Origin of the sequence: Pararhodobacter marinus (assembly GCF_003122215.1) — a bacterium.
GTDB classification, from domain to species: Bacteria; Pseudomonadota; Alphaproteobacteria; order Rhodobacterales; family Rhodobacteraceae; genus Pararhodobacter; species Pararhodobacter marinus.
This window is the reverse complement of sequence record NZ_QEYD01000006.1, coordinates 224292-281335: the sequence shown is the minus strand read 5'-3', so window position 1 is coordinate 281335 and position 57044 is coordinate 224292. Positions and strand designations below refer to the sequence as shown.

The following is a 57044-nucleotide window of genomic DNA, read 5'->3' as shown; positions in this document are numbered from 1 at the left end:
GTTGTAATATTGCCGGTCCAGCAGGTTGTTGACCGCGAGCTGGATCTCGGTCCCGCGCAAGACGCCCTGGTCGGGACGCCAGGTCATGTAGATGTCATGCACCCCGTAGCCCGACACCCGGTCGCCCGAGGCGGTGGTCATGCCGTGCGCGAAGGTCCCGCGCCAGCCGAGCTCCAGATTGTATTGCGGCAGACGGCGGCCCAGTTCCAGCATCACCTGATGCGCCGGCGTCGAGGCCAGAACATCGCCCGTCACCTGGTTGACGCCCTCGATGGCGCTGGCGGCCACCCGACCGAACCAGTATTCGCCCTCGTAAGACGCTTCCAGCTCGATCCCGCGGATCCGCGCCCGTCCGATATTGGTAAACGGGACGCCGCCGCCGGTGCGGGTGATCATGTCGCGGAACTGGTTGTTGAAGGCCGTGACCTTCACGTCCAGCGCGTCGCCCGAGGCAAAGACATCCCGCCCCTGCCACGAAAAGCCCAGTTCGACCGTGCGTGCATGTTCCGGGCGCAGGCCCAGCGGATCGGGCAGCGACACGTCGACGCTGTCGAAAACCTCGTCGATCGTGGGCAGACGGGTGGTTTCCGCCAGCGAGCCGAAAACCGACCAGCTGTCGTTGATGTCGTAATGCGCGGCAAGCGAGGCGGCCGAGCCCGAATGCGTGACCGGAACGCCCAGCAGGCTGGCATCCGCGCCCGAGGTCGCGGTCAGCTCGGTATGGTCATAGCGCAGCGCGGCCAGAAGCGTGAAACGGTCGTTCAGGATGAACTCGTTCTGCACGAACAGACCGAAATTGTCGCTGGTCCCGCCGGGCTGCGAGGCATAACCGCCGCCGCCCACCTCGGTCAGCCGGTCGCGGGTCGAAACCGTGCCGCCGAAGGTCAGGTAGTTTTCCCAGCTCTGGCCCATCATGGTGACGGTGTTGCGCGCATCCAGACTGACGCCCTCGTAGGCATAGGTCGAATCCTGCCACAGCCCCGAGGGCGGCGCGAAGGGATAGCCGGGGTAATTGGTCGCGTTTTCCTGCTCGACCATCGAGCGGCTCCACGACAATTGCACCCGCGCGTCGACCCACGGATTGTCCGAGGCCGGGTTCTCCCAGGTGATCTGCGCGGTATCGTCGGTGACGGTCCGGTCGACATTGCCGAAGATCGCGAAATTCCCGTAGGCGGAATACGGGACCTGCTCGCCCTCGGTGTACCAGCGCGACAGCGAGAAACGCAGCCGCTGCTCGCTGTTGTCGCTCAGCCCGATCGTCCCGCTGATAAGCGCCGATTGCGAGTCCATGTTCGATCCCGTCACGGTCGAGCCGTCGCCGGATTCGTAATCGCCCTCGGACCGGCCAGTGAGCGCCGCCATGATCTCGACCCGCTCGTTGAAGCGATGCGCGAAGATGGCCGAACCGAAGACGCCGCCACCATTCGAATTGCCACCGGTGCGCAGGCGCAGGGCGGTATCCGATCCGCCGGTCAGGAAATCCGACGCCTCGCGCGTCTCGAACGCGACGACGCCGCCGATCGCCCCCGATCCATAGAGCAGCGACGAGCCGGGGCCGCGCAGCACTTCGACCCGGCGATACAGCTCCGGCTCGCCGAAATGCGACCCGACGCGGTATTGCTCGTAGTATTTCTGCACCCCGTCGATGGTGACGACGATGCGGTTTTCATCCGACGAAGTCGAGGTACCGACACCCCGGATGTTCAGGAACTGCCCGGTCATCGCGGCACCGCCAAAGGCTTCGGCCCCCGGAACGGCGCGCAGCAGGTCGCCGGGCGTCGAGGCCTGTTCGCGCTCGATATCCTCGGCCTCCAGCGCGGTGACAGCCTGCGGCGTGTCGATGGCGACGCGCGCACGGCCTGCGCCCAGAATGATGCGCCCGAGCATGGTGAACACGCTCTCGTCGGTCTCTTGCGCCATGGCGGGCGCGGGCAGCGCCAGCGCGGCGGCCAGCGCAAGGGTCGAGACGGCGCCGAAGCGCCTGAAATTCGGTGACATATCGTCCCCCGTTTATCGGTTCTTGTTGGCGCTGGCGCTTGGCTGGCGTTCTATCCGGGTGGCCGCGCTCAGGCGGCGGCCTGTGGCAGCACGAACACGCCCCCGTCAGGCGGTGGCGTGCTCACACGCAGGGCGCAGCCATAGGCATGGCCCAGCGTGGCATCGGTGAAGACCGTCTCGGGACGGCCCTGCGCCAGGACGCGCCCCTCATGCATCAGGCAGACGCGGTCGGCGGTCATCGCGGTCAGGTTCAGATCGTGCATCACAGCGATCACACCGCCCCCCTGCGCGGCGAAATCGCGCGCGATGCGCATCACCTGCAACTGGTGACCGATATCCAGCGCGGCGACGGGTTCGTCCAGCAACAGCCAGCGCGGACGTCCCTCGACCACCGGGCGCCAGACCTGCACCAGCACGCGGGCGAAATGCGCGCGTTGCTGCTCGCCGCCCGACAATTCCTGGAACAGGCGTCCGGCATAGCCCGACAGCCCCACCTGTTCGAGCGCACGGTGGGGAAGCGCGGCCGCCTCGGCGCTCAGCGCGGCACGGCCGATCAGGCCCAGCCGCACGACTTCGAGCACGGTAAACGGAAAGGCCATCGGCAGGGTTTGCGGCAGCACCGCGCGGCGCTCGGCCATCAGCTCGGGCGCCATCGCGGCGGTGTCGTCGCCGTCCAGCCGCACGCGGCCCCGGAACGGCACCTCGCCGGTGATCGCCCGCATCAGGGTTGTCTTGCCCGAGCCGTTGGGCCCGACGATACAGGTCACCTGTCCCGCCTCGGCGCGGAAATCGACGCCGTGCAGGATCTGACGACGGCCCAGCGTCACGGTGATGTCTTCGGTGCTCAGCATGTCAGATATCCACCAGGCCGCGCTTGCGCAGCAGGATCCACAGGAAGACCGGCCCGCCCGCCAGCGCGGTGACGATGCCGATGGGCAGCTCGGCGGGCGCCACGATCACGCGCGAGACCATGTCGGCCAACAGCAAAAGCGCAGCACCCAGAAGCGCCGACATCGGCAGCAGGAACCGGTGATCGGGCCCCACTGCCAGCCGCAAAAGGTGCGGCACGACGATCCCGATGAAGCCGATCCCGCCCGAGATCGCCACCGCCGCGCCCACGCTCGCCGCGACCGACAGGATGGCGAGCGACTTCATCCGCTGCACCCGGATCCCAAGGTGCATCGCCGCCGCCTCGCCCAAGGCCAGCGCGTTGAGCGCGCGTGCGAGCCATGGCGCGGCGGCAAGGCCCGCGATCATCACCGGCGCGGCGGCGGCGAGCTTCGTCCAGCTCGCGCCCGCCAGCGACCCCATGCCCCAGAAAGTCAGGTCGCGCAGCTGCGTGTCGTCGGCCAGATAGACCATCACCCCGGTCGCCGCGCCCGACAGCGCGCCCAAGGCGATCCCGGCCAGAAGCATCGTCGCGACAGAGGTCCGCCCTGCCCGCGTCGCCACCCGGTACAGGATCAGCGTCGAGGCCCAGCTTCCGATGAAAGCGGCCAGCGGTACCATCTGCATCCCCGCCCAGCTGGCATAGGTTGCAGGCAGAAATCCCCCCAGCACGATCGCCATCACCGCCCCCAGGCTGGCGCCCGCGCTGACGCCGACGATACCCGGATCGGCCAGCGGGTTGCGGAACAGGCCCTGCAGCACCGCCCCCGACACGGCCAGCGCGGCGCCCACGAGGATGCCGGTCAGCAGCCGGGGCAGCCGGATGTCGAGCAGGATCACCCGGTCGCGCGTCGAAATCTCGCCCCCCGTCAACCAGTCGCCCAGCACCGCCAGCGGGGAAACGCCCGAGGCGCCCACCCGCAGCGACAGGGCCGAGACCACCGCCAGCGCCAGCGCCAGCAGCACCACCGCGCGCGCGGCGCGGCGGCTGCGGTCGCCCTCGGCGCCCGCGGTCAGGATGAAGGGGAGCGAGACCATGCCGTCACTCCTGCAGCGCGGTCATCAGATCGCGCGCGGCGGCAGGCGTGCGCGGGCCGAAGCCCAAGAGATACACCCCGTCCATCCGCACGATGCGACCGTCTTGCGCGGCGGGCGTCAGGCTCAAGGCGGGATGCGCGATGATCGCCGCGTCATCGAGCGCATGATCGCCGGCACGGTCCATCATGACGATGGCATCGGGCGCGGCGGCGGTGATCGCCTCGTCCGTCAGCTGGCGATAACCGTCGAACCCGGTGATCGCGTTCTCGGCCCCGGCAAGAGCCAGCATCCCCGATGCCGCCGTGCCCTCGCCCGAGGCCAGCACCCTGCCCCCGGCAGCCGACAGGATGAACATCGCGCGGACCGGCTCGGATCCGCCGCGCGCCTCGGCCAGCGCCTCGAACTCGGCGCCGACCTGCGCGGCCAGCGGCCCGCCATCGACGCCCAGAGCCTGCGCCACCGCATCGATCCGCGCGAGCACGCCGGCTTCGGTGAAATCGGCCTCGACCCGCACCACCGGCACATCGGTCGCGGCAACCAGATCCATGGTTTCCGGCGGGCCGGCATCCACATCGGCAAGGATCAGGTCGGGGTTCAGCGACAGCAGCCCCTCGGCCGACAGCGCGCGCAGATAGCCCATATCGGGGAGGTCTGCCATGCTTTCGGGATAGGTGCAGGTCGTGTCGCGCCCGACCAAGCGGTCGGTCGCATCCAGCGCCGCGGCGATCTCGCACAGGGCCGAGCCCGCCACGACGATCCGCTCCTGCGCCGGAGCGGGCAGCGCGAAGCCCCCCGCCGCCAGCGCCAGCGTCACGCTCAGACTTGCGCGCATGATCACGCCCCCATCGTCTCGCGCAGGGTCTGCGTCACCGCGAACCAGCCTTCGGTCCCTGGCAGCGGCGCCTTGGTATCGGCAGCGTCAGCGGCCTGTTCGGACCCCGGCGCGCGCTGGCCGAAGATCTGCAGGATCAGCCCGCCCTTGGCGTCGAAGGCCTCTATCGACACGGCCATTCCGTGGCGCGTGGGTTTCGAAACCAGCCAGACTTCGGCGATATGGTCGTCGCGCAGATGCAGGTTGAAACCCGGATCCAGCACGTTGATCCACGGCCCCATCGGCTCGACCCGGTGGATCGTGCCGCCATGGATCTGGATGCAGCCGGCATTGCCCACGAAGATCATCACCGGCACCGCACCCTCGGCGCAGCGGCGCAGCGTCTCGGCCACGGCGGCCGGTTGCAGGGCCACGGCATAGGGTTCGCCCGCGATCCGGTAAGCGCCCAACCGGTTCATCTTCAGCTTCGAGGTCAGGCGCAGGAACTGGTGCGTGTCGGTCAGCTTGTCCCATTCGGCCCGCAGCACGTCCAGCTTGTCGGGATTGGACTTCGCCGCCTCGACCGGGGCGCGGGGCGCGGTCTCGATGCGATCCGACTGGTCGTCGAGCCGCAGATCCGACACCAGCGCCGTAAAGGCCGCCACGTCCGAGGCCGGGCGCAGATGCACCTTGTGGATCGCGTCGCCCGCCGCATCGAACACCTGAACCGAGCGCTTCTCGCCGTCATCGAGCGCAAAGGCATGGACCCAGTGACGCGGGAACATCCGCAGGTCGATATCGGGCCCCAGGACCATCGAGGCATGCTGGCCCGAATGGTAATCAAGATAAGGACCGTCCTTTTCGTGCACACAGCTTTCGTTGCGCGTCAGTGCCATGACCGGCCCCAGCGTCTTTAGCGCGGGAATCAGCCGGTCGAGCGACGGATCGATCCGCACCACGCTGTCGCCATCGACCATCGCGGCGACCAGCTCGCCCTCGCTCACGCCCAGCGTGGCGGCCAGATCACGGGCCCGGCTTTTCGGATTCTCCGCCTTCGCCGCGCGCAGGGAGGCGGGGGAATCGAACCGGGATTCGGTTTGGGATTCAGCTTGAACGAGGCTCATCGGCACTCCTTTCGGGACAGAATACGGCTTTCTGAGCGGCGTCTGGCGAAGGGCTGGATGCGCTGCACCCGGCGTCGGGCGCTATACTTGACAAATTCACTAAGGCAATTTAGCGAGGACTTGCAAGCGGAAATTTGCCCAGTGGTTCCCGAACCTTGCGGGTTTCCCACAGACGCCAGCCAGCCGGCCAGCCAACGATCCTTTCCCGGTATGGAGCTGTCATGGCCGTCCTTTCGCGTCTCTTTGCCCTCGCCCTGTTGGCCGCAAGCCCGGCGACTGCGCAAACCGATCCCGTACATCTGGAACTGAACGCGCTGCATCCGCGCGACGGGGCCTGCCAGATGGTTTTCGTCGCGCAGAACGATTCGGGCGCGGATCTTGAGCGGCTGGTGCTGGAAGCGGTGCTGTTCGACCCCGACGGCCGGGTAGCGGCGCTGACATTGCTCGACATGCAGGACCTGCCTGCCGGACGGATGCGCGTTCGGTCCTTCGAGATCGCCGGGCTGGCCTGCGATCAGGTCTCGCGCCTGCTCATCAACGGGGTCAGCGCCTGCGAACCCGAGGGCCCGGGCTGCGCGCAACCGCTGGCGCTGGAAAGCCGCGTGCCGGTCGAGGTGCTGCAATGACGCCGCTGCTGGAAGCGCTGGGTCGCGTCGCCGATCTGGGCGGCCCGGTCGTGATGATCCTGATCGCCATGTCGGCCATCGCGCTGGCGCTGATCCTGGCCAAGCTGTGGCAATTCCTGCGGCTGGGCGTGGGCCGCCACGACCGGCTCGACACCGCGCTCACCGCCTGGGACCGGGGCGATACCGCGCTTGCCCGCGACGGCGCGGCGCAGGCGCCCAGCCATCTGGCCGCGCTGGCCGTCGCGGCGCTGAGCGCGGCCGAAACGCGCCGGGACGACACCGCCCTGCGCGCGCGGCTCACCAGCCTTGCCGCCGAGCGGCTGGCCCGTCTGGGCGCGGGGCTGCGGCTGCTCGATTCCGTCGCGCAGGTGGCGCCGCTTCTCGGTCTGTTCGGCACCGTTCTGGGCATGATCGAGGCGTTTCAGGGCCTGCAGGCGGCGGGCGCGGCGGTCGATCCCTCGGCGCTGGCGGGCGGCATCTGGGTCGCGCTTCTGACCACCGCCGTGGGCCTTGCGGTGGCCATGCCCGCCTCGCTGGTGCTGACCTGGTTCGACGCGCGCATCGCCCGCGAGGCGCGGATGGCCGAGCGGATCATCGACACGGCGCTCTGCGCGGGTGTGGGGAACGATGACTGAGCTTGTCGCGCCAAGGCGGCGCAGCGCGCTGTCGCTCACCTCGCTGATCGACGTCATCTTTCTGCTGTTGCTGTTCTTCATGCTGACCTCGACCTTCACCCGGCTGGGCGAGCTCGACCTCACCCCGGGCGCCCCCGGCGGCTCGCAGGGTCAGGCCGCGCCGGTCTTCGTGCAACTCGCGCCCGGGGATCTGCGGGTGAATGCAGAAACCGTCCCGCTCGACGGGCTGGCCCGGCATCTGACCCCGCTCGCGGGCGAGGACGGCATGGTGCTGATCGCTCTGGGCGAGGGTGTCGATGCGCAGCGGCTGGTCGATGTGCTGGCCGCGCTTCGGGGCGCCGCGTTCCGGATCCGAGTGCTGCCATGAGCCTCGTTCCCCCGCCGACCCGCGCGAAGGGAGAGCCGACCATCGGCCTGATCAACGTCGTCTTCCTGATGCTGATCTTCTTCCTGATCGCGGGCTCAATCGCGCCCTCGCCCGGCGACGGCATCGCGCTGGTGCGCATCGCCGATCTCGACGTGCAGGCCCCGCCCGAAGCCTTGGTGCTGATGGAAGACGGCACGTTGCGCCATGGCGGCGCCGAGACCGACGCCGAGGCGTATCTCGCGACCCTGTCCGAGCCGCGCGTCGCGCGCATCCTGCCCGATCGCAGCGTGTCCGCCGCAACACTGGTCGCCCTGGCCTCGACGTTGAGCGCAGGCGGGGCCGAGCGCATCGTGCTGCTGGGCGAGCGCGGGCAACCCGAGGCCGTGACGGAGGTTGGAGTCGAATGATCAGACATTTCAGAAATTCTGCAATCCTGATGGGAGAGTCAGGCTCTCTGTCGCATTCCCTGATGTTTTTCCGTCAATCGACGAGGCAAGCCTGATGCCCCCTCCGACCCAAGCCCTGTCTTCGGGCCTGACCTGGCGTGTCGCGCTTCTGACGGGCGCCGTGTCGGTGGTGGCGCATGGCACGGTGCTGGCCGCGCTGCTGCCCGCCGATCCCGAGATCCGGATCGAGGGGGGCGCGGCCTCGACGCCCGCAGCCCTTGGCAGCGCGTTCGAGGATTTCACCCAAGGCGCCATCCCCTCGCGCCCCTCCACCGCCGCCACGACCGAAGCCGAGCCCGCGCCCGATACCCCCCGGCCCGCTCCCGCGCCGGCCAGCGCCACCGAAGCCGCGCCGCGTAGCGAAACGCGCGAAACGGCGCCCGAGAGCGTGGCGCCTTCGGGTCTCGTTGCGGCGGGGGCCGCACCCAACACGCCGCTCGCCGCGCTCGACGCGCCCCGTCTTCTGACCCCGCCCCTCACCTCAGCGGAGCCGGTCGAAACCACGCCCCCCGAGATCGCCGCCCCCACAGGCTTCGCCCCCGCGCAAAGCGTCGAGCCCGACACCGTCACCGCAGAGGCCCGCCCCGACATCGCCGTGCGCGAGGCCGATTCCAGCACCACGCGCCCGCCGCAACGCCCTGATTTCGACGCCCTCGAGCGCCAGCGAGAAGAACAGCGCGAGGAACAACAGCGGGCCGAAGCCGAGCGCGCGCAGGCAGCCGCCGCCGCGCAGGCTGCAGGCGACAGCGACCGCAACGCGCGACGCGGCGCCTCGGATGGCAGCACCGGCGCGGCCGCGCAAAGCGCGCCCAGCCCGGCACCACAGGCCAGCGCGGCCGGCAACGCCACGGCCTCCAATTATCCCGGCCAGGTGATGCGCCGCATCCAGCGCGTGCGTCAGGTCCGCCTGCGCGCGCGCGGCAGCGCGGTCGTGGCCTTCACCATCGCCGCCCATGGCGGGCTGGCCTCGGCCAGCCTCGCGCGGCGCTCGGGCAGCGCCGAGCTCGACCAGGCCGCCCTCGACCACATCCGCCGCGCGGCACCCTTCCCGGCCCCGCCGCCGGGGGCACAACGCAGCTTCTCCTTCGAATTCGTCGGACGCTGACAGCGGCCAGTGACACGCGGCGCGAATCGTTTCTGGCATGTTGTATGAGCGCACGCTTCGGGCCCACGCGACCGTGAACCTTGTGCGGTCCGTCAGGGCGCACCGCGCCCCGTCTCCCCAACGTCGCAGGAATAGCGCGGCTCTGTTCAGACCGGGCGGCGTGAAGGCCCGCTCACTAGGCTAAGAGCACCCGACAAGGCACTGGTTTTCCTGCACGAATACCAAGGTGCACCCGCCACCCCGACCGCAGGAGACGGGCGTCGACCCGCAGCCGCCTGCCCGCGCTCACGCCCGGGAAGTGCGCGACCTTTCCGGCCCCGGACATCGGGACGAAGGCGCGAAAAAGGATCGTCGGAGAGGAACGCATTCTTAAGGGTTGGCTGCGAAACACGAAGGCCAGGACGTTCCAGCAGCCGAAAGGTGCCACCTTGGCCGATACCGCCCCAGACCACCTCGTTCTCGATCCCGATGCCTGGACCGACGCGCCCCTCGGCGTGATCGAAGCGCTTCGGACCAGCGCCGCCCGAGGGGTCGTGATCGACGCCGCATCGGCGGGACCGATCCCGGCCCAGGTTGCGCAGCTCTTGCTCGCCGCCCGCCGCGCCGCACGCGCCGCGGGCGCCGACCTGCATCTGGGCGCGGCCTCGGACGCCGCCCGTGACAGCCTGATCGCGCTGGGTCTGGCCACGCTGCTCGCGGGCAGCCCGAATGCCGATCCCCTGACCTCGGAGACGCCGACATGACCGAGAAAGCGATTCTCGCCATCGATGATTCCCGCACCATCCGCCAGCTGGTGACGCAAACGCTGGTCGATGCCGGGTTCGACGTGACCACCGCAGTGGATGGCGAAGACGGGGTTTCCACCTTTCAGAACATGCGCTTCGACGCGGTCATCACCGACATCAACATGCCCAAGCTCGACGGTTTCGGCGTGATCGCCGCGATCCGCGGGGGCGATGCGAACCGCCGCGTGCCCATCCTTGTCCTGACAACGGAGAATTCGAACGATTTCAAGGAAAAGGCGCGGAGTCTCGGCGCCACCGGGTGGATCGTCAAACCGTTCGAGGATCGGCAGCTGGTCGATATCCTCAAGCTGGTCACGGGAGCCGACAAGGGATGAGCAACGATTCCCTGCGCGAAACCTTCTTCGCCGAATGCGAAGAGCTGATCGAACACCTGACCGAAGGTCTCGATGCGCTCGCCTCGGGCGCGTGGGACAGCGAAACCATCCATGCGATCTTTCGCGCCGTCCATTCGATCAAGGGCGCGGCGGGGGCCTTCGGCTATGCCGACCTCGTCACCTTCACGCATGCCTACGAAACCGTGCTCGACCTGATCCGCTCGGACGCGCTCGATATCACACCCGACGTGCTGCGCCTGATCACCCGCGCCTCGGACGCGCTGGCGGTTCTGGTCGATACGACAAGGCAGGAAGGCTCGGCCTCGCTCGACCCGGTCCGTGACCTGATCGCCGACTTGGAAGCCACCGCGAAGGCGGTCTCCGCCGATGCGCCGCCCGAACCCGACTTCGTCTTCGCGCCCGTTACCCTTCTGCCGATCGAAGTGCCGGAAAGCGATGACGCCCCGGCGCCGGATACGGGCCTCGTCATCCGCTTCAAGCCGCTGGCTGCCTTCTATGTCAACGGCCACGAGCCGCAGCGTTTCCTCTCGGCGCTCGCCGAACTGGGCGACCTGGCCGTGCGCTGCGAGACAGGCGATGTCCCCCCGCTCGACGCTTTCGACTTCGACGGCGCATATCTGACCTGGCACCTGCGATTGCTCGGCGGCGCCGAGACCGATGCGGTCGGGGACGTCTTCGCCTTCGCCACCGGTTTGTGCGACCTCGACATCCGCGCCCTCTTGCCGGGTGAAGCCGACGCCGACTGGTCCGCAGCCCCGGCCCCCGAAGAGCCCGCCACGGCCTCGGCTCAGGCCCATGCATTTGAACTCCATATTGCCCCAGCGCCCGAAGCCCCGGCTGCGCCCGAAACGGGTGTCGCCCCGTTCCGAGCAACCGACAAGTCTCCTCAAGCGCCGCGCGGCGCCAACAGGGCGGCCAACCCGGTGCAGACAACCCTGCGCGTCGATCCCGAACGCGTCGACCGGCTGATCAACAGCGTGGGCGAGCTGATCATCAATCATGCGGTGATCAGCCAGAAACTCGAAAGCTGCGGCGTCGGCAACGATTCCGAGATCATGGCCGCGCTCGACGACTACCGCTACCTCGCACGCGAAATCCAGGAAGGCGTGATGTCGATCCGCGCACAGCCGGTGAAGACGCTGTTTCAGCGCATGGGCCGTGTCGTGCGCGAAGCGGCGGACGCAACCGGCAAGCCCGTCAATTTCATCAGCGAAGGCGAAACCACCGAGATTGACAAGACGATCCTCGAGCGCCTCGCTGATCCGCTGACGCATATGCTGCGCAATTCCGTCGATCACGGCTTGGAAACGGCCGAAAAACGCCGCGCCGCGGGCAAGCCCGAGATCGGCAAGGTTCGCCTGACCGCCGCGCATCGCTCGGGCAATGTGGTGATCGAAGTTGCCGATGACGGTGCCGGGCTCGACCGCGAACGCATTCTCGCCAAGGCCATGGACAAGGGGCTCGTGCCTCCCGACGCCAAGCTGACCGAGGCCGAAATCGACAACCTGCTCTTCGCGCCGGGGTTCTCGACCGCCGACAGCATCACCAATCTGTCCGGCCGTGGCGTGGGCATGGATGTGGTCAAGACGACTATTGCCTCGCTCGGCGGCAAGGTCGGCATTTCCAGCGTCCATGGCCAGGGTTCGACCTTTACCATTTCGCTGCCGCTGACGCTTGCCGTGCTTGACGGGATGGTGATCGGCGTCGGCGAAGAGACCATGGTTCTCCCCTTGGCCAGCGTGGTCGAGACCGTTCGCCCCAGTCGCTCGGACATTCACGAAATCGGCACGGGCGAACGCGTGCTTTCGGTGCGCGGCGCCTATGTCCCCGTGGTCGATCTCGCGAAGACGTTCGGCATGCATAGTGCCGGCTCGCAAAAGCGCGACCGGTCCTATGTCCTGCTCGACGCGGGCGGGACCAGCATCGCGGTCGCCGTCGATTCGATCCAGGACCAGCGGCAGGTGGTGATCAAGAGCCTCGAAGGCAATTACGGCGCCGTCAACGGCATAGCCGCGGCCACAATCCTCGGCGATGGCAAGATCGCCCTGATCATCGATTCCGAAGCGCTGGTGGAACTGGTCTCGCCCCGCCGCAACAACCGTCCCCTCATCGAACTGGAGGCCTGACATGACCGACGACGACACGACCGACCGCGGCAACATCATCGAATTCGTCTCTCTCTCGGCCGGTGGCCAGGGATTCTGCGTCGAGATCACCTCGATCCGCGAGATCCGGCGCTGGAGCCAGGTCACCGCGCTCCCCTTCTCCGAAGATTCGGTCCTCGGGGTGATGAACCTGCGCGGCGCGGTGATCCCGATCATCGATCTGGCCGGCCGGCTGGGGTTGGGCACGACAGAAATCGGGTCGCGCAACATCGTGGTCGTGGTCGCCATCGGCAGCCGGATCATGGGGCTGCTTGTCGATTCCGTCTCGGAAATCCTGTCTGTGAACAGCGAAACCATCCGTCCCAACCCCACGTTGCGGCGCGACGGCGGCACCTCGCATGTGACCGGGCTATTGCCGGTCGAGGACGTCATGCTGCGGGTGCTCGACCTCTCGGCGCTCTTCGCCAATGACGGAGAGGAAGCCGCATGAGCATCGACGGGCCTCCAATCCTCGATACCGGCGAGGCGCAGCTTTCCGAGGACGATTTCCAGCGTATCGCCCGGATCGCCAAGGCCGGCTGGGGTCTCAATCTTGACCCTGCGAAGAAACCTCTTATCCGCTCGCGACTGGGCCGCCGGCTCAAGGCCGTCGGGCTGACTGACTTCAAGGCCTATTGCGCTGTCATCGAATCCGGCGACACCGTCGAGAGCGAGCATTTCGTTTCAGCGCTGACCACGAATGTCACGCATTTCTACCGCGAAACCCATCATTTTGAGACGATCGAAACGGAATTCGCCGCATCTCTGGCCGCCCGGGCGAAAGCCGGGCACAGAATCCGGATCTGGTCGGCCGGCTGCTCGTCGGGGCAGGAACCCTATTCTCTCGCCGCCTCGCTGCTCGCCGTTCTGCCCGATGCCGCGCGCTATGATGTGAAAATTCTTGCGACGGATATCGATCTCGGAGTGCTCAAGACAGCGCAATCGGGGCTCTACGAGGCGAAGACCGCCGCGTTCCCGACCCCGCAGCTGAAAGCCCGGGTCTTTGACCCGGCGCAGGAGCCTGCCGCGCGCGATATCGCCGTGCGCCCGGAATTGAAGGCACTCATCACCTTTCGCCGCCTCAACCTGGTCCAGCCCTGGCCCTTCGCCGGGCAGTTCCAGATCGTCATGTGCCGGAACGTGGCCATCTATTTCGACAAGGCGACGCAGAAAACCTTGTGGGAGCGGTTTTCGGAGATCCTCGCCCCCGATGGGCTGCTTTTCATCGGGCATTCCGAACGCATCCCCAACCCGCCCGAGCTCGGTCTCAGCCCCATCGGCATCACCTCGTATCGCAAGATCAACGCGAAGAATTGAAACGGATAGACAATGGCTCTGAAAGACGCTCTGAAAGTCATGATCGTTGACGATATGTCGGTAAGTCGGGGCCTGATGACGCAAAGCCTCGAAGAGATCGGCATCAAGAATATCGACTTCCAGACCTCGGGCCCCGAGGCGCTCAACCGCCTGGCGGTGAATCCTGCGCATCTGGTGATCAGCGATTACAACATGCCGGGCATGAGCGGGCTCGATCTGCTTGAAAGGCTGCGCGCCAACAAGATGACCGCGAAGATCGGCTTCATCCTGATCACCGGCTCGCCCAGCCAGGAGATCCTCGAACGCGGGGTGAAACTCGGGCTCAACAACCTGATCAAGAAACCCTTTACCACGCCCAGCCTGAAGGCCTCGATCGAAGCGGTCGTGGGCAAGCTATGAGCCTCTCGGCCCCTCTACCGATCCCCCCCTTGCTCGCCTCGCTCTCCGATGCGCTTGAGGAGATCCGACAGATGCTCCTGCGCTACGAGGCCTCGATGATCGTTGCCCCCACGACGCCCGAAACGCGGCGCGCAGCGCAGGATTTCGACCTCGCCGTGCAGATACTGCAGGACCTCGAACATGTCACGCAGCAGCTGGCAAAGGATCTTCCGCCCGGCCTGATGTCGGAGAATTCCCTGCCCCTTGCCGGGCTCCTGCTCGAGCGGAACCGGCGCCGCTTCATGGCCGCCGTCGAAGGCAGACCACCCCCACAGCCGGGCAACAGCCCGTTGATCGAACTCTTCTAGGACCCGCGAACCGGGACCGCAAAGACACTGTAGTTTCGGCCCCTGCCGCGTGGCGCCGCAGGCCGGACGTAAGGAACGCGCATGTACAGCCTTGTTGCGAATACCAGAATCAGCCTTCGCTTGCCGATCCTCATCGTGATCGCCCTGGTGGTGATGCTCGGCGCCTCGAGCGCGCTTTACTACACGTTGTTCCGGGCCGATATCCAGACCCGCGTCGAGGAGCTGGCGCGCAGTTCTGCGGCGCAGGCGCAGGCCAGTTTCAGCCGGTGGCTGGAGGCAATGCACCGCGCGGCGGCCGATCTTGCACAGGGAACCCTGGCGCCGCCCGCCATGCAGGCTTTCACGCAGGCGGTCACGCTGCAGGCGCCCGGATGGCTGGACGATATCCGCGCCGCCTATGACGGCACGGCAACCGCAAGCATGGCACGTCCGGCCTATGAAGCGGTCCATGAGCAGTTTCATGGTTTTCTGACGCGCCATCGCGATCTTTTCGGCTACCAGGACCTGCTGCTCATCACCCCGTCGGGAGATGTCATCTATTCCATCGAAAAAGGGGACAATTTCGGCGTGTCTCTGGCATCCGACGATTTCGCAGACGCCCCTCTGACCCGCATCTGGCGGGAAGCGATGGCCAGCCCGGCACCCCGCAATATCGGTTCGGATGTGGAAGTCTCCACCACGGGCAGTGCCGAAGCCGCCGTTTTCATCGCCCGCCGCATGGTTGATCGGGACAACCCCGAGGCACCCGCGCTTGGCGTGATCGTCATCCGCCTATCCTTTGCCGCCGCCGAAGCCGCGCTCGGTGCCGCGACGGGGCTGGGCCCCGAGGATATCGTTTACCTGCTGGGCGCGGATGGTCGGCTGCGCAGCACCCTGTCCCTCGACAGCGACCTGGCCTTGCTCGATCCCTTGCCCGACCTCGCGCAGGTCTCGGCTGCCCGCAATGCCGAAACCCGCTTCTTCCCCGACACGCCGGGGCTCGGCGGCGCATCGGTCGATGCCGCCGTTCACAGTTTTGAAGCGCGCGGCTTTCCGATGTCCGTCGTCGTCGAGCTCGACCATGCCGCGCATTACGCCGCGTTGAGCGACTTCGTGCAGCGGGCGGCGATCTTCATCGTGCTCTGTACCGTCGCCTCACTCGGCATCGGCTACCTTGTCGCACGGTCGATCACCCGGCCTCTGAATGCCTTCGCGCAATCCATGACCCGGATCGCCGACGAGGATTTCACAAGCCCTGTCACCGGCACCGAGCGCCACGACGAGATCGGCGGCTTGTCCCGTGCCCTGGCCTCTTTCCGCGATCAGCTTCTGCAGGCGCGAAAATCCCGCGCGGCGCAGGAAGCCGCGCGCGAAGAGCAATCTCAGGTTGTTGCCGCCTTGCGCGGCGGGCTGCGTGAGCTGGCCAGCGGCCGGCTGGATCTGAGGCTCGATCACGCTTTCTCGCAGGATTACGACAGTTTGCGCATCGATTTCAACGCGACGGTCGAAACGATGGAGCGATTGATCCACGCCATTTCCACCAATGCCGCCGAGATCCGGGCGCGCGCGGAAGAGATCAGCGCCTCGTCGGACGACCTCTCGCATCGCACTGAAAGCCAGGCCGCCACGCTTGAAGAAACCGCCGCCGCGCTTGACGAGCTGACGGCGAGTGTCCGCGCCGCCGCCGACAGCGCCTCGGAAGTCGAAGCGGCGGTCGCCGACGCGCGCAAGGAAGCCGAGAAAAGCGGCCTGGTGGTGTCCGAAGCCGTCTCGGCCATGTCGCTGATCCGCAAATCCTCGAGCGAAATCTCGCAGATCATCGGCGTGATCGACGATATCGCCTTTCAGACCAACCTGCTTGCGCTCAATGCCGGGGTCGAGGCCGCGCGCGCCGGCGATGCGGGGCGCGGTTTCGCCGTTGTGGCCTCCGAGGTCCGCGCGCTGGCCCAGCGCACCTCCGATGCGGCCCGTCAGATCAAGACGCTGATCACCGGCAGCACGGAACAGGTCGAGACCGGCGTCAATCTGGTCGGACGGGCGGGCGACACCCTGACCATGATCATCGAGCGCGTCGGTAATATCGACACCCTCATCGGCACCATCGCCACCGGCGCCCGCGAACAGAGCGCCGGCCTGAACGAGATCAATATCGGCGTGTCACAGCTCGATCAGGTCACGCAGCAAAACGCGGCCATGGTTGAAGAGGTCACGGCCGCGTCGACGACCCTGCGCCACGAATCCGAGGCTCTGGATCAGCGCATCGGGCAATTCCGGACCGCCGCGCACGGCCAGATCGCGCCAGATACCGGCCGGTCCGTCGCATCGCGCGACAGCGACGCAGCCGAGTTGCCCGAACCGCTTGAGACGACCGAGTTCGTCTTGCCGGCAGTGCCGGTCGATACAACGGATGCCTGGCGCGCGGAACTCGCAGACAGCGACACCGAGGCCGATACCGACGACATGCTGGGCGTCGCCGCCAATTCCGGCCGCTGGCACGACTTTTAACGATCAGGAGAGGGAGCGGAGGCGCCAAAATGCGGGTAATCCTTGCTGAATCGGACAAGACAACGCTCCGCCACCTTGCGCAACGGCTGTCGGACTTGCGCGGGATCGCCGTGACCGACCTGTGCAGCGATCTCACGCAAACCTTCAACGCGGTCGAACATCGGCCCCCGCAACTTGTCATTCTTTCGGCCTCGCTGGTCGCGCGGCCGGAATTCGAAATGATGGATCTGCTGTTCCGCACCCTGGGCGTCGCCTGGCTGGCATTCCGGGCAAAGGGGCAGTCCACCCATGCCGGGGGCATCGGTGCCGATCGCCTGCTTGATCCCGATCAACCCGACGACGCCATTCTGGCCCGGCTCCACCGGGCGGTGGGCGCGGGAACGCAACCGCCTTCCCGGGCCAGCGCGGGTCTGCTGCGTTCGGTGGGTCACGACGGCGAGTCGCGCCTTATCCTGATCGGCTCCTCGACCGGAGGGATCGACGCGTTGCTTGCGATCCTCGATATGTTCCCCGCGGATTGTCCGCCGACGCTGATCGTGCAGCATACCGGCGCCTCCTACAGCGCCGGGCTTGCACGGCTTCTCGACCGCAACGCCGCGCCCGAAGTGCGCGAGGCCGGCGACGGCGATGTGCCGACGCCCGGCCGGGTGCTGCTGGCACCGGGCGCTGACCATCATCTCGTCCTCGCCCCCCGCGCGCCGCATGCCTGCACGTTGCAATCCGGCGCCCGGATCTCGGGGCACCGCCCGTCGGTCGACGCGCTTTTCCACTCGGCGCTGCCGATGGCCAACCGCGTGACCGCGGCGTTGCTGACCGGAATGGGCCGCGACGGGGCCGAGGGATTACTGGCGCTGCGCCGGGCCGGGGCACGGACCATCGCTCAGGATCGCGAAACCTCGGTCGTGTATGGCATGCCCGGCTACGCGGTGCAGATCGGCGCGGCCGAGCGCGAGCTTCCCCTCTCGGCAATCGGCTCCGCCCTTCTGAATGCCAGGCAAAAGGTAAAAGCGTGAAACAGCAGTTCCAGAATTGGCCAGAAGGGTACCGAACCCGGACCGTCCCCGTCATCCGCGGTGAGTATCTCGTCTCGTCGGATCCCGAACTCGTCCTGTCAACCGTGCTGGGCTCATGCGTGTCGGTCTGTCTTTATGATCCGGCGTGCCGGATAGGCGGCATGAACCATTACCTTCTGGCAGACGCCCGCGACGGCGAGGCCACGAGTTTGAAATACGGCGCCAACGCGATGGAATTGCTGATCAATCACCTCCTCAAGAGCGGGGCGAGCCGCTCGACGCTGCAGGCCAAGGTGTTTGGTGGATCGCGGATGAGCGGACGCTTCGGCGATATCGGCCCCAAGAACGCGGAATTTGCCCTGCGCTATCTGCGCGCCGAAGATTTCCCGGTGCGCGCGCAGGACCTGGGCGGCACGGATGCAAGACGGATCAATTTCCACCCGGTAACCGGCAAAGTCCGCATTATCCATGTCAGCGGTGCGATGGATGCCGCCATCGTCGCGCCACCGCCTCCGCCACCGCCGCCGCGCAGCGCCAAGCCCGATGCGGTGACGCTGTTCTGATGGCGGCGCCGGGAAAGGCGTCGGCAGAAAGAAGAGAAATGAGGCGAAGAAAGCGACTGATAGAGCAACCATACGCCGCCCGGCACAGGCGGGGCGCATGTATGCGGGGAGCGTCGCGCCTGTAACCGCGAGGGCGCGTCGGACGATGTACGCCGAAGCGTTCAGCAGTGTCGCTGAGATGCGGGTCACGCGCCGCCGCTTCAGGAACACTAAGTGCGGGAGAGGCGAGGCTGATGGTTCGAAGCGCCGGAGGTCAGGCAGAAGACCAAATCAGACCACCGCCGTCTCTCACCGGCGGCACAGCGCGCGACACGCAACGCCAGGCGGGGATCGCGTGGCGGATCCGCGTTTCCGCTTGCCGTTCCACAGCTCGGGCGAGCGACCAATGGAGGACAATGAACGCTGGTTTCGGTCACAGGCGCGCGTATCACAGGGCCGGCCTCCCGATGAGCCTGAGAAACCGTGAGACCAAAGGGCAGAACCGGGGGCGAATCCCTGACAAGATTCAGTGTGTCACCGGCCGGGCCGACAATTGCCCGGAACCTGGGTCCTTTGAGGCTGCCAGTCTGAACGATCGCGCTGTGAGGGTCGACATCCTGACGCGCGGGTATGGGCCTGGGGTCGCGCCCCGCGAACCGGACATTGGGCGTTGCGATAGCCAACGGAGACAACGCCGGGCGCGCGCGCTCAGAGGCCGGCACGAACGTGGCAGGTATCATCGACCAAAGAGACCGACGTCGACGGCGAATGACAGCAATCCCCGCCGGCACGCATTCCCCTGCGCACTGATGCGTCGCCGTCGCATGGCCGCGTGCCGAAAGCAGGCCCAAAGCTTGTCCGGATCCCGGGCCGTCCGAGCGCCGCTTTCCGACATTCCCCCTCCCCCCTCCGGCAACGGGACACGTGTCGCCCGGCGCCGGGATCCGGCGCGGTGGCTTATTGCACTTGTGCAGTGTTCTCGGGCATGATCCACGCTTCGGGAACCGGGGACCGCGTGGATTTCAGGCCCCGACCCGCCGTGCCAAGGAAAGGCCCCGAGATGGCGTCAACAGAGCCGAAGGCCCGGCTTCCCCGAAACGTTTACCTGCTGATGCTGTCGCAGGCCTTTGCCGGGGCGCTGCCGCCGATCATGGTGTCGCTGGGCGGGTTGATCGGGGCCATGCTGGCGCCGTCGCCCTACCTGGTCACGCTGCCGGTTTCGATGTTCATGGTGGGCACCTGCATCGCCACGATCCCGGCGGCGCTGCTTTTCGGCCGTTTCGGGCGCCGGCCCGTCTATCTGGGCGGGGCGCTGGTCGCGGTGACGGGCGCGCTGACCTGCGCCTGGGGCGTCTATACCGGATCGTTCCTTCTTTTCTGCCTGGGCGCGCTGCTCTTCGGGCTCAACATCGCCTGCGTGCAGAGTTTCCGCTTCGCCGCGCAGCAAGGCCTGCCCTCGGGCCTGCGCGCGCGGGCGGTGTCGGTGGTGCTGCTGGGCGGGATCGGCTCGGCGGTGATCGGGCCGCAGATCGCCATCCATTCCAACGACATGATCATCGGCGCACCCTATGTCGCGGCGTTCCTGGGGCAGGCGATGCTGGCCGCGCTCACCCTGCCCTTCCTTGCCGGTTTGCGCCTGCCCAGGACCCCCATAGCCCAGCCGGCGACGCCGCTGCCGCGCGGTCGCCATGGCCTTCCCCCGCTGACACGCGCCTATGTCATCGCGGTGATCTGCGGCGCCTTCGCCTATGGCTCGATGACCTTCACCATGACCGCCGCGCCGCTGGCGATGATCGCCTGCGGCTTTTCCGAGGCCGACGCGGCGCTGGGTATCCAGTGGCATATCATCGGCATGTTCGCGCCCAGCTTCGTCACCGGGCGGCTGATCGACCGCTACGGCTATCGCCCGGTCATGATCACGGGGATCGTGCTGGTCGTCGCGGGTGCCGTGCTGGCGCTGTCCGGCGAGGCTCGGGCGAATTTCTGGGGCACGCTGATCCTGCTCGGGGTCGGCTGGAACTTTGCCTATACCGGCTCGACGGTGATGATCGCCCGGGCCTCGGCAGCGGCGGGATCGGTCGCGCTGCAGGGGATGGCGGATTTCATGATCTTCGCCTTCGTCGCCGCGGCCTCGTTGCTGGCGGGCGTGCTGTTCCAGCTGTCAGGCTGGGCGGTGCTCAACATCACTGTGCTGGTGGCGCTGGGACTGATCCTGGGACTGGTCACGCTCGATTCCCGCAGCGCCCGCCGCGCGGCCTGAAAGGCGGCCCCGGCGCGACAGCGGCGCCGGGACTATGGCGCATCAGTCCAGCGCCCCCGCGTCGCGCAGCGCCTGCGCGAAAGACCGCGTATCGACGGCCAGATGCGACGAACTCATCTGCGGGAAGGGCGGCTGAGGGTCGAAGAACTGGCTGTCCACGGCGATGAGCCGCCATTCCCCGTCCGCCATCCGGTGCAAGATCGGCGAGCCGCTGTCCCCGCGCGTCGTGTCGCAGGTATGGATCATCGAGCCATCGCGATAGGCGCGCAGGATCTGGCAATCCATGTGCCCCGAGGGATAGGCCCCGGTATCCCAGCTATAGCCCGCCTGGCTGACCAGATAATCGCCGGCCATGATCTGCTCCAGGTCGCTCTTGTCAAAGACATGCGGGCGGATGAACCCCACCTCCAGCCCCAGATCGCGGTCCAGTTCCAGCAGCGCCCAGTCATTGCCGTTGCCGCCATCGGGCGGCGCGCTGGCGGGGTCGTAATCGGGCGCGATGACGGTGCGCACCACATGCGCGCGGCCCTGATCGTCGTCGCCCGAGGCGCCGGCGCGAAACTCCATCACCTTGCGCACCTGCCCGTCATCGGTTTGCAGGCAATGCGCCGCGGTGGCCAAGAGGCGCGGGCCGATCAGGGTCGCGGTGCATGAGCTTTCATCCATCCGCAACAGCCCCATCGCGCGCCACGGCATCTGCGTGACATCGACCATGATCCGGTCGTCATGGCCGAAGTAATGGTCGCGCATCGTCACCGGGCGGTCGCGGCCGATGCAATCGGCGGTGTCGGTATAGGCGCGGCAGGTCCCCTGCCCCGATCCCGGCTCTTCGCAGACATTGTTGAAGGCGGTGGCGCATTGGTTCGAGCGGTTGCGCATCACCGCGAGTCCCGCGCAATCCGTCGCGTCCGAGCCCGACAGGCAGACGCCGGTGCCGATCCCCGGCTCGTCGCATTCGCCGTCATTGGCCCAGCGGCAGCTGTCATCGCCACCGATCGCCATCGCCCGGCAATCCGACGCATCGGTGCCCGGCGTGCAGGCCCCGGTCCCGCCAAAGCGGATATCGTCGCATTCGCCGTCATTGCCCCAGCGGCAGGTATCGTCGCCCAGCTGTGCGCGGATATCGGCCGGGACGGCATCCATCAGCCGTTGCCAGGCGGCGGCTTCGGTGCGGCAATCATTGGCGTCGGTGCCGCTTTCGCAGGCGCCGGTGCCGCCATAGCGCGCCTCGTCGCATTCGTTGTCATTGGCCCAGCGGCAGGTATTGGCCTGCGCCAGCGCCTGCCCCGGCAACGCGGCAGGGACCGCCAAGGTGATAACCGCGCCCAGCATCAGGCCGAAAGGTGACAGTCGTGAATGTCTTCCCCGCATGGAAACCCCCAAACCGTTAATCAATAAGGTGCCTCAAAAGCGCTGCCCCCGCGCGATTGGCGGGGGCGGTATGTGTCGATCAATGCTCGCGGTCCATGACCCATTGGGGCGAGGCGACCGTGACGCCCATCGTGGCCATCCCCCCGTTTCCGCCATAGGTCCCGGCGAAAATCGCGTAGGGTCCGGGCTGCGGGTTGGGGATCATGACCCCGGGATTGAGCTGTTCGAAATCGTCGTTGCAGTAAAGCTGCCCGTCCGGCCCCACCACCGTCAGCGTGCCGTCGGAATCGCTGACCATGTAGACCATGAGCTGCGGCAGGCCCTCTTCGGCCTCGACCACCAGATCGGGCTGCGTCGGCGTCAGGAAGCCCGCGCAGCCATCGGCCATCCCGAACGAGTCGGTCTGGCTGGGCGCGATGTCGAAGATCACGCGCGGATCGATCAGCGTCTCGGGGCCGTAGGTCAGCGTCGCCACCGAGGGCTCGGCCGCGTAGTTCAGCCAGTCGGGAGCGCTGAAACCGCCGGCGGGCTCGGTGCCCTCCCAGTTCGGCTGGCCCAGCGAGGCATAGAGATTGTACTCGCCCTGCTCGCCCGACATGTAGCTGCCCACGAAGACCGCGTACTCGCCGGCCTGCGCATTGTTGAAGCTGATGCCCGGGTTGAGCTGGAACGAATCGTCGTTGCAGCTCCAGCTGCCGTCGGGCGCGCGGATCGCCAGCGTCAGGTCGGTCTCGGCACGCGCGTAAAGCGACAGAAGCGGCTGGGCGGCGTCCAGCGTGACCACCATGTCGGGCGCCGACAGGTCGGAATAGCCCGCACAGAAGGCCTCGGTCGACAGCCCCTCGAGCGGATCGGTGCCGCCAGACAGCGGTGCCGAGGTCAGGCGCAGCCCGCCCGCGCCCGAGGCCGCGTCGATCGTGGCCCGACCCGCGCGCGGCTCGGCATCGGCGTCGACCTGCGTTTCGACAAAGGCCGGAGCGCCGGCCGACGCGTAGAGGTCATAGCTGTCCCCCCCGCCCGAGGAATAGCCGCCGACGATGATCTGGTAATCGCCCGGTTCGGCATTGGGCAGCGTGATCGCCGGGTTCAGCTGATAGACGTCGTCGTTGCAATGCACGCTTCCCGACGGATCGATCACCGCCATGACCAGATCGCGGGGGGACATGGCGAAGATGCTCAGCGTCTGGCCCGCCTCTTCGACGCTCAGAACCGCGTCGGCGGCATCGAGCCGGCCATAGCCCCAGCAGCTGTCGGGCGACAGCGGGTTGATCGGGGTTTCGGCAAGAAGCGGCGCGCCGGTCAGCAAGGTCTGCCGCCCGCTTTCGCTGCTGGCCTGATAGACGAAGCGGCCGTTGCGCGGCTCGCCCAGACGGCTGACATCGAAGCCGAACAGCTCGATTGCCGACACCGCGCGCTCCGAGGCAAAGAGCCGCGCGTCGACCGTGCCGCCCTCTTCGGTGCCGAGCCACACCATGTAGCGACCCGGCTGAACCTCGCCCAGCGAGTTGCTGACATAGCCCTGATCATCGGCCAGCGCGCAGCGATACAGGCCGTCGGCGGTGCCCACGACCATGCTGGCCAGACCTTCGCCCGCCGCCGAAAAGGCCAGGGTGGTCATCGGGGCCGTGACCTCGAAGGCCACGCCATCGGCCTCGGCCATCACCTGCCCCCGGCAGCCCCGCACGAAGCTTGAAGCCGGTTCCGAGGTCGGGCCCGAGACCCGCAGCCCGATGCGCGAGGGCGCAAAGGAATCGGTCGCCGGACCCACCTCGATCGCCAGCGCACGCTCCTGCGCCAGCGCCGGAAACGCGGCGAGGGGAAGCAGGCAGGCGGCAATCGCCGTGGTCGTCGTCAATCGGGCACGGTGCAATCGCATACTGAAAAATCCTCGTTCGGTCTTTTGTCGTCTCAACCGCGTGGCGGCGCGCAAAGCTTGCCTTGCACGCGACGGGAAGGTCAACAATGTTGCACCCGCCTCACGGCAAGGTGCTTTCGCGTCATTTCCGGGGATGGCAGCGGCGGCGTCGTTGCGGTATTGACGCAACCGAAAGGCCTTAGGCCGCACATGGAACAGCCCCGCAACAGCCCCCGGAACAGCACGGATACCCCCGACATGGCGCGCATTCTGATCACCTCGGCCCTGCCCTATATCAACGGCATCAAGCATCTGGGGAACCTCGTCGGCAGCCAGCTTCCCGCCGATCTGTATGCCCGCTACATGCGCGCGCGCGGCCACGAGGTGATGTTCATCTGCGCCACCGACGAACACGGCACCCCGGCCGAGATCGCGGCGCAGAAAGCCGGCAAGCCGGTCGCCGAATACTGCGCCGAGATGCATGCCGTGCAGGCCGATCTGGCCGCCGGGTTCCGGCTGTCCTTTGACCATTTCGGCCGCTCGTCGTCCCCGCAGAACCACGCGCTGACCCAGCATCTGGCGGGGCGGCTGAACGCGGCCGGGCTGATCTCGGAAGTGTCGGAGAAACAGGTCTATTCCAATGCCGACGGGCGCTTCCTGCCCGACCGCTACATCGAGGGCACCTGCCCCAATTGCGGCTATGACCGCGCGCGCGGCGACCAGTGCGAGAACTGCACCAAGCAGCTCGACCCGACCGACCTGATCGACCCGCGCTCGGCCATCTCGGGCTCGACCGATCTGGAAGTGCGCGAAACCAAGCACCTGTTCCTGCGCCAGCGCGAGATGCGCGACCAGCTGCGCGACTGGATCAAGTCGAAAAAGGACTGGCCGATCCTGACCACCTCGATCGCGCTGAAATGGCTCGACGATGGCGACGGGCTGCAGGACCGGGGCATCACCCGCGACCTGGACTGGGGCATCCCGGTGAAAGACGGCGACAAGGACTGGCCGGGCATGGAAGGCAAGGTCTTCTATGTCTGGTTCGACGCGCCGATCGAATACATCGCCGCCACCGCCGAATGGGCCGAAGCGCAGGGCAAGGGCGACGAGGCGTGGCAGCGCTGGTGGCGCACCGACAAGGGCGCCGACGACGTCCGCTATGTCGAATTCATGGGCAAGGACAACGTCCCGTTCCACACGCTCAGCTTCCCCGCCACCATGATCGGCGCCAATTTCGACGGCACCGAGCCGTGGAAGATGGTCGATTACATCAAGTCGTTCAATTACCTGAACTACGATGGCGGCCAGTTCTCGACCTCACAGGGGCGCGGCGTCTTCATGGATCAGGCGCTGTCGATCCTGCCTGCCGATTACTGGCGCTGGTGGCTTCTGAGCCACGCGCCCGAAAGCTCGGACAGCGAATTCACCTGGGAGAATTTCCAGGCCTCGGTGAACAAGGACCTGGCCGACGTGCTGGGCAACCTCGTCTCCCGCGTGACCAAGTTCTGCCGCTCGAAATTCGGCGAGCAACTGCCCGAGGGCGGCACTTATGGCCCGCGCGAAGAAAAGCTGATCGCCGATCTGAGCGCGCGGCTGAAAGCCTTCGAGACGCAGATGGAAGCGATGGAAGTGCGCAAATCCGCGGCCGAGCTGCGCGGCTTCTGGGTCCTGGGCAACGAATACCTGCAGGAAGCGGCGCCATGGTCGACCTTCAAGACCGACCCCGAGGCAGCGGCGGCGCAGGTGCGGCTGGCGCTGAACCTGATCCGCGTCTACGCGGTCGTCTCGCAGCCCTTCATCCCCGACGCGTCCAGGGCGATCATGGAAGCGCTGGGTTGCGACGACTGGTCCTGGCCCTCGGATATGGGCGCGGCACTGGCCGCCCTGCCCGTCGGCCACGCCTTCACCACGCCCGAGGTGCTGTTCGCCAAGATCAGCGACGAACAGCGCGAGGACTGGCAAAACCGCTTTGCCGGCACGCGGGCCTGACGCCACCAAACAACCCTGCGGGCGCCCCGATGCGCCCGCAAGCTTGACACAGCGCGCGCTTCTGAAGGACGCTGCAAGGGTTCCGCCGCATTTCGGGCGGGCTCTTGCAAAGGTCTTTTCAACATGACGCCCACCGCATTCAGGGCCGCTGCCCTGGCATCTCTCGTTTCCTCGGCCGCGCTTCCCGCCTTCGCTCAGGTCACGCTCACCCCGCTCAGCCTGACCGCGCGCGCCTATACCCATGTCACCAGCTGGCAGGAACGCGGCTTCCGGCCCGCCGGCCTGACCGAAGTGGTCCATATCCCCGGCCATGTCCTGGTGGATATCCGCGCGGTCTTCGACGGCCCCTGGAGCGATGAGGTCGACCAGGTCCGCGCCAATTCCCGCGACATCAAGCTGGTCCTGCCCGACGGGACCGAGCTGGAAGCCGAAGGCAGCTATCAATATTGGGGCCAGTTGCAGATGCATGCGGGCTCGCTCTCAGGCCGGCGCCCGCGCGACTTTCCCGACACCGACCAGGATATCCACTGGAACAGCCTTTTCGTCGTGCCCGAGGGCACCGGCACCGCCACGCTGCTGATCGGCGGCGACGACGTCAGCTTCGAAGGCCCGGTGACGATCCCCAAGACCTCGGATCCCGACGATCCCGCCGCCTTCGCCAGCTTCGACGTGCAATCGGTCGACCGCTACCGCATGGCCGAACTCGAGGACGGATCGGGCGACGACGCGGTCCTGTCGACGATCACCGCGCCGCCCGGCATGGTGCTGGCCGATCTGGAAATCGAGGTGACGGGCACCGGGTCGAACCAGGCCGACGGCGATCCGCGCTTCAACTGGAGCACGTCCAATTTCCGTCTGATCGATGCCGAGGGCCGGAACATGGCGCTGGTGGGCGAGCAATTCATGCGCCGGATCCTGGATTCGCAGTTCAACGGCGTGAATATCGGCGATTCGACCGAGCGCAACGTGATCTGGCTGGTCCCCGAGGGGCTGACGCAGGCGACGCTTCTGTTCGGCGAAACGCCGGTGGCCGAGGTCGATCTGGGCTCGGCTTCGGTCACGGACACGAATTGACGGGACAAGAGAGCGGGATGCGAGGGGGCTGCGCGCCCCCTCGCGCTCCCCGCGCCCAAAGGGGGCACGCCCCCCTTGGGAAACCCCGTGGATATTTTCGGAACAAGGACGACCGGCAACAACGCTGACCGGCGCGCGCCCCTTCATTCTGCCTTAAATACTCAGGCAACGGCGCCGCCCGCATCCCGGCCCGGCGATGTCACCGCTCGGTCAGTTTCAGCTCGATGCGGCGATTGGCGGCGCGGGCTTCGGGGCTGGAACCCGGTTCGACCGGGCGGAATTCGCCGAACCCCGTCGCGGCCAGACGCTCGGGCGGGAAGTCCAGCTCGTCGATCAGGTACAGCACCACCGACAGCGCGCGCGCCTGGCTGAGTTCCCAGTTCGACGCGTATTCACCGCCCGGACGGATCGCCGCGTTGTCGGTATGGCCATCGACGCGCAGAACCCAGTCGATCGTCTCGGGGATCTCGGAGGCGGCGTCGAGCAGAAGCTGTCCGATCCCGGCGATCTGCGCGCGCCCCGCCGCGGACAAATCGGCCGAGCCCGCATCGAACAGGACTTCGGACTGAAAGACGAAACGGTCGCCGACGATCTGCACGCCGTCGCGCCCGCCGAGGATCTCGCGCATCTGGCCGAAGAATTCCGACCGGTAGCGTTCAAGCCGCTCGGCCTCGGCTTCGAGACGGCGGCGCTCGGCCGCTTCCAGCTCGGCGCGGCGGCGTTCCTCGGCGGCAACGCGGGCGAGCGCCGCGTTGAGATCGGTACCCAGGGCTTCGATCTGCGTGCTGGCCTGGGCCTCGCGCGCCTGGCTTTCGCCCAGAAGATCCTGCAGACCGGCCACCTGCCGCTGCAGCCGCGCGACCTGTTCGTTGAGCAAAGCCAGGCGTTGCTGATCCTCGCTCGAGGCCGCCTCGGCCTCGGCCAGCTCCTGCCGCGCCAATTCCAGAAGCGCGGCGCGGGTTTCGGCTTCGGTCACCTCTCGGTCGCGGGCGGCCTCGGCCTCGTCGCGGGCGGCCTGCGCGGCGGCGAGCAGGGTCAGCGTTTCCTCGGCCCGCGCGCGCTGTTCCTCCAGCGCCAGCGTCATCGCCGTCAGTTCCGTATCGGCCTCGGCCAGCCGCGCACGCAGCGCTTCGGCGGCCGCAAGCTGCGCCAGACGCGTACTCTCGCCGTCGCTGAGGGTGGCCTCGGTTTCAGCCAGACGCCGACGAAGGGCTTCGGCGGCGGCGGCTTCGGCCAGGCGCGCGCGCTCGGCCTCGTCGAGCGCCGCCGCCGATTGCGCGGCCTGCGCCGCGGCCTGAGCCTGAGCGATCTCGGCGTCGCTGAGACGCGCCTGCAACTCGGCCATCCGGGCCTGCGTCTCGCTGTCGAGCGTCGCCAGATCGTAAAGGGCCTGCTGGCGGGCGAGGTCGGACTCGCTCAGCTGAGTCTCAAGTTCCGCTATCCGCGCCTGCGTGGTGCTGTCGAGCTGCGCCAGTTCGGCCAGCGCCTGCTGGCGGGCGAGGTCCGTGTCGCTCAGCTGCGTCTCGAGCTCGGCGATCCGGGCCTGCGTGGTGCTGTCGAGCGTCGCCAGTTCGGCCAGCGCTTGCTGGCGGGCGAGGTCGGCTTCGCTTAACTGCGTCTCAAGCTCGGCAATGCGAGCCTGCGTGGTGCTGTCGAGCGTCGCCAGTTCGGCCAGCGCTTGCTGGCGCGCGAGGTCGGCATCGTTCATCCGCGTTTCAAGTTCCGCGATCCGCGCCTGCGTTTCGCTATCGAGCGCGGCGAGGTCCGCCAACGCCTGCTGACGCGCGAGTTCCGCGTCGCTCAGGCTGGATTCCAGTTCGGTGATCCGGGCCGCCTGTTCCTCGCCCTGCCCCTGCAACGCCGTGAGGGCCGCTTCGCGCTCGGCCAGTCGGGCGGCGGCGCTGTCGCGCTCGGCCTGAAGCGCGTCGCGGGCCGCGCGGGTCGTGGCAAGCTGCGTCTCGGTCTCGCTTTGCGTGCGCCGCAGCGAGGCCAGCGCGCCCTCGGCATCGCGCAGACCAGCCAGCGCGGTATCGCGCGCCTCTTCCGTTTCCGTCAGCCGCGCCAGCATCTCGGCCAGCGAGGCCTGCGTTTCCTCGGCCCGCGCGCGCATCGCGGCCAGCGCGGCCTCGACCGCCTCGCGCTCGGCAGCGGCCAGCCGCGCGGCCTCGGTCTGGGCGTCGATCTCGTCGCGCGCCTGCGCCAGCGCCAGATTCAGCGCCTCGCTTTCCGACAGGGCCTCGTCGCGCGCGGCTTCGGTTGCGGCCAGTTGCTGGCCCAGCTCGGCGCGCTCGGCGATGAGGGCGGCGACCTGCGCCTCGAAGCTGGTGATGCGGGTTTCGGCCTCAGTCAGCGCGTCACTGCGGGCCTGAAGGTCGCGGCCCAGAGCGGCGATGGTCGCTTCCTGCTGGCGCGCGGTGCTCTCAAGACTGGCGATATCGGCGTTGAGCCCCTCGACCTGCCCTTCAAGCTGTCCCACGCGGCTGCGCGACAGGCCCAGCGCCTCGGTCAGCGACGAGACCTGCGCCGTCAGGCCCTGAAGTTCAGTATCCTGGGTCGAAATCGTCTCGCGCAGGACGCTCTGGACGATCATGAAGATCGACAGAACGAACATCAGCACCAGAAGCAGCGCCGTCATCGCATCGACGAAGCCCGGCCAGATCGAGGCCGAGAACCGCTGGTTGCCGCGCCGCGACAGGCCCATTACTCGTCATCCCGCGCGGCATAGCCCGACTGGCGGCCCAGCATGCGTACGGCTTGCGTCAGCATCGCCAGATCGCTGCGCAGATCGGCCAGCGCTTCCTGCCGGCCCGCGGACAATTCTTCCAGGATCCGGACCAGCTGAATGTCCATCGACCGCAGCCGCAGCCGCGTTTCGGCCTCGATATGCGGCTCGTCCTCGGTTTCCGGGCGGGCATCGTCCTGCCGCTGCATCAGCGCGATCATCCGGTCCTGCCCGTCGGCCAGCCGTTCCAGCGCGCGGCCCGTCTCGCTGTCGCCGGCATTCAGGCGTTGGGCGATCCGCGTCATCGCCTGTCCCAGCGATTGCAGCGCCTCGTCGAGCCGCTCGCGGCTTTCTTCGGCGCGCTCCTGCACGACGCGCATCGCTTCCATCTGCTCGGTCAGCGAATCCAGCACCTCGGCCACCGCCGACAATCCCGCGCCCCCCTCGCCTTCGCTATCGGTCAGCGCCGTGCCCAGCCGGGTGATCGACGACAGCCATTCCTCAAGCTCGCGGTAGAAGCGGTTCTGCGCCTGACTGGCGAAGAGTTCGAGAATCCCCACCACCAGCGAGCCGGCGAGGCCCAGCAGCGAGGACGAGAACGCCGTACCCATGCCGCTCATCTGCGCTTCGAGCCCGCTCATCAGCCGCCCGAAACCCGACAAAGCCGTTTCGCCCTCTTGCGGGGCGAGCGAGCGGATGGTTTCGACCACCGCCGGAACCGAGGTCGCCAGCCCGTAGAACGTGCCCAGAAGGCCAAGGAAAATCAGAAGGTTGACCAGATAGCGCGTGATGTCGCGCTCTTCCTCGATGCGGGTCCCCACGGATTCGAGGATCGAGCGTGCCGAGGTGGCCGAGATATGGCTCGAGCGGCCATGCGCGCGCAGAAGCGAGGCCAGCGGCGCCAGAAGGCGCGGCGCGATGGTGATCTGGTGGCCCGGCGTCTGGGCCACGAAACCGCCGATCCAGCGCACGGACGAGAAAAGCTGGCTGATCTGCCAGAAGGTCGCCATCACGCCGATCACGAAGACCAGCGCGATGAAGCCGTTCAGCCAGATATTGGCCAGGAAGATCCCCGAGATCCGCGGATAGGCCAGCGCCACGCCCGAGCCGACCAGCGCCAGCGAGATCAGCATCAGCGTGAGCTGTCGCAGCGGGGGCGTGAACTGGACCCGCCCGATCGGCCCGAGCGCCCCTGCTCTCAACTGTCTTGCCATTCGCTGCACCTGCAAAGTTTCGTTAAAACTAGAAGCATCGCAGGGCTTTGCCAACCGTCTACGTCGCCGATTTCAACACCTTGACGCGATCCGACAGCCATTCCAGCTCGTCATCGGGCAGGCCCAGAGCAGCCAGGTGCGCGGCGGTCTGGTACAGATACTCGCAATTGGGTCCCCGCCCGCCGGTCGCCCCGGCGATGCGCTGCGCCTGTTCTTCCAGCGTCAGGTCGCCGCGATACTGCTCGTGGTGGCGGTCGATGACATAGACCACCGCTTCGACCTCGCGCCCGTCGTCCAGCCGCAGCGGGTGGACCTGTTCCAGATAGGCCGCCGAGATCAGTTCACGCGCGCGCAGATATTCCAGCGTCTCGTCGGCGATCTGGGGTGCGATCTCGAAGGCGACCCCGTTGCACGAGGCCCCCTCGGCCGCGTCCAGCGCCAGAACCAGGCCGGGTTTCTCGACCGTGCCGCGATGATGGATCGACAGCATGCAGAACGACCGCCGGAACCCCGGCAGCACCGCCAGTTGCCGCGCGGTCCAGGCGAAACCCGGGTTCCACACCAGCGATCCATAGCCGAAGACCCAAAGCGGACGCATCACTCACCTGCCGATCAGACTTTCGCGACCGCCCGTCGCGGGTCTGGTCGCCTGCCTGCCGGCCATGTACACAGCAGTCAGCGAAAGAACAACACGGGGGCCGGGTATGCGCGTCATGAGAGGGGTGATCGTGCTGGTGGTCCTCGCCACCATCGCATGGTGCGGCTATTGGTTCGTGGGCACGCGGGCGCTCGACCGGGCCATCGCGCAGGGGCTTGAACGCACGCCCGAACTCAGCGCCGAGACCTATCACATCCGGGGCTTTCCCAACCGGTTCGATGTGACCTTCGACGAACCGCGCGTGACGCTCAGCGACGGCGAATGGACCGCGCCTTTCGTTCAGTTCTTCGCGCTCAGCTACAAACCGCACCACCTGCTGGCGGTCTTTCCGCATGATCAGGTCCTGCGGCTGGGCGGGACCGAGATGCTGATCCATTCCGAGGATCTGCGCGCCTCGATGGTGATGGAGCCGGGGCTCGACCTGCCGCTCGACCGCGTGACGCTGGTGGGTGAAGCGGTCGATCTGCAGATCACGCAACCCGCAATCGGCCCCGACAATACCGCGACGTGGCAGCTGGGCGCGCTTCGGCTGGCCAGCCGCCGGATCGACGCGACCACGCATCAGCTGGTGGCGCTGGCCGAAACCGTGTTTCCCGATCCCGCCCAGATGGACCGGCTGGACCCGCAGCGCCTGTGGCCGCGCCGGTTCGACGTTCTGCGGCTCGATGGCGAGGGCCAGACCGATCGCCCGCTCGATCGCCATCTGGTGATGGATGGCGCGCAGGCCCGGCTGACCGATCTGGCCTTTACCGGGCTGCGCGTCGCCTGGCCCGATGTGGATCTGCGGCTTGCAGGCCGGCTGTCCCCGGACGCCGACGGGCGGCTTTCGGGCGAGGTGACGGCCACGGTAACGGGCTGGGAAGAGCTGATCGACATCCTGCGCGCCTCGGGCCTGATCGGTGACGAGGCGGCGGCGATGGCCAATACCACGCTCAGCGCGATGGCGCAGGAAGACGATCTGGAGGTTCCGCTCGCCGTGACCGAGGGCGTCGTGCGGCTGGGCCCCTTCGCGCTGGTCACGCTGCCGCCGCTTGTGCTGTCTCGGTGAAACGGCGCTGTTAGCTGCGGCGCCCCGGCTGCACGATCCGCAGGACCGGTTCGTCCGACGCGTCGCCCGATTGCGTGCTGGGCCGGTCAACCGGACGCGCGCTGCCGCCGGGGGTGTCCTCTACCTCGCCGACGAAAGGAGGCTCGGCAAAGCCCGCCCCCTCTGCCTGCGGCTCGTCCTTCAGCGTCGTGAGTTCCTCGCGCAGGACAACGCGCAATTCGTCCATCAGGTCGCTGCGCATCGCTTCGACCCGCGCGGCTTCGGCCTCTTCGTCGCTGAGATCCTCGTCATCGACCAGTCCGTCGACGGAAAAGAAGCGGTCGCGAATGCGGTCATGCAGGATCTCGGCCAGCGCCGCGCCGGCCAGAACCCCGGTCACGTCGGCGCCGAAATCGAGCCATTCGGCCGAGCGTCCGACGGTCGGCTGGATCAGCTCGATCAGGCCGCCATAGGCGATGCAAAGCGGCACGGCCCAGGGCCATCGGCGCGAATCGGTCAGGATCAGCGGAAAGATCAGCCCGACGAAGGCGATGAAGTGATAGATCTTGTCCAGCCCGTTCGCGAGCGTGGTCTGCGTCGGAATCGGTGTGAGCGTCAGGGCAGCGATCAGCAGGGCCGCGAAGACCGAGACAACCAGCCCGGATACGCGCCAGACCCATGCCTGCCCCATGGCCAGCGTCTGCATCGACGCTCTCGGCCCGCGCTTCGGACCCCGGATCGCCCGCAGACGCTCCTCGATGTCATCGCTTCGGGTCATCGTCCAGGACCGCCCGTTCTTGCGCTGCAATCCGCCCCGCGGATCCGTGTCAAGAAAAACAATGCGTCAAGAAAACGGCCAAAGCAAGGCAAGCGCGCCCGCGCGCTCCGGATCGGCAACGCGACGGGCCGGACTGTGTTGCCATTGCAACGCTCTGAAGATCGCCAAGCAGACAACGATAAGATCCCGGGGCAAGCTTCTGGCGCCAAACGAAGAACGGGGCCCGAAGGCCCCGTCCGATGCGCGCTGCGGCAGCGTCTCAATGCAACGGAGTCTCGTTCGCGGATTGCACGATGGTCGTGAGCCGGCTCAGCGCGCGCTCTTCAAGCTGGCGCACCCGCTCTTTCGAGATCCCCATCAACGCGCCCAGATCGCTCAGCGTCGCGGGCTCTTCGGACAAGTGCCGCGCCGACACGATCCGGCGTTCACGGTCGGGCAATTGCTCGACCGCCGAATACAGGATCTTGCGCCGCTGCGCCCCGTCCAGACGCTCGGCCACGTCCATTTCGGTCGCGGCGTCTTCGTCCTCGATGGTTTCCACCCAGGACCGCCCGTCCTCGTCGGCGCCCTGCGGCGCGTCGAGCGACAGGTCGGGACCGGCCATGCGGCCCATCATCGCCTCGACCTGCTCGGGCGTGACCTGCAATTCACGCGCCACGCGCACCGACAGCGGCTCGTCCGACGCCTCGTCGCCCGCATGTTTCTGCATCGCGCGGCGCAGGTGGAAGAACAGTTTCTTTTGCGTGGCGTTGGTGCCGGTGCGTACCAGCGACCAGTTGCGCATGACGTAATCCTGCATCGAGGCCCGGATCCACCACGCGGCATAGGTCGAGAAGCGCGAGCCGTTCATCGGGTCGAACTTCTCAGCCGCGCGCATCAGGCCCAGATTGCCCTGCTGGATCAGGTCCTCATAGGGCACGTCGTAGCGCTTGAAGCGCCCGGCAAAGGACACGGCAAGGCGCGCATAGGCCTGGATCAGGCGATGCAGGGCGCGCTCGTCCCCGTGATCACGCCACGCGATGGCCAGTTCGGTCTCGGTATCGGCGTCGAGGATCTCCTCGGCCATCGAAGCGCGAACGTAGCGGCGGATATGTGGATCCTGAAAACCCATGACTCAGTCCTTGACAGCAAACGGCGGTGGCAACTTGTTTCGTGTCGATGCCACTTTGTTTCGAAACGCTACCTTTTCTCAAACCCCCTTGTCAACCGCCCTTCTGCGATTAGGTACGGGGCCATGAGCGAACCTGCACACACGATGCCCCCTCTTCCCGACACCACGCCCCGGCTTGGCGCCGACCATTCGGCCGAGCTGCTGGTGCATGTGTCGCGGCTGGTCTATGGCTGTTCCTCGGATCCCAGCCTGACGCCGACGCAATGGACGGCACTGCGCTATTTCGCCTCGGCCAACCGGTTTTCGCGCACGCCGTCGGCCTTTTCCGAATTCAACGCCACGACGCGCGGCACCGCCTCGCAGACGGTAAAATCGCTCATCGCCATGGGTCTTCTGGCCAAGCGCGCGCATGAGACGGACAAACGCTCGTTCCTGATCGAACTGACCGAGGCCGGGCGCGACAAGCTCAAGCGCGATCCGATGGACGATCTCTCGGCCGCCATCGCCACCCTGCCCGCAAACCGGCAGGCGATGCTGGCCGATATCCTCGGCGATCTGGTCGAGACGATGGCGCGCAAGCGCGAGGCGCCGACCTTCGGCAATTGCGGCGATTGCGGCCATTGCGATACCTCGCGCCCCGGCGAGGTTTTCTGCCGCTGCACCTCGATGATCCTGACCGACGCCGAGACCAGCACGCTGTGCATCGATTTTGCCTCGGCACTGGCGAAACGCTGAGCGGCACTTTTCCGACTTTCGGCTGCCCGCAGCGCGCGCCTTGGCGGCAATCAAAGTCTGGCCCGCATTCGGAATCCCCTGTGCAACCGGCTGGTTTCGGAACGCCTGACGTTGATGCCCGCCCGTGCCCGCAACGCCTGACATTTCACTAACCCGACATTGACACCGCCCCTTCCGTCGCCGCAGACTTCGCGCAAACGGAGGCGCCGATGATCCCTGTCCTGACCCGCGAGGCGGTCGAGCCGCTGCTCGACTGGATGACGCTGAGCGACGCGCTTCTGGAGGGCCACCGTCGCCCGCCTGCGCAGGTCGAGGACGTTCTGCTCAGCCGCGCGGATGACCGGCTGCTGTCGCGCAGCGCATGGATCGACGGGATGGGCGTGGGCGTGAAATCCGTCACCGTCTTCCCCGGCAATCCCGCGAAGGGCAGGCCCAGCGTGCAGGGCGCGATGCTGGTCTTCGACGACGCCACCGGCGCCCTGCGTGCGGTGGTCGACAACCCTTTGGTGACGCGCTGGAAAACCGCGGGCGACTCGCTTCTGGGGGCGCGGCTTCTGGCCCGGCCCGACGCGCTGCGCTACCTGATCGTCGGCGCGGGCAGCGTGGCGGAATCGCTGATCGAAGCCTTTCGCGCGTGGAAACCCGATCTTCGGATCGCGCTTTGGGCGCGCCGCCCGGAGGCCGCCGAAGCCGTGGCCGATCGCCATCCCGGCGTGACACCCGTAACCGATCTGGCCGAGGCCGTGTCCGGGGCCGATATCGTCAGCACCTGCACCATGGCCCGCGCGCCGGTCATCGCGGGCGACTGGCTCCGCCCCGGCACCCATCTGGACCTGATCGGCGCCTTCACCCCCGACATGCGCGAGGCCGACGACCGCGCGCTGCATCGCGGCAAGCTCTATGTCGACAGCCGCGCCACCACGATCCGGCATATCGGCGAGCTGATGATCCCGCTCGCCTCGGGCGCGATCACCGAGGCCGATGTGCTGGGCGATCTGGGGGATCTGGCCGCCCATGGCGTGCCGCCCCGCGCCCGGGACGACATCACGATCTACAAGAACGGCGGCGGCGCGCATCTCGACCTGATGACCGCGCGGGTGATGCTGGATGCGTGGGAGGCGCGGCAATAGCCCCTTAGCCGAACATCGCCCGCCGGTGCCGGGCCTGCGCCAGCGCGGTCAGCGCGATGGCCAGCAGGGTCCACCCCGCCAGCAGCGCCAGATAGCGCCCGGGCATCGCCCGCCCGTCGATGGCCGCCCAGGCGATTTCGCCCATCGCCCGCGTGGGCGTCCAGACCGAGATCGCGGCAACGCTGTCGGGCAACAAAGCGGGCGGCATCCACAACCCGCCCAGATAGGCGAGCGGCAGGAACAGCAGGTTCGACAACGGCACCGCCGCGCGCGCCGACACCGCCGAGCCCAGCGCGATCCCCATCAGCACCGACGGCACCGAGACCAGCGCGCAGGCGACCAGAAGCCGCATCGTCTCGCCCCGGCCGGGGATCACGCCGCCGATCCAGCGCCCGGCCAGAAGAACCATGCCCACTGCCGCCAGGACGACGACCATCGCCACGACGATCCGCGCGGCCCAGCCGACCCACTGCGCGCCGGGCAGGCTGCGTTGCCACAGCACGAAGGGCGTTTCACGGTCCTGCGCGACGCTCACGCCGAACTGGTAAAAGCCCACACCCACAACGGCATAAACGGCGAAAGACGCCAGCGCGTAGATCCCCGCCGGCCCCTCGGCCATTGACGCGCCGAAGAAGCTGTACAGCATGGCGGGAAACAGGATCGTCGGCACCCAGAATCCGGGCTGGCGCATGAGGATACGGGCGGCAAGGACCAGTTCGGCCCGAAGATGAGAAAGCATGGTCAGACCTCGTGACGCAGATGGGCAAGGATGTCCTTGAGCGCGAGCGGATGGATCAGCAGGTCGCGAAACCCCACGCCCTCGCGCACCAGCCGGGTGACGACGGCATCGCTGTCCGCGCTTTCCAGATGCCGCCGCCCGTCGGTATCGGGGGCGGGCAGCCAGTCCGGTGCGGCGCCGTCGACCACCAGGCTGATCCGGTTGATACGCATTGTCGCGCGCATTTCGGCGAGCGTGCCGTCCAGCACGCGCTGCCCCCGGTCGATCATCGTCAGGCGGTCGCAGATCGCCTCGATCTCGTCCCAGTGATGCGAGGTCAGCAGCATCGCGCCGCCGCTTGCGACATAATCGCGCGCCAGCGACTGGAAGGCTTCCTGCGTCGCGGCATCGAGCCCGGTCGTCGGTTCATCCACCACCGCGAGCCTTGGCGCGCCGCAAAAGGCCAGCGCCAGCGCCACGCGGCGCACCTCGCCCCCCGAGAACCCCGCCATGCGCCGGTCGATCAGCCGCTGAAGCCCGAACGCCGTGAGCAGCCTGTCGGTATCGGGCCGCTTGCCGTGGCGCGCGCTGGCATAGGCGATCAGCTCGCGCGGGGTGATTTGCGGCGGGAAAGCAGCGGATTGCGGGGTCAGGCCCATGCTCTTGCGCGCCGCCTCGCTGCCGGCGGGATGACCGAAGATCCGGATTTCGCCGCGATCGGCGGGGCGCAGCCCGGTGACCAGCGACAACAGCGTCGACTTCCCCGCCCCGTTGGGCCCCAAGAGCCCCAGCGCCTCGCCGGGGGCGAGCGTCAGGTCCACCCCCTCGACCGCTGTCACCGCGCCGAAACGCTTGGCCAGCCCCCTTGCTTCGATTGCCTGCAACACGTCGTGCTCCTAAGACCATATCAGACTTGAATTATCAGGGCCCTTGGGTATTCAACCCCTATGCCGGAGGGACACAGGAAATACGTGGCGAAGCCGTCAGACCGCGCGAACGGGCAGTGGTTGCAGCCCGCGCTTCGTGAAACGCAGCGGTTCATGGCGCGCAAACGCTTCTGGGGGATCATCGCGGCGGCCATTCTGGTCACCGCGCTGGCCGGGCCGTTCCATACGATGGACGAAATGGGATTCGCCGGGCGTCTCGCCTATTGGGCCACCGCCATCCTGGCGGGCGCGTTCCTGGCCACGCCCCTGTCCTTCATCACCCGCGAGCTCAACCGGGGCGGCCACATGCACTGGGCGCTGGCCGCCACCATCGCCAGCGCCATCGCCGCCCCGGTCATGCTGGGGCTGATCCTGTTCATGGAGGTGCAGATCCGCGGACTCATCCCCGGAAGCGTGCTGACCCTGGCGATTTACGTGATCGTGCCCCTTGCCGTGGTGAACCTTGTCGTCAACGGGTTCGTCGCCTTGGGCGACCGCGACACCAAGGCCATCAGCGCCGAGGCTTTCCGCCCCCGTTTCGCAGACCCTTCCACCGACCCTGTCTCCGGGCCCGTCTCCGAGCCAGTCCCGGATCCGGGTTCGAATGCGGCCGCCGACACGCTGCCCACCGCGACCGTCACGCCCCTGCTGTTCGAGAAGCTGCCGTCCGATCTGGGCAGCGACCTGATCAGCCTGCGCGCGCAGAACCATTATGTCGAGGTCACGACGACACGCGGAACGGCGCAGGTGCTGATGCGGCTTTCGGATGCCGAGCGCGACCTTGCGCCTTACGAAGGGATGCGGGTGCATCGCTCGTGGTGGGTCAATCTGGCGCATGTCGCCTCCCATGCCCGCACGAGCGCGGGGGGGATGGAGCTGACGCTCAGCAACGGCCAGAAGGTCCCGGTCTCGCGCAACCAGCGCGCCGCGCTGCGCGCCGCCCTGCCGGGACGCGGCGAAAGCGGCGATCTCAGCGAAGCGGCCGAATAGGCCCGACTATTCCAGCCGCGCGGGAAAGCCCTCGGCGCGCAGGTCGGTGCCCAGGAGATCCTCGAGCAGCTTGGCGATCTGCGTCGATTGCGCCCCGCCGCCATAGGCCGCACGCCCGCGCAGGAAGGTCTGTTCCGTGGCCGAGGCCAGATCCAGCGGCACGCCGAATTCCCGCCCGAACCCCATCGCGAAGCCCAGATCCTTCAGCGCCAGGTCCATCGTGAAGGCGATGTCGTAGCTGCCGTTCAGGATCAGTTGCCCCTCGGTTTCGTGCACGAAGGAATTACCCGACGAGGCCGCGATCGCCTCCCACGCGGTTTTCAGGTCCAGCCCGCCGCGTTTCGCCAACATCAGCGCCTCGGCATCGGCCACCAGATGGATGAAGGCCAGCATGTTGGTGATCACCTTGATCACCGCCGCCGCGCCCAGTGGCCCCATATGGAAGAGCCGCCCGCCCATTGCCTGTAAGGCCGGGCGGTGGCGCTCGACCAGCTCCGCGTCGCCGCCCGCCAGAAGCGTGATCTCGCCCCGCGCGGCCAGATGGACGCCGCCGGTGACCGGGCATTCCAGCACGCCCATCCCCGCCGCCTGCGCCCGCAGAGCCAGCCGCAGCATGTCCTCGCGCCCCAGCGTCGACATCTCGATCCAGTCGGCACCGGGCTTCATCGCAGGCAGGATCTGCGCCAGCACCGCCTCGCTGATCGCGGGCGACGGCAGGCAGGTGATGACCGCGTCGACCTCGGCCACCGCCGCTTCCGGGCTGTCGGCCCAGCCCGCGCCCAAGGCGTCGAACCGCGCCCGCGCCGCCGGATCGCGGTCATGCACGACCAGCGCGATCCCGGCGCGGGCCAGCGACGCCGCCAGATGTCCGCCCAGATTTCCCAAGCCAATGAAGCCGTATCGCATCGCGCCCTCCTGATTGTCCCGCCCTCAGGCTGACAGACAGGGTCCGGCGCGCGCGCCTGTTCGCGACATCAGGCGCGCCAAACCAGCCCGGCGGCGCGCGGACGCGTCAGTTCCCCAGGGGCGCGCTGGCGCGCTCGTCGCCCACCAGCGCATGGGCCTGGATCGGCGCCGAGGGCGGGTTCAGACATTCGCCATAGGCCCCGGCCCAGTCGCTGGGAAAGCCGTCTTCCAGGAAAGTCAGGGTAAAGGTCCCCCAATAGGCCGACTTTCCGCCCAGCGGATCGACCATCTCGACCGAACAGGCGACATCGCCGTCATAGGCGATCCACAGACCGGTATAGGTGCCGCGCCCGCCCATCATGTCGTCGCCCAGCCCCGGCACGATCATGCGCACATCCACCTGGCTTTCATCCTCGCCCGAATAAAGGCGCAGAACCGCATCCGATCCCAGCGTCTGTTCCCAGATGATCGGCCCCATATTGGTCTGCCAGGCTTCGTCGGCCAGTGCAGGCAGCGCGAGGACGGAACAGGCAAGGGCGGTCAGAAACTTGGCACGCATGAAAAATCCTCCGGGGCAATCGTTATGCTGTCCCCACTGTGCCACGGAAAGCGGCATCGGCCCAGCCTTATCCCGCCCGTCGCTTGCCGCCTGCCCCGGCCTGCACTAAGCAAGGGGCGGAAAAGGAAGAAAGGCGATCCATGCGCATTCTCGTGACCAATGACGACGGCATCAACGCGCCGGGCCTGAAAGTGGCCGAGGCCATCGCCGCCGAGATCGCCGGGCCCGAGGGCGAGGTCTGGACCGTCGCCCCCGCCTTCGAGCAATCGGGCGTCGCGCACAAGATCAGCTATACCCATCCGATGCTCATCGCGAAGATGGACGAGCGCCGCTTCGCGGCCGAGGGCAGCCCCGCCGATTGCGTCCTGGCGGGTTATTACGAGGTGCTGGGCGGCGAGAAGCCCGACCTGGTCCTGTCGGGCGTGAACCGGGGGAACAACGCGGCCGAGAACACGCTCTATTCGGGCACCGTGGGCGGCGCGATGGAGGCTGCCTTGCAGGGGATTCCGGCCATCGCGCTGTCGCAATATCTGGGCCCGCAAAGCGCCGACATGGACGGCGGGCTGTTCGAACCAGCCGTTGCCCACGGCACCCGCGTCGTGCGCCGCCTGCTCGATCAGGGGCTTTGGACCGAAGACGATTACCGCCTGTTCTACAACGTCAATTTCCCGCCCGTCCCGGCCGATGCCGTGCGCGGCACCCGCGTCACCGCGCAGGGCTTCCGGCGCCACACCACATTCGGGGTCGAGCCGCATAATTCGCCCTCGGGCCGGCGGTTCCTGTGGATCAAGGGCGGGCCTCAGCACCTCAGAACGCTGCCGGGTACCGATGCCGAAGCCAATCTCGACGGCTATATCTCGATCACGCCGCTGACCTGCGACATGACCGCCCATGACCGGCTGGGCGCGCTGCGCGACGCGCTCGACGAGACGATCGAGGCGAAGAAGGCGGGAAAATGACCGACGAGGAACGCCGCGAACAGATGATGCGCCTGATCCTGACCCTGCGTTCGCGCGGGATCACCGATCCGGCCATCCTGCGCGCTTTCGAACGCATCGATCGCGGCGCCTTCGTCACCGGCTTCTTCGCCGACCGCGCCTACGAGGACACGCCGCTGCCCATCGCCTGCGGCCAGACGATCAGCCAGCCCTCGGTCGTGGCCCTGATGACCGAAGCGCTCGAGGTCGAGCCGCGCCACAAGGTGCTCGAAGTGGGCACCGGCTCGGGCTACCAGGCGGCGATCCTCAGCCAACTCGCGCGGCGGGTCTATTCCGTCGAACGCCACCGCCCGCTGATCGCCGAGGCGCGCGCGATCTTCGCCCGGCTCGATCTGCACAACATCACCACCATCGCCACCGATGGCAGCTTCGGCCTGCCCGACCAGGCGCCCTTCGACCGCATCATCGTCACCGCGGCGGCGGAAGACCCGCCCGGCCCGCTGCTGGCCCAATTGCGGGTCGGCGGTGTGATGGTGTTGCCGGTGGGCCAATCCGATACCGTCCAGAGCCTGATCAAGGTGCGCAAGCTGGAAACCGGCTACGATTACGAAGAGTTGCGCCCGGTCCGCTTCGTGCCGCTGCTCGAAGGCATGGCCAAGGACTGAACAGGGCGAGAGCCGCTGTTTCTGCCTCCGCTTGGGCCCCGGCCCCGGCGCACAGCACGGGGTGCGGCACTGGGCACCCGTCGTGGCAGCAGCCCGCCGAGGATGCGCGGAAATCCACAACACGTTGTGGTGATGGGGTGTAACACCCCTTGTTTTCCGCTATAAATGGGGCAAAGCCCCGCGCTCCGGGTGCCCTGCCTCGGTCGGCCCTTCCCTTGTTTGCGGACCGGCGGTGCGGGACCCCCGCAGGGCGGGACCGGAAAACGGCCGACCAGAAGGCCAGACAGACGGACAGGCGGACAAAAACGGAATGGGCAGCGAAAACGTGCGCGAACGGCAAGACGGCAAGATGGACGAACGCAACCACACCCCGCTCTGGCGGATGAGCGGCCTGCTTCTGGCGGGCGGCGTGCTTCTCGCGGGATGCTCGGGGGGCAACGATCTCGACTGGGACCTGCGTCCCGCGGGCCGGTTCAACACCGCCGATGCGGCGCAAGGCGCCACCGGCGCCCGCCCCGCCCCCGATTCGCGCGGCGTGATCTCGTATCCCGGCTATCAGGTCGTCGTCGCCCAGCAGGGCGAACGCGTGAGCGACATCGCGCTGAGGCTGGGCGTCGACGCCAATGCGCTGGCCCAGCATAACGCCGTCTCGACCGACACGCCGATGCGCGGCGGCGAGCTTCTGGTCCTGCCCTCGCGGGTGGGCGACAGCGCCACCGGCACGATCACCGCGACGCCGCTGGGCGGCGGCACCGCCAGCGGCACCGCCCCCGCCGGAAGCGAACCGCTGCGCCACACGGTCGAGCGTGGCGAAACCGCCTTCACCATTGCCCGGCTCTACAATGTCTCGCCGCGCTCGCTGGCCGACTGGAACGGCCTGCCCGCCGATATGAGCGTGCGCGAGGGCCAGATCCTGATGATCCCCACGGGCGCGCAGACGATCACCGCCGCCGCCGCGGGCGAGCCGCTGAACCCGACCGGGATCAGCGCACCGGCGCCGGCCACGACGGCTGCGAGCCCCGCCTCGGCTGCGCAGGCCACCGCCGACGTCGCCTCGCAGCCCGGCCAGGGCACGCTGACCCCGGTCCCGCCCTCGGCCGCGACGCCGCTGCCGGAGGAAGACCCCGAACCCGCTGGCCAGGCCGCCGCCGCCGCGGAACCCCCAGCGCCCGTCGCCGATATGAGCAGCCAGCGCAGCACCGGCGCGCGGCTGGCGATGCCGCTGCAGGGCCGCATCATCCGCGCCTATGCGCAGGGCCGCAATGACGGCATCGGCATCGGTGCCGCCGCCGGCACGGCGGTCACCGCCGCGGCCTCGGGCACGGTGGCAGCGATCACCGAGGATACCGACCAGGTGCCGATCATGGTGATCCGTCACGAGAACAACCTGCTCACGGTCTATGCCGGTATCGACAATATCCGCGTCAGCCGCGGCGACAGCGTGTCGCGCGGGCAGACCATCGCCTCAGTCCGGGCGGGCGATCCGTCCTTCCTGCATTTCGAGGTACGCGAAGGCTTCGAATCGGTCGACCCGATGCCTTACCTGCAATAAGCGCCGCCCGGATGCGTCACGGGTGAGGGGTTTCGCCCTCGTCCGCGACGCCTCCGGCGCCGAGCCCTCGCGCGACCGGGCGCGCCGCTGTCGCGGCGCGCTTTTGCGTTGCGCCCGGGATGGCGGGGCGCGGGCGGGATTTGCTGGCGGAGGTTATCGGCGGAGGGGGGCAAGGAGGGGGCTGTCTGCCCCCTCGGCGCTGCGCGCCTCACCCCCGAGGATATTTGGGGAACAAAGACGGAGCGAGACGGGGCGAGACGGTCTTTGGCTGTGTGCGAAGAGCCGGGGGCCTGCCTCTTGACCTGCGCGCGCGCGCGGCGCAAACCCGCGCCATGCTGCCCGAAGACGCCCTCGACCAGATCACCCGCCGTTTCGAGTATCTCGAAGCGCGGCTTTCCGCCGGGGCCGAACCTGCGGAACTGGCGGAACTCGGTCGGGAATACCAGGGGCTGAAACCCGTGGTTGCGGCGACGCAGGAATGGCGCGCGGCGCTGAGCCAGCGCGACGAGGCGCGCGCGCTTCTGGCCGATCCCGAGATGAAGGCGCTGGCGCAGGACGAGCTGGACACGCTGGCCGAGCGTATCCCCGAGCTGGAAGCGATGCTGCGCGTGGCGCTCTTGCCGCGCGATATCGCCGATGAGCGCCCCGCGCTGATCGAGATCCGCCCCGGCTCCGGCGGCGAGGAAGCGGCGCTGTTCGCGGGCGATCTGCTGCGCATGTACCAGCGCTATGCCGATGCGCGCGGCTGGACGAGCGTGATGATCGCGCAGACCGAGACCGAGCTGGGCGGGCTGCGCGAGGCGGTGATGCGGATCGAGGGCGACGGCGTCTTCGCGCGGCTGAAATTCGAATCGGGCGTGCACCGGGTCCAGCGCGTGCCGGTCACCGAATCGGGCGGGCGGATCCATACCTCGGCGGCGACGGTGGCGGTGCTGCCCGAGGCGCGCGAGGTCGATATCGACATTCCCGACAGCGATCTCCGCATCGACACGATGCGGGCCTCGGGCGCGGGCGGCCAGCATGTCAACACCACCGATTCCGCCGTGCGCATCACCCACCTGCCCAGCGGCCTGGTGGTGACGAGTTCCGAGAAGTCCCAGCATCAGAACCGGCGGCTGGCGATGGAGGTGCTGCGCGCGCGGCTTTTCGACCTGGAGCGCCGCAAGGAGGCCGAGGCGCGCGCCGCCGACCGCAAGGCTCAGGTCGGCACCGGCGACCGGTCCCAGCGCATCCGGACCTACAATTTCCCCCAGGGCCGCGTGACCGATCACCGCATCAACCTGACGCTGTACGCGCTGGCACAGGTGATGGCGGGCGATCTGGACCCGGTGATCGACCCGCTCATTGCCCACGATCAGGCCGAGCGGCTGGCCGAGCTCGAGGCATGAGCACCGCGCGGGCGGTTCTGCGCACGGGCGTGGCGCGGCTGGCGGCGGCGGGCGTCGCCGATCCCGCCCGCGATGCGCGGCTGCTTCTGGCGCATGCGATGGACATCGCGCCCGACAGGGTGAGCCTGATCCTGCCCGACGCCCTGCCCGCGCCCGCGGCCGAGCGGTTCGAGGCCGCGCTCCGCCGGCGCGAAGCGCGCCATCCGGTCAGCCATATCACCGGGCGGCGCGCCTTCTGGGGGCGGGATTTCACGGTCACGCCCGATGTGCTGGACCCGCGCGGCGATACCGAGACGCTGATCGCCGAGGCGCTGAACGCCCCTTTCGCGCGGCTGCTCGATCTGGGCACCGGCTCGGGCGCCATCGCGGTGACGCTGCTGGCCGAACGCCCGCCGGCGCGGGGCGTGGCCACCGACATTTCGCAGGCCGCGCTGGACGTGGCCGGGACGAATGCACGAAGGCTGGGCGTGTCCGACCGGCTGGAGCTGTTGCGCTCGGACTGGTTCGCGGCGGTTGCGGGGCGCTTCGACCTGATCGTCTCGAACCCGCCCTATATCAGCGAGGCCGAGATGGCGGGCCTTGCCCCCGAGGTCCTGCACGAGCCGCATCTGGCGCTCACGCCCGGCGGTGACGGGTTGGCGGCTTACCGCGCCATCGCGGCAGGCGCGCGCGACACGCTCACCCCCGGCGGGCGGCTGCTGGTCGAGATCGGGGCCAGCCAGGCGCGCAGCGTCGCCGCCCTGCTCGAGGCGGCGGGGCTGTTGTCGCTAACGGTTCTGGCCGACCTCGATGGCCATGACCGCGTCGTCGCCGCGCGGGCGCCGCTCTGACCCCGGATTTGCGGTGTTTTCGTCACGTTTGGGCGAAAACACGCCCGTCTTAACGGGTTTTTTCCACTTTCACTCTTGTATCGAAGGGGTTCGCGTGTTTACTCCAGCTTGTGCCGGGTTTGGTCGCGACGTTGACTGCCCCATCCCGAAGCACGCTAATCCAGATTGACTGACCCCAAAGCGCCATCAGGCGCAGGCTTAGGGTCAAACGACCCGACCAAGGCCGGAATTCGCTTTCATGAGAACTTCGAACAAACGTTCGCGCTCCAAACAGAACCGTCCGCGCTCGCTGGGCAATATCGTCAACCGGGTTTTCGACAGCTCGGGACCCGAGGGCAAGGTCCGCGGAACGCCGCAACAGATTATCGACAAGTACACCGTTCTGGCGCGTGACGCCCAGCTTTCGGGCGACCGCGTGGCGGCCGAGAATTTTCAGCAACATGCCGAGCATTACACCCGGATGCTGAACGAAGCGCAGGCGGAACTCGCCCGCGAGGCCGAGGCGCGGCGCGACCAGCAGAACAACAACGGCAACAATAACAACAACAACCGCCGCAACGATCAGCGCGGCGACCAGGGCGATCAGGACGGCGACAATCGCCAGGACAATCGCCCGGACAACCGTCAGGATGGCGGGCGCCAGGATGGGGGCCGTCAGGACAACAACCGCCAGGATAACGGGCGGCAAGAGAGCGGACGCGGGCGCAACCGGCGCAGCGACGACCGCCGCGGCGGGCCGCGCGACCAGAACGATCCGCGGGACGACAACCGGCGCGACGATGCCCAAGCGGGAGCACAGGACGCGGCGCAGGATGACGATTCGGGGTCGATGCTGGTCGAAACGCCCGAATCGCGCGCCGACCACGACGCCCCGAAGGCCGACAGCGCCGAGGCCCAGGCCTCCGGAACCCCTGACGCCGGCGCAGCGGCTCAGGGCGACGAAAAGCCCAAGCCCGCACGCAAGCCGCGGGCGCCCCGCGCGCGCAAGCCCAAGGCCGATGCGGCGCCGGACATGGCCGAAAGCCCCAGCGAAGACACGCCCAACGCGGCGGAGTGACCGGGCGGGGACCTTCGGGTCCCCGTTTGCGTTCGCGGCCCCGGTGGCATCCGAGGGCAGCGCGCGCCCCCCGGACCATCGCCGCCGATCCTGTTGCCGCCCCGCGTTGCCCCGCCGTCCGGTGGTGGAACACGGACGCAACGCACCCTATATGATAGTCAGCCCCCACCCCTTGCGTCCCCTGCTGCCGAGGTCCCATGTCCCTGCCCCCCGGTTTCCTCGATGAGTTGCGCAGCCGCGTCTCCATCGCGCAGGTTGTCGGACGCACGGTCACCTGGGATCTGCGCAAGTCGAACCAGGGCAAGGGCGATTTCTGGGCACCCTGCCCGTTCCACCACGAGAAAACCGCCTCGTTCCATGTCGAGGACCGCAAGGGCTATTATTATTGCTTCGGCTGTCAGGCGAAGGGCGATGCGCTGACCTTCCTGCAGGAAACCCAGAACATGAGCTTCATGGAGGCGGTCGAGACACTGGCCCGTGACGCCGGGATGCAGATGCCCGCGCGCGAGCCCGCGCAGCGCCAGCGCGAAGATCGCCGCGCCACGCTGGCCGAGGTGATGGAAAAGGCCGTCCGCTTCTACCGGATGCAGCTGATGGGCAGCCACGCGGCGGAGGCGCGCGCCTATCTCGACCGGCGCGGCCTGAGCGAGGAGCAGCGCGAGCGTTGGGAAATCGGCTTTGCGCCCGATCAATGGCAGGCGCTCAACGATCATCTCAAGCAGGCCGGTGTCCCCGAGGCGCTGATCGCCGAGGCGGGCCTGACCACGACCGGGCGCGACAAATCCCGTCCCTATGACCGCTTCCGGGGCCGCATCATGTTCCCGATCCGCAACACGCGGGGCCAGTGCATCGCCTTCGGCGGCCGGGCCATGGCAGCGGACGCGCAGGCGAAATACCTCAACTCGCCCGAAACGCCGCTCTTTCACAAGGGCGCCAATCTCTACAATATCGGCCCCGCCCGCACCGCCAGCGGACGCGGTCAGCCGCTGATCGTGGCCGAAGGCTACATGGACGTGATCGCCCTGGTCCGCGCCGGGTTCGAAGGCGCGGTCGCGCCTTTGGGCACCGCCGTGACCGAAGACCAGCTGCGGCTTCTGTGGCGGATGCATGGCGAGCCCATCGTCGCCCTCGACGGCGATGCGGCGGGCCTGCGCGCGGGTCTGCGACTGGCCGATCTGGCGCTGCCGATGATCACCGCTGGCCAGAGCCTGCGCTTCGCGCTGCTGCCCGGCGGACAGGATCCCGACGACCTGATCCGCGCCGGTGGCGCGCAGGCGATGCAGAGCGTGATCGACAATGCCGTGCCGATGGCGACGCTGCTGTGGGACCGCGAGGTTCAGGGGCAGGTTTTCGACAGCCCCGAGCGTCGCGCGGCACTGACCAAGCGGCTGAAGACACTGTGCGGCACCATTCAGGACCCCGATCTGCGCGAACAGTATCAGCGTGAATTCAACGACCTGCGCTATCAGCTGTTTCGCCGCAACGATGCGCCGCGCGGCGGCAAGGGCGGCTATGGCACGGCGCGCGGACGCAAAGGCGCCGAGGCCCCCCTGCCCGGCACGCGCGGCTCGTTCCTGGCCGCCGGCGCCGAAGGCGCGGACGAGGAATTGCGCGAAGCGGTGATCCTGGCCGTCTTTTTCGCCCATCCCGTGCTGCTGGCCGAGTTCGACGGCCAACTCATGCAGCTGGAAACGCGCCGCGACGATCACCGCACGCTTCTGGACCTGCTGCTGCAGGCCGCGCATGAAGACCCCGCGCCCGATCACGCCCAGCTGGCGCAGCGCGGCGGCGACGCGCTTGCGGCGCTGATGCGACAGCCGCATGTGACCATCGCGCCGATGTTGCGGCCGGGGGCGGATCTGGGCTTCGTGCGCCAGTGTCTGGCCACCGACCTGGAGGTTCTGATCACCCGCCGCGCCCTCAAGCGCGAGCTCGAGGAACTCAGCGCCGAGCTGGATTCCCTGCCCGACGACACGCTGACCTACCGGCTGGGCGAGGCGGCCGCCGCCTTCGACCGTGCCGGGCGCAGCGATTCCAACGATTCGACGACCGATCTGGGCGAAGACCGCGCCAGCCTCTCGGCGCATCTGCAAAGCCTGATTGATTCGCAGGTCTGGATTAAGAAAAAGCGACGACCCGGGCCGGGTTAGCGGCAAATGCCCCCCATTTCCGCCGCCGATGCCCCCGATCCGTTCACACTTCGCCCCTAACCCGCCCGCGAATCAGCGAATCTTACTGACACCCCTGTGATTCGGCCCGACAGAGCGCTATTTCTGTTCAACAACCGAATCACGCCGCGCCCCTTGCCGGAGGAACCATGGTCGCCAAGGACAACGACGACGCGAAGCCCGAAGATCAGGACAGCGAATTCACGCTGGACATGAGCCAGGCCTCGGTCCGGCGCATGATCGCCGCCGCCAAGGAGCGCGGGTTCATCACCTATGAACAGCTCAACCAGGTGATGCCGCCCGATCAGGTTTCGTCGGAACAGATCGAAGACGTGATGTCGATGCTCTCCGAAATGGGCATCAACGTCGTCGAGGAAGAAGACGCCGAGGACGGCGACGTCCCCGCCACGACCGAAGGTGCCGCCTCGGGGTCGACCGATGTCGTGGTCGCCAGCGCGTCGAGCGAGACGCTCGACCGCACCGACGATCCGGTGCGGATGTATCTGCGCGAGATGGGCTCGGTCGAGCTGCTCAGCCGCGAGGGCGAGATCGCCATCGCCAAGCGGATCGAGGCCGGGCGCAACACGATGATCGCCGGGCTTTGCGAAAGCCCGCTGACCTTTCAGGCGATCATCATCTGGCGTGACGAGCTTCTGTCCGAAGACGTGCTGCTGCGCGAAGTGATCGACCTCGACGCCACTTTCGGCAATGCGCTCGACGGCGAGGAAGACGAAAGCGTCGTCGATCCCTCGGCCACCGCGACCGAAGGCGGGCAGAGCCAGAACAAGCGCGCCGAGCCCGAGCTCGACGCCGACGGCAACCCGATCGCCAACAACGACGACGACGATGACGAGTTCGACCAGTCGAACATGTCGCTCGCCGCGATGGAGGCGTCGCTCAAGCCGCGCGTCCTGGAAACGCTGGATCGCATCGCGCATGATTACGATCAGCTCGAACAGATGCAGCAGCAGCGGATGCAGGCGACGCTGGAAGAAGCCGCGCGCTTCTCGGCGGGCGAGGAAGCCGCCTATCAGAAACTGCGCTCGGAAATCGTCGAGCTGGTGAATTCGCTTCACCTGCACAACAACCGGATCGAAGCGCTGATCGACCAGCTCTACGGCATCAACAAGAAGATCATGACGATCGACTCGTCGATGGTGAAGCTGGCCGATCAGGCCCGCATCAACCGGCGCGAATTCATCGACGAATATCGCGGCTATGAACTCGACCCGACCTGGTGCGACCGCATGTCGGCCGCCAAGGGACGCGGCTGGACGACGCTGTTCGAACGCTACGGCGACAAGGTCGTCACCCTGCGCGAGGAAATGGCCGAGGTCGGGCGCTATGTCGGCGTCGACATCCCCGAATTCCGCCGCATCGTCAGCCAGGTGCAGAAGGGCGAGAAAGAGGCGCGGCAGGCCAAGAAGGAAATGGTCGAGGCCAACCTGCGTCTGGTGATCTCGATCGCCAAGAAATACACCAACCGCGGCCTGCAATTCCTTGATCTCATTCAGGAAGGCAATATCGGCCTGATGAAGGCCGTCGACAAGTTCGAATACCGCCGCGGCTACAAGTTCTCGACCTACGCGACTTGGTGGATCCGTCAGGCGATCACCCGCTCGATCGCCGATCAGGCGCGCACGATCCGCATCCCGGTCCACATGATCGAGACGATGAACAAGCTCGTGCGGACGTCGCGCCAGATCCTGCACGAAATCGGCCGCGAACCCTCGCCCGAGGAACTGGCCGAAAAGCTGCAGATGCCTTTGGACAAGGTCCGCAAAGTGCTGAAGATCGCCAAGGAGCCGATCAGCCTCGAAACCCCGATCGGGGACGAGGAAGACAGCCAGCTCGGCGATTTCATCGAGGACAAGAACGCGGTCCTGCCACTGGATTCCGCCATTCAGGAGAACCTGCGCGAGACGACGACCCGTGTGCTCTCGTCGCTCACCCCGCGCGAGGAACGCGTGCTGCGCATGCGCTTCGGCATCGGCATGAACACCGACCACACGCTCGAAGAGGTCGGCCAGCAGTTCAGCGTCACCCGCGAGCGGATCCGCCAGATCGAGGCCAAGGCGCTGCGCAAGCTGAAGCACCCCTCGCGGTCGCGCAAGCTGCGGAGCTTCCTGGACCAGTAACTCATAAGGCGCCCTGACGGGCGCCTTTTTCAACGGTCGAGGGGTGCTTCGTGCCGATTTCGTCCCTTGTTGACGACTACATCACCGAGAACCGGCCCAAGCTCGCGGCCCATCTCGCGCATTATTCCCGGCAAAATGTTCCCGCTTACGAAGAGGCTATCCGCCGCGCGGCCTATGCGGAATGGGATCGGGTGGGCCGGAAACACGACCATCAGTACCGGCTTCCCAAAGCCGCATCGCCCGAAATTCACGAGGTCTTGCTGAACGCGCGGACACGATTGAGCAAAGCTGCAAGCTTTCTCGACCTCTACCGGATCATCGATGAGTTGTTCGTTCCGGTGTACGGAGCCGGCGCCCTGATGACGTACGACACGGCGTTAAGGCTGGGTGAATATCTGGGCCACGAGCCCGAGCATGTCTTCGTTCAGAGTGGCGTGCGGGATGGACTGAAAGCGTTTTTTGAACGTTACCGCCCTGGATCCGATATCCCGCAGAGCAGGTACCTTCCTCGCGACATCTTTCTTCCGGAACTGGAAAAGCTCAGCGCGAAGGAAATCGAGAATTTCTTGTGTGCCCGAGCGCGTGACCTCCAAGGGCTTCCCCGAAAGAACTTCAGGCCCAGCGCTTGCGGAGGGGGCTCCAGCGCCATACAGCCTGTGCAAACTCCAAGAAATAAGGGCGCCGCTCCGCTGCCCCCTCCTCAACGCCCTGGTTTGTCCATGCTCCTCAATCCCGATGTCTTCGAAGACCACCTGTCACACGCTCCGGTCGGGGGCGTGCGCGACGCGTTCATGACCTTCGCCCATGCCGAGTATCCCGGCGGATTGACCACGCGCGCCACGTCAAAAGGGTTCATCGCGCATGATCTGCGTATCGAAAAGGGCGACACGTGGTATTTCTCGGCCGTTCTGAACCAAGAATGGGTCCTGTTTTATTTCCGCAAGCCCGCCTTCCGCGACAAGCTGCTCGACGGCAAGGCATTGCGCGCGGCCTTTCCGCAGGCGCGGGTCACGCCCAAGCAAGAGCTTGCCCTGCGCGTCACCGACGGCGCGATGGCGCGCGCCGTGATTGCCCAGATCCGCGCACCGCAGGATACGGCACGCTAAGGCCCAGCGCCCTGAATCCGGCCTTGGCAGGTTCCGCAGCCGGAACCCGTCGTTTTTCGCGCCCCGACCGGCAGCTTACCGCGCAAGCGGCGGTTTCGGTCGGAACCGGCTGCCCGTCTGTTTCGTTGTCTTCCCAAGTCGCAACCCGATGGGAGGCAGAGATGACCACACCCGTTCCGGCCCGTTCGAAAGCCGGCAGCCGACAGCCGAAGCGTTCTTTCGCCAACATTCCGAAAGACTCGCCCAAGCCCATGGCTGAAGAGAACCACGAACCTCTTAAACGAAAGTGAACGATCCTTGACGGCGAGGCCGGGAAGCGACCATGCGTCTTTCCCGCCGCGCCGGGTCGTCTGACCCCGTCGACTTCCCTCCCTGTGGCCCCGCGCGGGCCCGAACCAAGGAGAAGACACATGACCAAGCAGAAAACCGGCTCGGAAACCAAGCAGGACAAGGCGCCGAACCAACCCAAGGAATCGGCGAAATCCATCAGCACCGAGAACAAGGAAACGCGGTCGGGAAAGTGATGCTTTCCTGACCGGGCAGATGAGCAACATGACAAACGGGCGGCCCACGGGTCGCCCGTCCTTCGTTTATTAACGCCTTCGCAAGATTTGCAGTGCTAGGTTGCACGCAGCGGACGGAGCGGAGCAATTATAGCAATCGGCAAAAGGGCGAACGCATGAGGGTCGCGCAACCCGAAGGCACGCGCGGGTCGTTGAAATGGATGCAGCGTGCAGTGGCGTGGCGGCCAGATGTGTTGCAACCCGGGGCGCTGCCGCCGCTCGACTGGGTTTCGCCGCTGGCCTGGGACGATTTCGCGGAGTATCGCGACGCGGCCTTCCTCGCGCGGCTGGGTTTGGACAACCTCGCCCCGGCCCTGGCAGCATTCTGGCCGCGGCGCGGGCCGCAATGGGATGGGCTGGCGCGGTTCGACGGCGGCGTCGTGTTGGCGGAAGCGAAAGCGCATCTGGCCGAATTCGATTCACCCGCCTCGGCGGCGGGTGCGACCTCGGCCGCGCAAATCGCGGCGGCCTTCTCGAAGGTTCAGGCAGACCTGCAACATGGCCCCGCTCTCCTCGATTCGGAATTTGCCGCTTCTGAGACGTCCGGCCCTGCAATCTTCCTTAGTGCACTGTCCGTTCCTGCAAAGTCCGATCCATCGGTGAAAGGGCTCCGCGAGCCTGCTTCTGCAATGCCCCGGAAAACAGCCCCTTCTCCCGGGGTGGCGGCCGCTCCAGCGGCCGATCCCGTAACGCCCGGCCATGCGTCGCTATCCCGCCCAAGGACCATGTCCGCGCCGCAGGAAAAGGACCGCCCGGATCCGCCGCGATGGGACCGGGTCTATTACCAATATGCGAACCGGCTCGCGCATCTGTGGTTCCTGCGCGCGCAGGGGGTGGACGCGCATCTTCTGCTGATCGGGTTCCTGGGCGATACCGAGCGGGGTGGCCCAAGCGAAGCCGAAGACTGGCACGCCGCCTATCGCCGGGCCGACGCGGCGCTGGGTTTGCCGCGCAGGCACGCTCTGGCACCCTTCATTCATCACCTCCCGCCAGACACCGCCGTCCTGACGACACCGGCATCCGGGGGCGGTTTCTCATGAACGCCCCTCCCCAAGCGGTTGAAAACACGTCTGGCCGCAGGGACCCCACAGTATGGGACACGCCTTTTCAGCCCCGGCGCGACAGGCTAACCTCGCCCCGTCATGAACACGATTTTCACCCTGCGCACCGACGGCCCCGGCCTCTACGACATGACCCCGCAGGTCGCCCGTTGGGTGGCGGGCTCGGACGCGGAAGAGGGCTTGCTCACGCTTTTCATCCGGCATACCTCGGCCTCGCTGCTGATCCAGGAAAACGCCGATCCCGATGTCCGGGCCGACCTGCTGACCTGGCTGTCGCGGCTCGCGCCGCCGTCGGATGATCCGTCGATGCGCTGGATCACCCATACCACCGAAGGCCCCGACGACATGCCTGCCCATATCAAGGCCGCGCATCTGCCCGTCAGCCTGCAGATCCCGGTGGTGGGCGGCCGGCTGATGCTGGGAACGTGGCAGGGGATCTACCTGGTCGAACATCGCACCCGCCCCCATTCCCGCCAGGTCGCGGCGCTGCTGCAATGACCCTCGCCCTGCCCGCGCCCGATCTCGCGCCCCGGCTTTTGGGCGCGGTGCTGACGGTGCGCGGTGTCTCGGGCCGCGTCACCGAGACCGAGGCCTATTCGCCCGACGACCCGGCCTCGCATTCCTTTCCCGGCCCCACCGCCCGCAACGCCGCCATGTTCGGCCCTGCCGGCCATGCCTATGTCTATCGCTCCTATGGCATCCACTGGTGCCTCAACGTGGTGGGGCTGCCCGGCCACGCGGTCCTGATCCGCGCCCTGGAACCGCTTTCGGGTCTCGATCAGATGCGCGCGCGGCGCGGGCCCGGGCGTCCGCTTTGTCTGGGGCCTGGCATGCTGGCGCAGGCGCTGGGGATTACCGAGGCCGACAATCACCGCGCCTTCGGCCCGCCCGATTTCGCCCTGATCCCCGATCCGCCCGAACGCTGGCTCAGCGGCCCGCGGATCGGCATCACCAAGGCCGCGGACTGGCCGCACCGGTTCGGCCTGATCGGCGCGCGCCATTCCCGCCGTTTCTGAGCCCTGCGACGACGGCTCCCCTTGCCGCGCCCGGCATTCGCGCGCACCTTCGCCGCATGTCCCGCGCACCCTCTTCCCTTGACCCGCTGCTCGGTCCCGCGCGCGCCCGGATCGCGGCCGGTTCGGCCTTGTCGGTGCTGGCATCGCTGATCTGGCTGGCGCAGGCCTGGGTCATCGCGGCGGCGCTGGCAGGCTGGCTCGAGGGCACCGGCGCGCCGGCGCGCGAGGCGGTGATCTTCCTCGCCCTCGCGGCCTTGCGCGCCGGGCTGACCTATGGGGCCGAGGGGCAGCTGTTCCGCGCCTCGGAGCGTGCCGTCACCCGGTTGCGCGACCGGATCGTCGCGCGGGAATCGCTGGCCGGCGACAGCGGCGGGTTCGGCGGGCCGGGCGCGGTCGCGGCGCTGACGGTCGACAAGCTCGACGCGCTGCGCGCCTATCTGATGCGCTATCACCCGGCAATGACGCGCACCGCGATCGTCCCTCCGGTGATCCTTGCGCTCGCGCTCTCGCAATCCTGGGCCATCGGGCTGGTCTTGCTGGTCGCCGGACCGCTGATCCCGGTCTTCATGGCGCTGGTCGGCTGGGCCGCGAAAGAGGCGAGCGCGCGCCAGATGGTCGAGATCGGCACGCTGGGCGATCTGCTGGTCGACCGCGTGGCCGCGCTGCCGGATATCCAGCTTCTGGATGCCGGGGCGCAGGTGACGGGCCGGTTCGCGAAGGTCTCGAACGATCTGCGGCAGCGTACGATGGCGGTGCTGCGTGTGGCGTTCCTGTCCTCGACCGTACTTGAACTTTTCGCCGCACTTGGCGTTGCGATGGTCGCGGTCTGGGTCGGCTTCTCGCTTCTGGGGGTGATCGGCTGGGGGACATGGGGCGCCCCGCTGACACCCTTTGCCGGGATCTACCTCCTGCTGCTCGCCCCCGATTTCTTCCAGCCGATGCGCGATCTTGCCGCCGCGTGGCACGACCGCGCGGCAGCGCAGGCCGTGGCCGAGGAGGTCGAGGCATGGCAGGCCGCCCCCCTGCCCCCGCTACTGGGCCATGGTGCCACCGCCGCGCGGCTTCACGGGGCGCCGGTCATCGCCTGGTCGGGTCTGTCGGCGCGGGGCATCGACTATCCCGATATCCGGATCGCACCCGGATCCCGTCTGGCCGTGACCGGGCGCAGCGGGGCGGGTAAATCGACGCTGCTGGGGTTGCTGGCCGGGCTTCAGGCGCCCGAGGCAGGCACGATCCGGGTCTGCGAGCAGGTTCTCGACGACCGGAACGCCGATGGCTGGCGCGCGCGGCTGGGCTGGATGCCGCAGACCCCGCAATTCCCCGAAGAGCCCCTGCGCGCGCTTCTGGGCGAGGGCGAGCCGGACCCTGCCCTTCTGCGCGCCGCCGCGCTGGACACGGTCCTGGACCGCCTGCCGGACGGGCTGGACACCGTGCCGGGCGAAAGCGGCGCCGGGCTGTCGGGGGGCGAGGCGCGGCGGGTGATGCTGGCCCGGCTGTTGCGCGCGCGCCCCGACGTCGTGCTGGCCGATGAGCCGACCGCCGATCTGGACCCCGCCACCGCCGCGCGCGTGACCGAGGCGCTGCTGGCGCTTGCGGCTCGGGGCACGACGCTGATCGTCGCCACCCATGACGCGCGGCTGATTGCCCGGATGGACGGGGAGATCGCGCTGTGAGGGCCGTTCTGCGCGCAATGCTCAAAGGGCAGTTCCGCCCGCTTCTGCTGGGGCTGGCGTTGTCGGTTCTGGTGCTGGCGATGGGCGCCGCGCTGCTGGGCCTGTCGGGCTGGTTCATCACCGCGACCGCCGCCGCCGGAATGGCCGGGGCGGGTCTGATCTTCGACGTCTTTCGCCCCTCGGCCGGGATCCGGTTTCTGGCCATCGGCCGCACCGCCGCGCGCTATGGCGAGCGGCTATTGACCCATAACGCGGTGCTGCGCGCGCTGTCGGCCCTGCGCATCCGCCTGCTCACCGCGCAGACCCGGGCGCCGTTCGAGAGCCTGACCCGGCTTCGCGCGGGCGAGGCCCTGAACCGGCTGGGCGCGGATATCGAGGCGCTGGACGGCCTGCTTCTGCGCCTGCTGATCCCCGTACTGGCGGCGATTGCGGTGCTGGCGG

At 67.6% G+C, this 57044-nt stretch carries 52 protein-coding genes (2 of these 52 cut by a window edge); 36 read left to right on the top strand and 16 right to left on the bottom strand.

Annotation, left to right across the window (positions count from 1 at the left end; translation table 11 throughout):
• The 5 genes from C4N9_RS11855 to C4N9_RS11835 all read right to left on the bottom strand — a co-directional run.
• Nucleotides 1-1998 carry the 5' portion of a TonB-dependent receptor domain-containing protein gene (locus C4N9_RS11855; protein WP_109533532.1) on the bottom strand. Its footprint begins 93 nt before the window's first position, so only the first 1998 of its 2091 coding nucleotides appear in the window; it begins with the start codon at nt 1996-1998; its stop codon lies beyond the left edge, outside the window.
• Nucleotides 1999-2066: 68 nt separating this feature from the next.
• Entirely contained in the window at nt 2067-2849 is a 783-nt protein-coding gene (locus C4N9_RS11850; protein WP_109533531.1) for a heme ABC transporter ATP-binding protein, read from the bottom strand.
• 1 nt (nt 2850) lies between these two features.
• Nucleotides 2851-3924 carry a FecCD family ABC transporter permease gene (locus C4N9_RS11845; RefSeq protein WP_109533530.1) on the bottom strand — a complete coding sequence of 358 codons (1074 nt, stop codon included), beginning with the start codon at nt 3922-3924 and terminating at the stop codon, nt 2851-2853.
• Nucleotides 3925-3928: 4 nt separating this feature from the next.
• Nucleotides 3929-4756, bottom strand: coding sequence for a heme/hemin ABC transporter substrate-binding protein (locus C4N9_RS11840; protein ID WP_109533611.1), 828 nt, complete (start codon nt 4754-4756; stop codon nt 3929-3931).
• Between the two features lie 2 nt (nt 4757-4758).
• On the bottom strand, nt 4759-5859 hold the full coding sequence (locus C4N9_RS11835; protein ID WP_109533529.1) for a hemin-degrading factor: 1101 nt from the start codon (nt 5857-5859) through the stop codon (nt 4759-4761).
• A gap of 221 nt (nt 5860-6080) precedes the next feature.
• Between C4N9_RS11835 and C4N9_RS11830 the strand changes: the two genes are divergently transcribed.
• From C4N9_RS11830 to C4N9_RS11755, 16 genes are all read left to right on the top strand, one after another.
• Nucleotides 6081-6485, top strand: a complete 405-nt coding sequence (locus C4N9_RS11830; RefSeq protein ID WP_109533528.1) for a hypothetical protein — start codon at nt 6081-6083, stop codon at nt 6483-6485.
• Nucleotides 6482-7120 (top strand): MotA/TolQ/ExbB proton channel family protein, encoded by a 639-nt coding sequence (locus C4N9_RS11825; RefSeq protein WP_109533527.1) that lies wholly within the window; start codon nt 6482-6484, stop codon nt 7118-7120. The genes C4N9_RS11830 and C4N9_RS11825 overlap by 4 nt, the downstream gene beginning before the upstream one ends.
• The gene (locus C4N9_RS11820; protein ID WP_109533526.1) at nt 7113-7487 is read left to right on the top strand and encodes an ExbD/TolR family protein; all 375 of its coding nucleotides are present in this window, start codon (nt 7113-7115) and stop codon (nt 7485-7487) included. The genes C4N9_RS11825 and C4N9_RS11820 overlap by 8 nt, the downstream gene beginning before the upstream one ends.
• Complete coding sequence (locus C4N9_RS11815; RefSeq protein ID WP_109533525.1) at nt 7484-7894, top strand: ExbD/TolR family protein; 411 nt, start codon at nt 7484-7486, stop codon at nt 7892-7894. Before C4N9_RS11820 ends, C4N9_RS11815 begins: the two co-directional genes overlap by 4 nt.
• A 94-nt stretch (nt 7895-7988) precedes the next feature.
• A complete protein-coding gene (locus C4N9_RS11810) occupies nt 7989-9038 on the top strand; it encodes an energy transducer TonB family protein (protein ID WP_109533524.1) in 1050 nt (349 codons plus the stop codon).
• 428 nt (nt 9039-9466) lie between these two features.
• Nucleotides 9467-9781 (top strand): hypothetical protein, encoded by a 315-nt coding sequence (locus C4N9_RS11805; protein WP_109533523.1) that lies wholly within the window; start codon nt 9467-9469, stop codon nt 9779-9781.
• Nucleotides 9778-10158, top strand: coding sequence for a response regulator (locus C4N9_RS11800; protein WP_109533522.1), 381 nt, complete (start codon nt 9778-9780; stop codon nt 10156-10158). Before C4N9_RS11805 ends, C4N9_RS11800 begins: the two co-directional genes overlap by 4 nt.
• Nucleotides 10155-12305 carry a chemotaxis protein CheA gene (locus C4N9_RS11795; protein ID WP_109533521.1) on the top strand — a complete coding sequence of 717 codons (2151 nt, stop codon included), beginning with the start codon at nt 10155-10157 and terminating at the stop codon, nt 12303-12305. The genes C4N9_RS11800 and C4N9_RS11795 overlap by 4 nt, the downstream gene beginning before the upstream one ends.
• Nucleotide 12306: 1 nt before the next feature.
• Nucleotides 12307-12774, top strand: a complete 468-nt coding sequence (locus C4N9_RS11790; protein WP_109533520.1) for a chemotaxis protein CheW — start codon at nt 12307-12309, stop codon at nt 12772-12774.
• Nucleotides 12771-13640, top strand: coding sequence for a CheR family methyltransferase (locus C4N9_RS11785; RefSeq protein WP_109533519.1), 870 nt, complete (start codon nt 12771-12773; stop codon nt 13638-13640). Before C4N9_RS11790 ends, C4N9_RS11785 begins: the two co-directional genes overlap by 4 nt.
• A 12-nt stretch (nt 13641-13652) precedes the next feature.
• Nucleotides 13653-14039: a response regulator gene (locus C4N9_RS11780; RefSeq protein WP_109533518.1), complete on the top strand. Its 387-nt coding sequence runs from the start codon at nt 13653-13655 to the stop codon at nt 14037-14039.
• A gap of 71 nt (nt 14040-14110) precedes the next feature.
• Nucleotides 14111-14386, top strand: a complete 276-nt coding sequence (locus tag C4N9_RS11775) for a hypothetical protein (protein ID WP_109533517.1) — start codon at nt 14111-14113, stop codon at nt 14384-14386.
• Nucleotides 14387-14467: 81 nt separating this feature from the next.
• Nucleotides 14468-16870 (top strand): methyl-accepting chemotaxis protein, encoded by a 2403-nt coding sequence (locus tag C4N9_RS21915; protein ID WP_109533516.1) that lies wholly within the window; start codon nt 14468-14470, stop codon nt 16868-16870.
• Nucleotides 16871-16980: 110 nt separating this feature from the next.
• The gene (locus C4N9_RS11765; protein WP_168192215.1) at nt 16981-17883 is read left to right on the top strand and encodes a CheB methylesterase domain-containing protein; all 903 of its coding nucleotides are present in this window, start codon (nt 16981-16983) and stop codon (nt 17881-17883) included.
• Nucleotides 17880-18446, top strand: a complete 567-nt coding sequence (locus tag C4N9_RS11760) for a chemotaxis protein CheD (protein WP_109533514.1) — start codon at nt 17880-17882, stop codon at nt 18444-18446. Before C4N9_RS11765 ends, C4N9_RS11760 begins: the two co-directional genes overlap by 4 nt.
• Nucleotides 18447-19485: 1039 nt before the next feature.
• A complete protein-coding gene (locus C4N9_RS11755; protein WP_168192214.1) occupies nt 19486-20685 on the top strand; it encodes an MFS transporter in 1200 nt (399 codons plus the stop codon).
• A 42-nt stretch (nt 20686-20727) separates the two neighbouring features.
• Here the strand turns inward: C4N9_RS11755 and C4N9_RS11750 are convergent, their stop codons facing one another.
• Nucleotides 20728-22056, bottom strand: coding sequence for a trypsin-like serine peptidase (locus C4N9_RS11750; protein ID WP_109533512.1), 1329 nt, complete (start codon nt 22054-22056; stop codon nt 20728-20730).
• 79 nt (nt 22057-22135) lie between these two features.
• Complete coding sequence (locus C4N9_RS11745) at nt 22136-23932, bottom strand: hypothetical protein (protein ID WP_146195156.1); 1797 nt, start codon at nt 23930-23932, stop codon at nt 22136-22138.
• Between the two features lie 237 nt (nt 23933-24169).
• Between C4N9_RS11745 and metG the strand changes: the two genes are divergently transcribed.
• Nucleotides 24170-25900: a methionine--tRNA ligase gene (gene metG / locus C4N9_RS11740; protein WP_109533610.1), complete on the top strand. Its 1731-nt coding sequence runs from the start codon at nt 24170-24172 to the stop codon at nt 25898-25900.
• A 123-nt stretch (nt 25901-26023) separates the two neighbouring features.
• Nucleotides 26024-26974, top strand: coding sequence for a hypothetical protein (locus C4N9_RS11735; RefSeq protein WP_109533510.1), 951 nt, complete (start codon nt 26024-26026; stop codon nt 26972-26974).
• Between the two features lie 199 nt (nt 26975-27173).
• Here C4N9_RS11735 and C4N9_RS11730 read toward each other — a convergent pair whose 3' ends face one another.
• The 3 genes from C4N9_RS11730 to C4N9_RS11720 are packed head-to-tail and all read right to left on the bottom strand — an operon-like array spanning nt 27174 to nt 31508.
• Nucleotides 27174-29675 (bottom strand): peptidoglycan -binding protein, encoded by a 2502-nt coding sequence (locus tag C4N9_RS11730; protein WP_109533509.1) that lies wholly within the window; start codon nt 29673-29675, stop codon nt 27174-27176.
• On the bottom strand, nt 29675-30910 hold the full coding sequence (locus C4N9_RS11725; protein WP_109533508.1) for a biopolymer transporter ExbB: 1236 nt from the start codon (nt 30908-30910) through the stop codon (nt 29675-29677). The genes C4N9_RS11730 and C4N9_RS11725 overlap by 1 nt, the downstream gene beginning before the upstream one ends.
• 58 nt (nt 30911-30968) lie before the next feature.
• On the bottom strand, nt 30969-31508 hold the full coding sequence (locus C4N9_RS11720) for a gamma-glutamylcyclotransferase (protein WP_109533507.1): 540 nt from the start codon (nt 31506-31508) through the stop codon (nt 30969-30971).
• Between the two features lie 106 nt (nt 31509-31614).
• Here C4N9_RS11720 and C4N9_RS11715 point away from each other — a divergent pair, with 106 nt between their 5' ends.
• Nucleotides 31615-32616 carry a DUF2125 domain-containing protein gene (locus tag C4N9_RS11715; protein ID WP_168192213.1) on the top strand — a complete coding sequence of 334 codons (1002 nt, stop codon included), beginning with the start codon at nt 31615-31617 and terminating at the stop codon, nt 32614-32616.
• A gap of 10 nt (nt 32617-32626) precedes the next feature.
• On the opposite strand, the gene C4N9_RS11710 is transcribed toward C4N9_RS11715, so the two are convergent.
• Together C4N9_RS11710 and C4N9_RS11705 are read right to left on the bottom strand one after the other, a co-directional pair.
• Nucleotides 32627-33373, bottom strand: a complete 747-nt coding sequence (locus C4N9_RS11710; protein ID WP_109533505.1) for a VanZ family protein — start codon at nt 33371-33373, stop codon at nt 32627-32629.
• Nucleotides 33374-33632: 259 nt separating this feature from the next.
• Nucleotides 33633-34484 carry an RNA polymerase factor sigma-32 gene (locus C4N9_RS11705; protein ID WP_109533504.1) on the bottom strand — a complete coding sequence of 284 codons (852 nt, stop codon included), beginning with the start codon at nt 34482-34484 and terminating at the stop codon, nt 33633-33635.
• Between the two features lie 123 nt (nt 34485-34607).
• Here C4N9_RS11705 and C4N9_RS11700 point away from each other — a divergent pair, with 123 nt between their 5' ends.
• Together C4N9_RS11700 and C4N9_RS11695 are read left to right on the top strand one after the other, a co-directional pair.
• Nucleotides 34608-35219, top strand: coding sequence for a MarR family winged helix-turn-helix transcriptional regulator (locus C4N9_RS11700; RefSeq protein ID WP_168192212.1), 612 nt, complete (start codon nt 34608-34610; stop codon nt 35217-35219).
• A 209-nt stretch (nt 35220-35428) separates the two neighbouring features.
• The gene (locus C4N9_RS11695; RefSeq protein WP_109533503.1) at nt 35429-36349 is read left to right on the top strand and encodes an ornithine cyclodeaminase family protein; all 921 of its coding nucleotides are present in this window, start codon (nt 35429-35431) and stop codon (nt 36347-36349) included.
• Nucleotides 36350-36353: 4 nt separating this feature from the next.
• Here the strand turns inward: C4N9_RS11695 and C4N9_RS11690 are convergent, their stop codons facing one another.
• On the bottom strand, nt 36354-37088 hold the full coding sequence (locus tag C4N9_RS11690) for an ABC transporter permease (RefSeq protein WP_109533502.1): 735 nt from the start codon (nt 37086-37088) through the stop codon (nt 36354-36356).
• A gap of 2 nt (nt 37089-37090) precedes the next feature.
• Nucleotides 37091-37954, bottom strand: coding sequence for an ABC transporter ATP-binding protein (locus tag C4N9_RS11685; RefSeq protein WP_109533501.1), 864 nt, complete (start codon nt 37952-37954; stop codon nt 37091-37093).
• A gap of 153 nt (nt 37955-38107) precedes the next feature.
• On the opposite strand from C4N9_RS11685, the gene C4N9_RS11680 reads away from it, so the two are divergent.
• Nucleotides 38108-38983, top strand: coding sequence for a LytTR family DNA-binding domain-containing protein (locus tag C4N9_RS11680; RefSeq protein ID WP_109533608.1), 876 nt, complete (start codon nt 38108-38110; stop codon nt 38981-38983).
• A 6-nt stretch (nt 38984-38989) separates the two neighbouring features.
• Here the strand turns inward: C4N9_RS11680 and C4N9_RS11675 are convergent, their stop codons facing one another.
• Nucleotides 38990-39889 carry an NAD(P)-dependent oxidoreductase gene (locus C4N9_RS11675; protein WP_109533500.1) on the bottom strand — a complete coding sequence of 300 codons (900 nt, stop codon included), beginning with the start codon at nt 39887-39889 and terminating at the stop codon, nt 38990-38992.
• Between the two features lie 106 nt (nt 39890-39995).
• On the bottom strand, nt 39996-40448 hold the full coding sequence (locus tag C4N9_RS11670; protein WP_109533499.1) for a hypothetical protein: 453 nt from the start codon (nt 40446-40448) through the stop codon (nt 39996-39998).
• Between the two features lie 140 nt (nt 40449-40588).
• Between C4N9_RS11670 and surE the strand changes: the two genes are divergently transcribed.
• The 14 genes from surE to cydC all read left to right on the top strand — a co-directional run.
• The gene (gene surE / locus C4N9_RS11665) at nt 40589-41407 is read left to right on the top strand and encodes a 5'/3'-nucleotidase SurE (protein WP_109533498.1); all 819 of its coding nucleotides are present in this window, start codon (nt 40589-40591) and stop codon (nt 41405-41407) included.
• Nucleotides 41404-42051, top strand: coding sequence for a protein-L-isoaspartate(D-aspartate) O-methyltransferase (locus tag C4N9_RS11660; RefSeq protein WP_109533497.1), 648 nt, complete (start codon nt 41404-41406; stop codon nt 42049-42051). Before surE ends, C4N9_RS11660 begins: the two co-directional genes overlap by 4 nt.
• Nucleotides 42052-42433: 382 nt before the next feature.
• Complete coding sequence (locus tag C4N9_RS11655; RefSeq protein WP_109533607.1) at nt 42434-43603, top strand: peptidoglycan DD-metalloendopeptidase family protein; 1170 nt, start codon at nt 42434-42436, stop codon at nt 43601-43603.
• A 332-nt stretch (nt 43604-43935) separates the two neighbouring features.
• Nucleotides 43936-44991: a peptide chain release factor 1 gene (prfA, locus tag C4N9_RS11650; protein ID WP_109533496.1), complete on the top strand. Its 1056-nt coding sequence runs from the start codon at nt 43936-43938 to the stop codon at nt 44989-44991.
• Nucleotides 44988-45821 carry a peptide chain release factor N(5)-glutamine methyltransferase gene (gene prmC / locus C4N9_RS11645; protein WP_109533495.1) on the top strand — a complete coding sequence of 278 codons (834 nt, stop codon included), beginning with the start codon at nt 44988-44990 and terminating at the stop codon, nt 45819-45821. Before prfA ends, prmC begins: the two co-directional genes overlap by 4 nt.
• Nucleotides 45822-46059: 238 nt before the next feature.
• Entirely contained in the window at nt 46060-46878 is an 819-nt protein-coding gene (locus C4N9_RS11640; protein ID WP_109533494.1) for a DUF4167 domain-containing protein, read from the top strand.
• A 197-nt stretch (nt 46879-47075) separates the two neighbouring features.
• Nucleotides 47076-49028 carry a DNA primase gene (gene dnaG, locus C4N9_RS11635; protein WP_109533493.1) on the top strand — a complete coding sequence of 651 codons (1953 nt, stop codon included), beginning with the start codon at nt 47076-47078 and terminating at the stop codon, nt 49026-49028.
• Nucleotides 49029-49195: 167 nt separating this feature from the next.
• On the top strand, nt 49196-51184 hold the full coding sequence (gene rpoD, locus C4N9_RS11630; RefSeq protein WP_109533492.1) for an RNA polymerase sigma factor RpoD: 1989 nt from the start codon (nt 49196-49198) through the stop codon (nt 51182-51184).
• A 50-nt stretch (nt 51185-51234) separates the two neighbouring features.
• Nucleotides 51235-52290, top strand: a complete 1056-nt coding sequence (locus C4N9_RS21680) for a hypothetical protein (RefSeq protein ID WP_146195155.1) — start codon at nt 51235-51237, stop codon at nt 52288-52290.
• Nucleotides 52291-52969: 679 nt separating this feature from the next.
• Nucleotides 52970-53893, top strand: a complete 924-nt coding sequence (locus tag C4N9_RS21675) for a hypothetical protein (RefSeq protein ID WP_146195154.1) — start codon at nt 52970-52972, stop codon at nt 53891-53893.
• A 102-nt stretch (nt 53894-53995) separates the two neighbouring features.
• Nucleotides 53996-54412: a secondary thiamine-phosphate synthase enzyme YjbQ gene (locus C4N9_RS11610; RefSeq protein ID WP_109533488.1), complete on the top strand. Its 417-nt coding sequence runs from the start codon at nt 53996-53998 to the stop codon at nt 54410-54412.
• Entirely contained in the window at nt 54409-54930 is a 522-nt protein-coding gene (locus tag C4N9_RS11605) for a DNA-3-methyladenine glycosylase (RefSeq protein ID WP_109533487.1), read from the top strand. The genes C4N9_RS11610 and C4N9_RS11605 overlap by 4 nt, the downstream gene beginning before the upstream one ends.
• Before the next feature lie 56 nt (nt 54931-54986).
• Nucleotides 54987-56603 (top strand): ABC transporter ATP-binding protein/permease, encoded by a 1617-nt coding sequence (locus C4N9_RS11600; protein ID WP_109533486.1) that lies wholly within the window; start codon nt 54987-54989, stop codon nt 56601-56603.
• On the top strand, nt 56600-57044 hold the beginning of the coding sequence (gene cydC, locus C4N9_RS11595) for a thiol reductant ABC exporter subunit CydC (RefSeq protein WP_245902521.1). The gene runs 1238 nt beyond the window's last position; the window shows 445 of its 1683 coding nt (coding positions 1-445); it begins with the start codon at nt 56600-56602; the stop codon falls past the right edge of the window. The genes C4N9_RS11600 and cydC overlap by 4 nt, the downstream gene beginning before the upstream one ends.

What these genes read in the sequence shown, in the direction of transcription:
- C4N9_RS11850 (WP_109533531.1), bottom strand. Translation starts at nt 2,849, where the DNA reads ATGCTGAGCACCGAAGACATCACCGTGACGCTGGGCCGTCGTCAGATC.
- C4N9_RS11845 (WP_109533530.1), bottom strand. Translation starts at nt 3,924, where the DNA reads ATGGTCTCGCTCCCCTTCATCCTGACCGCGGGCGCCGAGGGCGACCGC.
- C4N9_RS11840 (WP_109533611.1), bottom strand. Translation starts at nt 4,756, where the DNA reads ATGCGCGCAAGTCTGAGCGTGACGCTGGCGCTGGCGGCGGGGGGCTTC.
- C4N9_RS11835 (WP_109533529.1), bottom strand. Translation starts at nt 5,859, where the DNA reads ATGAGCCTCGTTCAAGCTGAATCCCAAACCGAATCCCGGTTCGATTCC.
- C4N9_RS11830 (WP_109533528.1), top strand. Translation starts at nt 6,081, where the DNA reads ATGGCCGTCCTTTCGCGTCTCTTTGCCCTCGCCCTGTTGGCCGCAAGC.
- C4N9_RS11825 (WP_109533527.1), top strand. Translation starts at nt 6,482, where the DNA reads ATGACGCCGCTGCTGGAAGCGCTGGGTCGCGTCGCCGATCTGGGCGGC.
- C4N9_RS11820 (WP_109533526.1), top strand. Translation starts at nt 7,113, where the DNA reads ATGACTGAGCTTGTCGCGCCAAGGCGGCGCAGCGCGCTGTCGCTCACC.
- C4N9_RS11815 (WP_109533525.1), top strand. Translation starts at nt 7,484, where the DNA reads ATGAGCCTCGTTCCCCCGCCGACCCGCGCGAAGGGAGAGCCGACCATC.
- C4N9_RS11810 (WP_109533524.1), top strand. Translation starts at nt 7,989, where the DNA reads ATGCCCCCTCCGACCCAAGCCCTGTCTTCGGGCCTGACCTGGCGTGTC.
- C4N9_RS11800 (WP_109533522.1), top strand. Translation starts at nt 9,778, where the DNA reads ATGACCGAGAAAGCGATTCTCGCCATCGATGATTCCCGCACCATCCGC.
- C4N9_RS11795 (WP_109533521.1), top strand. Translation starts at nt 10,155, where the DNA reads ATGAGCAACGATTCCCTGCGCGAAACCTTCTTCGCCGAATGCGAAGAG.
- C4N9_RS11790 (WP_109533520.1), top strand. Translation starts at nt 12,307, where the DNA reads ATGACCGACGACGACACGACCGACCGCGGCAACATCATCGAATTCGTC.
- C4N9_RS11785 (WP_109533519.1), top strand. Translation starts at nt 12,771, where the DNA reads ATGAGCATCGACGGGCCTCCAATCCTCGATACCGGCGAGGCGCAGCTT.
- C4N9_RS11780 (WP_109533518.1), top strand. Translation starts at nt 13,653, where the DNA reads ATGGCTCTGAAAGACGCTCTGAAAGTCATGATCGTTGACGATATGTCG.
- C4N9_RS11775 (WP_109533517.1), top strand. Translation starts at nt 14,111, where the DNA reads ATGCTCCTGCGCTACGAGGCCTCGATGATCGTTGCCCCCACGACGCCC.
- C4N9_RS21915 (WP_109533516.1), top strand. Translation starts at nt 14,468, where the DNA reads ATGTACAGCCTTGTTGCGAATACCAGAATCAGCCTTCGCTTGCCGATC.
- C4N9_RS11755 (WP_168192214.1), top strand. Translation starts at nt 19,486, where the DNA reads ATGGCGTCAACAGAGCCGAAGGCCCGGCTTCCCCGAAACGTTTACCTG.
- C4N9_RS11750 (WP_109533512.1), bottom strand. Translation starts at nt 22,056, where the DNA reads ATGCGGGGAAGACATTCACGACTGTCACCTTTCGGCCTGATGCTGGGC.
- C4N9_RS11745 (WP_146195156.1), bottom strand. Translation starts at nt 23,932, where the DNA reads ATGCGATTGCACCGTGCCCGATTGACGACGACCACGGCGATTGCCGCC.
- metG (WP_109533610.1), top strand. Translation starts at nt 24,170, where the DNA reads ATGGCGCGCATTCTGATCACCTCGGCCCTGCCCTATATCAACGGCATC.
- C4N9_RS11735 (WP_109533510.1), top strand. Translation starts at nt 26,024, where the DNA reads ATGACGCCCACCGCATTCAGGGCCGCTGCCCTGGCATCTCTCGTTTCC.
- C4N9_RS11730 (WP_109533509.1), bottom strand. Translation starts at nt 29,675, where the DNA reads ATGGGCCTGTCGCGGCGCGGCAACCAGCGGTTCTCGGCCTCGATCTGG.
- C4N9_RS11725 (WP_109533508.1), bottom strand. Translation starts at nt 30,910, where the DNA reads ATGGCAAGACAGTTGAGAGCAGGGGCGCTCGGGCCGATCGGGCGGGTC.
- C4N9_RS11720 (WP_109533507.1), bottom strand. Translation starts at nt 31,508, where the DNA reads ATGCGTCCGCTTTGGGTCTTCGGCTATGGATCGCTGGTGTGGAACCCG.
- C4N9_RS11715 (WP_168192213.1), top strand. Translation starts at nt 31,615, where the DNA reads ATGCGCGTCATGAGAGGGGTGATCGTGCTGGTGGTCCTCGCCACCATC.
- C4N9_RS11710 (WP_109533505.1), bottom strand. Translation starts at nt 33,373, where the DNA reads ATGACCCGAAGCGATGACATCGAGGAGCGTCTGCGGGCGATCCGGGGT.
- C4N9_RS11705 (WP_109533504.1), bottom strand. Translation starts at nt 34,484, where the DNA reads ATGGGTTTTCAGGATCCACATATCCGCCGCTACGTTCGCGCTTCGATG.
- C4N9_RS11700 (WP_168192212.1), top strand. Translation starts at nt 34,608, where the DNA reads ATGAGCGAACCTGCACACACGATGCCCCCTCTTCCCGACACCACGCCC.
- C4N9_RS11695 (WP_109533503.1), top strand. Translation starts at nt 35,429, where the DNA reads ATGATCCCTGTCCTGACCCGCGAGGCGGTCGAGCCGCTGCTCGACTGG.
- C4N9_RS11690 (WP_109533502.1), bottom strand. Translation starts at nt 37,088, where the DNA reads ATGCTTTCTCATCTTCGGGCCGAACTGGTCCTTGCCGCCCGTATCCTC.
- C4N9_RS11680 (WP_109533608.1), top strand. Translation starts at nt 38,108, where the DNA reads ATGGCGCGCAAACGCTTCTGGGGGATCATCGCGGCGGCCATTCTGGTC.
- C4N9_RS11675 (WP_109533500.1), bottom strand. Translation starts at nt 39,889, where the DNA reads ATGCGATACGGCTTCATTGGCTTGGGAAATCTGGGCGGACATCTGGCG.
- C4N9_RS11670 (WP_109533499.1), bottom strand. Translation starts at nt 40,448, where the DNA reads ATGCGTGCCAAGTTTCTGACCGCCCTTGCCTGTTCCGTCCTCGCGCTG.
- surE (WP_109533498.1), top strand. Translation starts at nt 40,589, where the DNA reads ATGCGCATTCTCGTGACCAATGACGACGGCATCAACGCGCCGGGCCTG.
- C4N9_RS11660 (WP_109533497.1), top strand. Translation starts at nt 41,404, where the DNA reads ATGACCGACGAGGAACGCCGCGAACAGATGATGCGCCTGATCCTGACC.
- C4N9_RS11655 (WP_109533607.1), top strand. Translation starts at nt 42,434, where the DNA reads ATGAGCGGCCTGCTTCTGGCGGGCGGCGTGCTTCTCGCGGGATGCTCG.
- prfA (WP_109533496.1), top strand. Translation starts at nt 43,936, where the DNA reads ATGCTGCCCGAAGACGCCCTCGACCAGATCACCCGCCGTTTCGAGTAT.
- prmC (WP_109533495.1), top strand. Translation starts at nt 44,988, where the DNA reads ATGAGCACCGCGCGGGCGGTTCTGCGCACGGGCGTGGCGCGGCTGGCG.
- C4N9_RS11640 (WP_109533494.1), top strand. Translation starts at nt 46,060, where the DNA reads ATGAGAACTTCGAACAAACGTTCGCGCTCCAAACAGAACCGTCCGCGC.
- dnaG (WP_109533493.1), top strand. Translation starts at nt 47,076, where the DNA reads ATGTCCCTGCCCCCCGGTTTCCTCGATGAGTTGCGCAGCCGCGTCTCC.
- rpoD (WP_109533492.1), top strand. Translation starts at nt 49,196, where the DNA reads ATGGTCGCCAAGGACAACGACGACGCGAAGCCCGAAGATCAGGACAGC.
- C4N9_RS21675 (WP_146195154.1), top strand. Translation starts at nt 52,970, where the DNA reads ATGAGGGTCGCGCAACCCGAAGGCACGCGCGGGTCGTTGAAATGGATG.
- C4N9_RS11610 (WP_109533488.1), top strand. Translation starts at nt 53,996, where the DNA reads ATGAACACGATTTTCACCCTGCGCACCGACGGCCCCGGCCTCTACGAC.
- C4N9_RS11605 (WP_109533487.1), top strand. Translation starts at nt 54,409, where the DNA reads ATGACCCTCGCCCTGCCCGCGCCCGATCTCGCGCCCCGGCTTTTGGGC.
- C4N9_RS11600 (WP_109533486.1), top strand. Translation starts at nt 54,987, where the DNA reads ATGTCCCGCGCACCCTCTTCCCTTGACCCGCTGCTCGGTCCCGCGCGC.